This window comes from Geodermatophilus amargosae (assembly GCF_041028265.1).
Lineage (GTDB): Bacteria > Actinomycetota > Actinomycetes > Mycobacteriales > Geodermatophilaceae > Geodermatophilus > Geodermatophilus amargosae_A.
The window spans coordinates 1-57,314 of record NZ_JABGCW010000019.1 but is presented as its reverse complement, the minus strand read 5'-3'; the positions used below and the strand labels follow the sequence as shown (position 1 = coordinate 57,314).

Annotated in this window: 51 protein-coding genes, 1 pseudogene and 1 riboswitch (1 of these 53 running past the window's edge); of the genes and pseudogenes, 36 read left to right on the top strand and 16 right to left on the bottom strand. The window is 76.1% G+C overall.

The annotated features are described in order from the left end of the window. Positions 1-351, bottom strand: the beginning of a protein-coding gene (locus tag HLV61_RS20775; protein WP_369258898.1) for a SigB/SigF/SigG family RNA polymerase sigma factor. Its footprint begins 774 nt before the window's first position; the window shows 351 of its 1,125 coding nt (coding positions 1-351); it begins with the start codon at positions 349-351; the stop codon falls past the left edge of the window. Beyond that, complete coding sequence (locus HLV61_RS20770) at positions 348-845, bottom strand: ATP-binding protein (RefSeq protein WP_369258896.1); 498 nt, start codon at positions 843-845, stop codon at positions 348-350. Before HLV61_RS20770 ends, HLV61_RS20775 begins: the two co-directional genes overlap by 4 nt. 250 nt (positions 846-1,095) lie before the next feature. On the opposite strand from HLV61_RS20770, the gene HLV61_RS20765 reads away from it, so the two are divergent. Next, entirely contained in the window at positions 1,096-2,949 is a 1,854-nt protein-coding gene (locus HLV61_RS20765; protein WP_369258894.1) for a SpoIIE family protein phosphatase, read from the top strand. Between the two features lie 73 nt (positions 2,950-3,022). Further along, positions 3,023-4,033 (top strand): DNA topoisomerase IB, encoded by a 1,011-nt coding sequence (locus tag HLV61_RS20760; protein WP_369258892.1) that lies wholly within the window; start codon positions 3,023-3,025, stop codon positions 4,031-4,033. 73 nt (positions 4,034-4,106) lie between these two features. On the opposite strand, the gene HLV61_RS20755 is transcribed toward HLV61_RS20760, so the two are convergent. Together HLV61_RS20755 and HLV61_RS20750 are read right to left on the bottom strand one after the other, a co-directional pair. Then, positions 4,107-4,505 (bottom strand): STAS domain-containing protein, encoded by a 399-nt coding sequence (locus tag HLV61_RS20755; RefSeq protein ID WP_369258890.1) that lies wholly within the window; start codon positions 4,503-4,505, stop codon positions 4,107-4,109. 284 nt (positions 4,506-4,789) lie between these two features. Beyond that, positions 4,790-5,314, bottom strand: coding sequence for a hypothetical protein (locus HLV61_RS20750; RefSeq protein WP_369258888.1), 525 nt, complete (start codon positions 5,312-5,314; stop codon positions 4,790-4,792). 155 nt (positions 5,315-5,469) lie between these two features. On the opposite strand from HLV61_RS20750, the gene HLV61_RS20745 reads away from it, so the two are divergent. The 8 genes from HLV61_RS20745 (at position 5,470) to HLV61_RS20710 (ending at position 13,735) form a co-directional block, all read left to right on the top strand. Further along, entirely contained in the window at positions 5,470-6,075 is a 606-nt protein-coding gene (locus HLV61_RS20745; protein WP_369258886.1) for a DUF1360 domain-containing protein, read from the top strand. A gap of 126 nt (positions 6,076-6,201) precedes the next feature. Then, on the top strand, positions 6,202-7,212 hold the full coding sequence (gene ku / locus HLV61_RS20740; protein ID WP_369258884.1) for a non-homologous end joining protein Ku: 1,011 nt from the start codon (positions 6,202-6,204) through the stop codon (positions 7,210-7,212). Between the two features lie 3 nt (positions 7,213-7,215). After that, positions 7,216-8,205 carry a non-homologous end-joining DNA ligase gene (ligD, locus tag HLV61_RS20735; protein WP_369258882.1) on the top strand — a complete coding sequence of 330 codons (990 nt, stop codon included), beginning with the start codon at positions 7,216-7,218 and terminating at the stop codon, positions 8,203-8,205. A 10-nt stretch (positions 8,206-8,215) separates the two neighbouring features. Further along, positions 8,216-9,136 carry a non-homologous end-joining DNA ligase gene (gene ligD / locus HLV61_RS20730; RefSeq protein ID WP_369258880.1) on the top strand — a complete coding sequence of 307 codons (921 nt, stop codon included), beginning with the start codon at positions 8,216-8,218 and terminating at the stop codon, positions 9,134-9,136. A gap of 62 nt (positions 9,137-9,198) precedes the next feature. Then, positions 9,199-10,083 carry a formyltetrahydrofolate deformylase gene (purU, locus tag HLV61_RS20725; RefSeq protein ID WP_369258878.1) on the top strand — a complete coding sequence of 295 codons (885 nt, stop codon included), beginning with the start codon at positions 9,199-9,201 and terminating at the stop codon, positions 10,081-10,083. 52 nt (positions 10,084-10,135) lie between these two features. After that, positions 10,136-10,609 carry a Fur family transcriptional regulator gene (locus HLV61_RS20720; RefSeq protein WP_369258876.1) on the top strand — a complete coding sequence of 158 codons (474 nt, stop codon included), beginning with the start codon at positions 10,136-10,138 and terminating at the stop codon, positions 10,607-10,609. After that, on the top strand, positions 10,606-12,273 hold the full coding sequence (locus HLV61_RS20715) for a catalase (RefSeq protein ID WP_369258874.1): 1,668 nt from the start codon (positions 10,606-10,608) through the stop codon (positions 12,271-12,273). Before HLV61_RS20720 ends, HLV61_RS20715 begins: the two co-directional genes overlap by 4 nt. Before the next feature lie 157 nt (positions 12,274-12,430). Then, positions 12,431-13,735, top strand: coding sequence for an MFS transporter (locus HLV61_RS20710; RefSeq protein ID WP_369258872.1), 1,305 nt, complete (start codon positions 12,431-12,433; stop codon positions 13,733-13,735). Positions 13,736-13,822: 87 nt separating this feature from the next. Here HLV61_RS20710 and HLV61_RS20705 read toward each other — a convergent pair whose 3' ends face one another. Together HLV61_RS20705 and HLV61_RS20700 are read right to left on the bottom strand one after the other, a co-directional pair. Continuing rightward, positions 13,823-14,770 carry a proteasome assembly chaperone family protein gene (locus HLV61_RS20705; RefSeq protein WP_369258870.1) on the bottom strand — a complete coding sequence of 316 codons (948 nt, stop codon included), beginning with the start codon at positions 14,768-14,770 and terminating at the stop codon, positions 13,823-13,825. A gap of 68 nt (positions 14,771-14,838) precedes the next feature. Next, positions 14,839-16,221 (bottom strand): AI-2E family transporter, encoded by a 1,383-nt coding sequence (locus HLV61_RS20700; RefSeq protein ID WP_369258868.1) that lies wholly within the window; start codon positions 16,219-16,221, stop codon positions 14,839-14,841. A gap of 128 nt (positions 16,222-16,349) precedes the next feature. On the opposite strand from HLV61_RS20700, the gene HLV61_RS20695 reads away from it, so the two are divergent. The 14 genes from HLV61_RS20695 (at position 16,350) to HLV61_RS20630 (ending at position 26,472) form a co-directional block, all read left to right on the top strand. Next, entirely contained in the window at positions 16,350-16,619 is a 270-nt protein-coding gene (locus tag HLV61_RS20695; protein WP_369258866.1) for a hypothetical protein, read from the top strand. A gap of 54 nt (positions 16,620-16,673) precedes the next feature. Next, positions 16,674-17,138: a PPOX class F420-dependent oxidoreductase gene (locus tag HLV61_RS20690; protein ID WP_369258864.1), complete on the top strand. Its 465-nt coding sequence runs from the start codon at positions 16,674-16,676 to the stop codon at positions 17,136-17,138. A gap of 61 nt (positions 17,139-17,199) precedes the next feature. Beyond that, on the top strand, positions 17,200-17,739 hold the full coding sequence (locus HLV61_RS20685) for a hypothetical protein (protein WP_369258862.1): 540 nt from the start codon (positions 17,200-17,202) through the stop codon (positions 17,737-17,739). A gap of 84 nt (positions 17,740-17,823) precedes the next feature. After that, on the top strand, positions 17,824-18,363 hold the full coding sequence (locus tag HLV61_RS20680; protein ID WP_369258860.1) for a hypothetical protein: 540 nt from the start codon (positions 17,824-17,826) through the stop codon (positions 18,361-18,363). A gap of 51 nt (positions 18,364-18,414) precedes the next feature. Then, entirely contained in the window at positions 18,415-19,182 is a 768-nt protein-coding gene (locus HLV61_RS20675; RefSeq protein WP_369258858.1) for a dienelactone hydrolase family protein, read from the top strand. Beyond that, positions 19,179-19,577, top strand: coding sequence for an ankyrin repeat domain-containing protein (locus tag HLV61_RS20670; protein WP_369258856.1), 399 nt, complete (start codon positions 19,179-19,181; stop codon positions 19,575-19,577). The genes HLV61_RS20675 and HLV61_RS20670 overlap by 4 nt, the downstream gene beginning before the upstream one ends. A 69-nt stretch (positions 19,578-19,646) precedes the next feature. Further along, positions 19,647-21,005 (top strand): AI-2E family transporter, encoded by a 1,359-nt coding sequence (locus HLV61_RS20665; protein ID WP_369258854.1) that lies wholly within the window; start codon positions 19,647-19,649, stop codon positions 21,003-21,005. A 98-nt stretch (positions 21,006-21,103) separates the two neighbouring features. Further along, positions 21,104-21,367, top strand: coding sequence for a hypothetical protein (locus HLV61_RS20660; protein WP_369258852.1), 264 nt, complete (start codon positions 21,104-21,106; stop codon positions 21,365-21,367). 98 nt (positions 21,368-21,465) lie between these two features. Beyond that, positions 21,466-21,933: an AAA family ATPase gene (locus tag HLV61_RS20655; RefSeq protein ID WP_369258850.1), complete on the top strand. Its 468-nt coding sequence runs from the start codon at positions 21,466-21,468 to the stop codon at positions 21,931-21,933. A 44-nt stretch (positions 21,934-21,977) separates the two neighbouring features. Then, complete coding sequence (locus HLV61_RS20650) at positions 21,978-22,397, top strand: DUF350 domain-containing protein (RefSeq protein ID WP_369258848.1); 420 nt, start codon at positions 21,978-21,980, stop codon at positions 22,395-22,397. A 151-nt stretch (positions 22,398-22,548) separates the two neighbouring features. Next, positions 22,549-23,310, top strand: a complete 762-nt coding sequence (gene fabG, locus HLV61_RS20645; RefSeq protein ID WP_369258846.1) for a 3-oxoacyl-ACP reductase FabG — start codon at positions 22,549-22,551, stop codon at positions 23,308-23,310. Between the two features lie 148 nt (positions 23,311-23,458). Next, the gene (locus tag HLV61_RS20640) at positions 23,459-24,064 is read left to right on the top strand and encodes a TetR/AcrR family transcriptional regulator (RefSeq protein WP_369258844.1); all 606 of its coding nucleotides are present in this window, start codon (positions 23,459-23,461) and stop codon (positions 24,062-24,064) included. A gap of 84 nt (positions 24,065-24,148) precedes the next feature. Further along, the gene (locus HLV61_RS20635; protein ID WP_369258842.1) at positions 24,149-25,771 is read left to right on the top strand and encodes an MDR family MFS transporter; all 1,623 of its coding nucleotides are present in this window, start codon (positions 24,149-24,151) and stop codon (positions 25,769-25,771) included. 80 nt (positions 25,772-25,851) lie between these two features. After that, a complete protein-coding gene (locus HLV61_RS20630; protein WP_369258840.1) occupies positions 25,852-26,472 on the top strand; it encodes an SGNH/GDSL hydrolase family protein in 621 nt (206 codons plus the stop codon). Positions 26,473-26,495: 23 nt separating this feature from the next. Here the strand turns inward: HLV61_RS20630 and HLV61_RS20625 are convergent, their stop codons facing one another. From HLV61_RS20625 to HLV61_RS20615, 3 genes are all read right to left on the bottom strand, one after another. Continuing rightward, positions 26,496-27,212 carry an NADPH-dependent F420 reductase gene (locus HLV61_RS20625; protein ID WP_369258937.1) on the bottom strand — a complete coding sequence of 239 codons (717 nt, stop codon included), beginning with the start codon at positions 27,210-27,212 and terminating at the stop codon, positions 26,496-26,498. A 45-nt stretch (positions 27,213-27,257) separates the two neighbouring features. Beyond that, a complete protein-coding gene (locus HLV61_RS20620) occupies positions 27,258-30,092 on the bottom strand; it encodes an FAD-binding and (Fe-S)-binding domain-containing protein (RefSeq protein ID WP_369258838.1) in 2,835 nt (944 codons plus the stop codon). 67 nt (positions 30,093-30,159) lie between these two features. Then, complete coding sequence (locus tag HLV61_RS20615) at positions 30,160-30,564, bottom strand: cupin domain-containing protein (protein WP_369258836.1); 405 nt, start codon at positions 30,562-30,564, stop codon at positions 30,160-30,162. A gap of 140 nt (positions 30,565-30,704) precedes the next feature. On the opposite strand from HLV61_RS20615, the gene HLV61_RS20610 reads away from it, so the two are divergent. Continuing rightward, a complete protein-coding gene (locus HLV61_RS20610; RefSeq protein WP_369258834.1) occupies positions 30,705-32,156 on the top strand; it encodes an MFS transporter in 1,452 nt (483 codons plus the stop codon). Here the strand turns inward: HLV61_RS20610 and HLV61_RS20605 are convergent. Then, on the bottom strand, positions 32,104-33,405 hold the full coding sequence (locus HLV61_RS20605) for a hypothetical protein (protein ID WP_369258832.1): 1,302 nt from the start codon (positions 33,403-33,405) through the stop codon (positions 32,104-32,106). The genes HLV61_RS20610 and HLV61_RS20605 overlap by 53 nt on opposite strands. Positions 33,406-33,464: 59 nt before the next feature. Between HLV61_RS20605 and HLV61_RS20600 the strand changes: the two genes are divergently transcribed. After that, the gene (locus HLV61_RS20600) at positions 33,465-35,252 is read left to right on the top strand and encodes a hypothetical protein (RefSeq protein ID WP_369258830.1); all 1,788 of its coding nucleotides are present in this window, start codon (positions 33,465-33,467) and stop codon (positions 35,250-35,252) included. Here the strand turns inward: HLV61_RS20600 and HLV61_RS20595 are convergent. Further along, complete coding sequence (locus HLV61_RS20595; protein WP_369258828.1) at positions 35,144-36,556, bottom strand: glycosyltransferase family 4 protein; 1,413 nt, start codon at positions 36,554-36,556, stop codon at positions 35,144-35,146. The genes HLV61_RS20600 and HLV61_RS20595 overlap by 109 nt on opposite strands. A gap of 82 nt (positions 36,557-36,638) precedes the next feature. Here HLV61_RS20595 and HLV61_RS20590 point away from each other — a divergent pair, with 82 nt between their 5' ends. From HLV61_RS20590 to HLV61_RS20580, 3 genes are all read left to right on the top strand, one after another. Further along, positions 36,639-37,379: a class I SAM-dependent methyltransferase gene (locus HLV61_RS20590; protein ID WP_369258826.1), complete on the top strand. Its 741-nt coding sequence runs from the start codon at positions 36,639-36,641 to the stop codon at positions 37,377-37,379. A 167-nt stretch (positions 37,380-37,546) separates the two neighbouring features. Beyond that, a complete protein-coding gene (locus HLV61_RS20585; RefSeq protein WP_369258824.1) occupies positions 37,547-38,512 on the top strand; it encodes a DUF3068 domain-containing protein in 966 nt (321 codons plus the stop codon). Between the two features lie 31 nt (positions 38,513-38,543). Beyond that, positions 38,544-42,767, top strand: coding sequence for an alpha-(1->3)-arabinofuranosyltransferase domain-containing protein (locus tag HLV61_RS20580; RefSeq protein WP_369258822.1), 4,224 nt, complete (start codon positions 38,544-38,546; stop codon positions 42,765-42,767). Between the two features lie 18 nt (positions 42,768-42,785). Here the strand turns inward: HLV61_RS20580 and HLV61_RS20575 are convergent, their stop codons facing one another. From HLV61_RS20575 to HLV61_RS20565, 3 genes are all read right to left on the bottom strand, one after another. Beyond that, positions 42,786-44,000 (bottom strand): acyltransferase family protein, encoded by a 1,215-nt coding sequence (locus HLV61_RS20575; RefSeq protein WP_369258820.1) that lies wholly within the window; start codon positions 43,998-44,000, stop codon positions 42,786-42,788. Between the two features lie 10 nt (positions 44,001-44,010). Beyond that, positions 44,011-45,867, bottom strand: coding sequence for a hypothetical protein (locus HLV61_RS20570; protein ID WP_369258818.1), 1,857 nt, complete (start codon positions 45,865-45,867; stop codon positions 44,011-44,013). Positions 45,868-45,973: 106 nt separating this feature from the next. After that, on the bottom strand, positions 45,974-46,606 hold the full coding sequence (locus HLV61_RS20565) for a TetR/AcrR family transcriptional regulator (RefSeq protein WP_369258816.1): 633 nt from the start codon (positions 46,604-46,606) through the stop codon (positions 45,974-45,976). Positions 46,607-46,741: 135 nt separating this feature from the next. Between HLV61_RS20565 and HLV61_RS20560 the strand changes: the two genes are divergently transcribed. From HLV61_RS20560 to HLV61_RS20540, 5 genes are all read left to right on the top strand, one after another. Beyond that, positions 46,742-48,073 (top strand): MFS transporter, encoded by a 1,332-nt coding sequence (locus HLV61_RS20560; protein ID WP_369258814.1) that lies wholly within the window; start codon positions 46,742-46,744, stop codon positions 48,071-48,073. 42 nt (positions 48,074-48,115) lie between these two features. Beyond that, positions 48,116-48,604: a hypothetical protein gene (locus HLV61_RS20555; protein ID WP_369258812.1), complete on the top strand. Its 489-nt coding sequence runs from the start codon at positions 48,116-48,118 to the stop codon at positions 48,602-48,604. A gap of 67 nt (positions 48,605-48,671) precedes the next feature. Then, a complete protein-coding gene (locus HLV61_RS20550; protein ID WP_369258810.1) occupies positions 48,672-50,216 on the top strand; it encodes a gluconokinase in 1,545 nt (514 codons plus the stop codon). Between the two features lie 17 nt (positions 50,217-50,233). Further along, entirely contained in the window at positions 50,234-51,697 is a 1,464-nt protein-coding gene (locus HLV61_RS20545; RefSeq protein WP_369258808.1) for a GntP family permease, read from the top strand. A 97-nt stretch (positions 51,698-51,794) separates the two neighbouring features. Then, a complete protein-coding gene (locus HLV61_RS20540; RefSeq protein WP_369258806.1) occupies positions 51,795-53,369 on the top strand; it encodes an FMN-binding glutamate synthase family protein in 1,575 nt (524 codons plus the stop codon). 52 nt (positions 53,370-53,421) lie between these two features. On the opposite strand, the gene HLV61_RS20535 is transcribed toward HLV61_RS20540, so the two are convergent. Together HLV61_RS20535 and HLV61_RS20530 are read right to left on the bottom strand one after the other, a co-directional pair. Then, on the bottom strand, positions 53,422-54,045 hold the full coding sequence (locus tag HLV61_RS20535) for an FMN reductase (protein WP_369258804.1): 624 nt from the start codon (positions 54,043-54,045) through the stop codon (positions 53,422-53,424). After that, complete coding sequence (locus HLV61_RS20530; RefSeq protein ID WP_369258802.1) at positions 54,042-55,154, bottom strand: LLM class flavin-dependent oxidoreductase; 1,113 nt, start codon at positions 55,152-55,154, stop codon at positions 54,042-54,044. The genes HLV61_RS20535 and HLV61_RS20530 overlap by 4 nt, the downstream gene beginning before the upstream one ends. 270 nt (positions 55,155-55,424) lie before the next feature. Between HLV61_RS20530 and HLV61_RS20525 the strand changes: the two genes are divergently transcribed. Both HLV61_RS20525 and HLV61_RS20520 read left to right on the top strand, forming a co-directional pair. Then, positions 55,425-56,309, top strand: a complete 885-nt coding sequence (locus tag HLV61_RS20525; protein ID WP_369258800.1) for a DivIVA domain-containing protein — start codon at positions 55,425-55,427, stop codon at positions 56,307-56,309. Positions 56,310-56,474: 165 nt separating this feature from the next. Then, a riboswitch (cyclic di-AMP (ydaO/yuaA leader) is annotated at positions 56,475-56,621 on the top strand. Between the two features lie 249 nt (positions 56,622-56,870). Further along, a pseudogene (locus HLV61_RS20520) lies at positions 56,871-57,314 on the top strand (hypothetical protein); the annotation flags it as partial.

Below are 57,314 nucleotides of genomic sequence, written 5' to 3'. Positions count from 1 at the left end.
GCTGTCGGCAGCGGGGGCGGGGACCTCCTCGGCCCCGGGCTCCACGGCGTCGGGCTCCAGGACCTCGGGCTCCACGGCGTCGGGCTCCACGGCGTCGGGCTCCACGGCGTCGGGCTCCACGGCGTCGGGCTCCGTGTCCTCCGACCCGGTGTCCTCCGACCCGGTGTCCTCCGACCCGGTGTCCTCCGACCCGGTGTCCTCCGACCCGGTGTCCCCCGACCCGGTGTCCTCGGCGTCGGCGTCGGCCGCCTCGTCGGCGCCCGGCTCGGCCGGGTCGGGAGCGGGCTGCGACGGATCGTCGTGCAGGGCGTCCTCCTCGACGGCCCGGGAGTCGGCTGCTGCCGGTGTCACTGGGCCACCGAGAGGTCGCTGCCCGCCGAACCGACGAGCTGCTCCGGCCGCTGGCCGGGCAGGTACTTGTCCATCGAGATGACGGCGACCGCGCTGCCGCTGCCGTCACCGGCGGGGACGTCGCCCTGGGTGGCGGGCCGGCCGTCGACGTTGTCGGCGAGGGTCGCCAGCACCGCCCAGCCGAAGCCGTCGCGGGGGACCTCGGTGCCGTCGGCGGTGGGCACCCACGCGTCGATGTGCAGCCCGGTCCGGGTGGTCTCGAAGACGACCGTCAGCGGCGCGTCGCCGAGGGCGATCGCGGCGAGCGTCGCGCAGGCCTCGTCGACGGCCAGGCGCAGGTCCTCGACCGAGTCGAGGTCGTAGTCCATGCGGATGGCCAGGTCCCCGGCCATGGCCCGCACCGCGGGGAGCTGGGTCGGCGTGGTGGGTACGCGCAGTTCCAGTCGTTCGGCGCGCCGCCCGTCCTGGGCGAGTGCACCCCTCGTGTCCGCCATCCGTCGTCCGCTCCTCATCCGTCCGGCCGCGGCGTGGTCCCCTCCGGGGACCGGACCGCAGCGCCCGGCGACCCATCCTGCCCGGCGTCCACCCCGCGCCGCGCGCGGGGGCGGGCAACGGGGTGGGCGAGGGGGAGGGGTCGCGTACCAGCCCCCTCCGCTACCCGCCCGGGCCGGCTCATCAAACACCAGGTCACGGTGCCGTTCCCGCGGTTGCCGGGCCCTGGGCCCTGTGGTCTGTTGGTCCCGGATGAACGCCAGCCAGGGCAGCCTGCCGACGGGGCCCGGCCACGTCGAGGACGAGGGCCAGGCCGCGCTGCTCGCCGCCCTCGAGCACGCGCCGTCCGCCCTGTGGTTCGTCGCCGGTGCCGACCCCCGCACCCTCTGGGCCAACGCCCGCGCCCGCGCGCTCGGCCCCACCCCGGACGACCTGCCCGTCGTCGGCGGCCGGTCGGTCGCCGACGTCGTCGCCGCGGTGCTGCGCACGGGCCGGCCGGAGGTCCTCTCCGGCGTCGTGACGGGGGACGGCCCGCCGGTCACCGTGACCGTGCGCCCGCTGGCCGCCGGCGGCGCACCGGGCGCCGTGCTGGTGCTCGAGAGCGGCGCGGACGAGGTCGCCGCGAGGGGTCCCGACGGCGCCGGCGACGTCGTGGGGGAGGCGCAGCACTCGCTGCTGCCGCCGTCCCTGCCGCTGCTCCCCGACGTGCGGCTCTCCGGCAGCTACCACCCGGCCAGCTCCGGCCGTGCCGCCGGCGGTGACTGGTACGACGCCGTCCCGCTGGGACACGGCCGGCTGGCGCTGGTCATCGCCGACGCCGTCGGCCACGGCGTGCCGGCCGCCGGGGCGATGAGCCGGCTGCGCGGGGCGATGCGCTCGAGCGCGCTGCGCGATCCCGCGCCCGCCGCGGTGATGGCCGCCCTGGACGACTTCGCCGTCCAGATGGAGGACGTGCAGGGCGCCTCGGTGCTCTACGTGGTCCTCGACGCGGCCACCGGCGGCCTGACGTACGCCGCGGCCGGGCACCCGCCGCCGCTGCTGGTGGAGGCCGACGGCGGGACGGCCTACCTCCCGGTCACCGCGCGGCCGCCGCTCGGGACGGTGCGCGGCGCGGCGACGCCGGTGGCCACCGCCCAGCTCGAGCCGGGCGCCACCCTCGTCCTGTACTCCGACGGCGCGGTCGCCGCCTCCGGCCCGCCGCCGTCCGCGGGCCTGAGCCGGCTCACCGCCGTCGCCCGCGAGGCCCTGGCCGACCCCGAGGGGCTCGACGGCGAGGCCGAGGCCGGCCTGGCCGCCGTGATCGCCGACGGCCTGCTCACCGGCGGCGGCCGCCCCGACGACGTCGCCGTCCTCGTCGCACACCGCCGCCCGCGGTCGGTGGAGCCGCTGCGGCTGGACCTGCTCGCGGTGCCGGCGTCACTGCCGGCGGTGCGCCGCAGGCTCAGCGCCTGGCTCATCGCCCTGGGGATGGGCGAGCAGGACCGCGTGGGCGTGATGGTCGCGGTGGGGGAGGCCTGCGCGAACGCCGCGGAGCACGCCTACCGCGACACCGAGCCCGGGCCGATGCGGGTGACCGCCGCGGTCGACGTCGACGGCGTCCTGACCGTCACCGTGCACGACGAGGGCACCTGGCGCCCGCCGGGCCGCGACCCGGGCGACCGCGGCCGCGGGCTGCTGATCATGCGCCAGCTCGTCGACGGGATGGTCGTGCGCGGCGAGCACGGCACCACGGTCACCCTGCGCACGCGGCTGCGGCAGACCCCCGACGCGGAGCCCGAGCTCCCGGTGGGCGGGAGCGGCGCGAGCGTCGTCGTGGACCGCGCCGGCGGCAGCCCGGTGGTGCGCGCCGGCGGGGACGTCGACATGGTCGGCGCCGAGCAGCTGCGGATCCGGCTGCTCGAGGCCAGCCACGGCGGCACCGTCCGCGTGGAGCTCGACCTCACGGCGGTCACGCTGTTCAGCAGCGCCGCGGTCCGGGTCGTGCTGGCCGTCGCCGCGATCGCCGAGGCCGAGGGGTGGCGGCTGGTGGTGCACGCGCCCGCCGGCGGCGTCACCCGGCACATCCTCGAGGTCAGCGGCCTGCAGCGGCTGGTCGAGCTGCGCTGACCCGGGCACGCCGAGGGGTGAGGCACCCGGCCGGGCCGTTTACCGGACCCGTCCGGTGCCCATCCACGACAGCGTGAGACTCCGGCGCAGCAACGTGCACGGGCCCGGCTGGACCCGGCGCCGGGTCGGCCGCGGCTTCTCCTACCGCGACGAGACCGGTCAGCTGATCAGGGACCCCGAGCGGATCGACCGGATCCGGTCGATCGCCATCCCGCCGGCCTGGAAGGACGTCTGGATCTGCCCGTGGCCCAACGGCCACATCCAGGCCACCGGCCTCGACGCCGCCGGCCGCCGCCAGTACCGCTACCACGACGCCTGGCGCGCCCGCCGTGACGCCGAGAAGCACGAGCGGGTGCTCGCCATCGCCTCCGAGCTGCCCGACGTCCGCGACCGGGTGGCCGCGGCGCTGCGCACCCGCGGGCCCAACCGCGAGCGGGTGCTCGCCTGCGCCCTGCGGCTGCTGGACCTGGGCACCTTCCGGATCGGTAGCGAGGAGTACGCCGAGGAGAACGGCACCTACGGCCTGGCCACCCTGCGCCGGGAGCACGTCACGGTGCGCGGCGAGCGGACGTTCTTCCGGTACACCGCCAAGGGCGGCATCGAGCGCGAGGTGGAGATCACCGACCGGCCGACGGCGACCGTCGTCCGGCAGCTGCTCGAGCGGCCCGACGACGCCGGTGACGAGCTGCTGGCCTACCGGCTCGAGGACGGCAGCTGGCACGACGTGACCAGCGACGAGATCAACGCCTACCTCAAGGAGGTCAGCGGCGCGGAGATCACCGCCAAGGACTTCCGGACGTGGAACGCCACCGTGATGATGGCCGCCGCCCTCGCCGAGCAGCCGCCGCCGCGGAGCCGGACGGCGCGGGACAAGACGATCCGGGCGGCCTACGTGCGGGTGTCCGAGCAGCTCGGCAACACCCCGGCGGTCTGCAAGGCCAGCTACGTGGACCCGCGGGTGGTCGACCGCTACGAGCACGGCGAGACCGTGGCCGACGCGCTCGGCCAGGCGGCCGGCGCCGAGGACGACCGCGAGGCGCAGAAGGTGCTCGAGCAGGCCGTCTGCCGCCTGCTCTCCGCCTAGCCGGCCCGCCCGCAGGGGCCCCGAACGCGACGAGGCCCCGCCGGAGCGGGGCCTCGTCTCGGTGGTGCGGGGGTCAGCGCGCGCTGCTGTCCACGATGGTGAACAGGTCGATCAGGCCGGTGACCTCCAGCGGGCGGGTGACCGCCCGGGTGGTGGCGACCAGGCGCAGGTCGACGTCGCGGGACTTCGCCGACTTCTGGGTCTCGACCAGCACCGCGAGGCCGGCGGAGCCCAGGAACTGGACGCCGGACAGGTCGATGACCAGCTCGCGGGGCTGCTGCTCGAGCTGGGTGTCCAGCGAGGAGCGCAGCACCGGGGCGGTGAAGGTGTCGACCTCGCCGACGACCGTCACCGTGACCACGCCGTCCTCGCCGGTGGAGGTCGAGAGCGTGATCACGTCGTCGAAGGGTGCCTCCGTGCCCTCGGTGGACACGTCGTGCTGCCCCCCGGCGGGCAGGTCGGATGCGGTCACGGACGCAGCTCCTCTCAGTGGCCACGAGTGGTGCGGCCACCGGTCAATCTACCGCCGTGCGCGCCGAGGGTGTCTTGGCCCCCGGATGGGCCGGCTCTGCTGGGAGCACGCCGGAGGCGGTCGGCCGCCCGGCGCGCGCGGCTGCCTGCTCAACCGCATTTACAACGTAGACAACCCGGTCGCCGGACGCCAACCAGCCCGGGCGGCACCCACGGGAGGGGCCACCCGGGCGGGGGAGGTCAGGAGCAGTCGAGCTCGGGAACGGGGGAGCGGCCCGGTGGGGGTCAGGTCCCCTCGACGACGTGCATCGCGCTCTCCTCGGGCCCCTCGCCGGCGACCGGGGCGTCGGCGAACGCCTCGACGTCGTCGCCGGTGCGGTTGGTGCCCGAGTCGCTGAGCAGGTCGGTGTCCTGGTCCTGGTCGAGCTGGGCGAAGGCACGCGACGGGTCCTCGGCCGGGCGCACGCCGGGGTCGTCGTCGGGGATCTCCTCCTCCAGGCGTTGCGTCAGCGACTCACCCTCCTGCTGCTCGCGCGCCGTCGTCCCGAAGTCGACGGGCCGGTGGTCCTCGCGGTCGCCCGGCTCGGGGGCGAACTGGGGGTCCTCGGAGCGCTGCATGGTGGGGAAGTCGTCCTGCGAGGTGTCCGGCACGCCGTTGTCCTCGGGGAACACGTCGCGGGCGGTCTGCCCCTGCGAGCCCGGTGCCCCGCCCTCGCGCACGCCGGTCAGGCCGCGCTCGTCGTCGGGGAACTCGCTGTCGTTCTGCGCGGAGTGGATCGCCCCGCTGTCGTTCGGGCCCGGCTCGGTCATGGGGTTCCTCTCTCTCGGGCCGCCGGACGGGTGCACCCGGCGGCGGACTGCTCCACCGCCTACCCGCCTCCCCGCGTCCCATGCGGGAGGCGGGTGTGCCCGACGGCGCGCCGGTCGCGGCATGGCCGCGCGGCCCGGCGGGTAGCCCAACCCCCATGGCGATCCAGGACGAGGTGGCGCGCATCGGGGAACCGGTCCGCCGCTGGGCGAACGAGCAGGCGCGCGGGTACGACGGCGGGCAGGGCCGGCCGCTCGGCGGGTTCCTGGGCGCCATGGGCGTCTACAGCGCCGCGGTGACCGCCGCCGCGACGGTGGTGCGCGCGTCGGGCCGCGAGCTGCCCGCACGCATCCCGCTCGGCGACGCCGTGCTGCTCACCGTCGGCACCTTCCGGCTGGCCCGGCGGATCGCCAAGGACCCCGTGACCAGCCCGCTGCGCGCTCCCTTCGCCCGCTTCCAGGGCGCCTCGGGCGAGGCCGAGCTGGCCGAGGACCTGCGCGTCGAGCACGGCTGGAAGCACGCCGTCGGGGAGCTGGTCACCTGCCCGTTCTGCCTGGCGCAGTGGGTGGGCACGGCGTTCGTCTTCTCCTACGTCGCCGCGCCGCGGGCCACCCGGCTGGCCGCGCTGACGATGACGATGGTGGCCGGCTCCGACGTGCTGCAGTTCGCCTACGACGCGCTGCAGACCAGCGTCACCGGCGGCGGCGAGGAACCCGGCGGAGAGGACGACGACCAGGCCGGGCGGCACGCCGAGCAGGACTGACACGAGACGCCCGCTTCCCCCGGGCGGAGGAGACCGGCGGCATCCGTGCTGCTGAGGGGGCCGACCCGCACCTATCCTGCGGGCCGGCCGCCCCGCGGTCGAGGAGCCCGGGGAAGGGGAGTGGACATGCGCTCGATCTGGCGCGGCGCGGTCTCGTTCGGCCTGGTCAGCATCGGTGTGAAGCTCTACACCGCGACCGAGGACAAGGACGTCCGCTTCCACCAGGTGCACGCCCTCGACGGCGGGCGGGTGAAGTACAAGCGGGTCTGCTCGATCGACGGCGAGGAGATCGAGTACGGCGACATCGCCAAGGGCTACGAGCTGCCCGACGGCCAGCTGGTGATCCTCACCGACGACGACCTCGCCGAGCTGCCGCTGGCCAGCCGGCGGGAGATCGAGGTCCTGCAGTTCGTCGACCAGGCCGAGATCGACCCGATCCAGTTCGAGAAGACCTACTACCTCGAGCCCGACGGCCCGGCCACGCGCCCGTACGTGCTGCTGCGCGACGCCCTGGAGAACACCGGCCGGGTCGCGATCACCAAGATCGCGCTGCGGCAGCGGGAGTCCCTGGCCGCGATGCGCGTCCGCGACGGCGTCCTGGTGCTGCACACCATGCGCTGGCCCGACGAGATCCGCCGTCCCGACTTCGGCTTCCTCGACGAGGACGTCTCGGTCCGGCCGCAGGAGCTGCAGATGGCCGAGGCGCTGATCACCTCGATGGTCGCCGACTTCGACCCGTCGGAGTTCACCGACGACTACCGCGAGGCGATGACCTCGCTGCTCGAGGCCAAGCAGACCGGCGGCGAGGTGCAGCCGGTGCCGGAGACCGCCGACCCGGGCGCGTCCGTGGTCGACCTGATGAGCGCGCTGCGGCGCAGCGTCGAGCGGGCCCGTGGCGGTGCCGCGGACGACGGCGCGCAGGACGAGGCAGCGGACGCCGCGGACGAGGCGCCCGCGCGCCGCGCGCCGGCGAGGAAGGCCGCTCCGGCCAAGAAGGCCGCCGCCAAGAAGCCGGCGGAGGACGCCGCCGCCGAGGAGGCGCCGGCCCGCACCACCCGGGCGCGCAAGGTGACGGCGGCGAAGAAGGAGCCGGCCGCGAAGGAGCCGGCCAAGCGCACCTCCCGCCGCAGCGCCTGACCGGTGCGGCCCGCCTCGCTCCCCGAGCCGCCGGTGCCGGCGCCGATGCTCGCCGTCGCCGGCGAGCTGCCGCCGGCCGCCGACGACGCCGCGTGGGCCTACGAGTTCAAGTGGGACGGGATCCGGGCGCTCGCCGCGGTGCGGGACGGCCGACTCGGGCTCTGGGCGCGCAGCGGCACCGACCTCACCGACCGTTATCCCGAACTCAGTCACGTACCGGAGGTCCTGCGGCGCGCCGACGTCGTCCTCGACGGCGAGGTGGTCGCCCTCGACCGGCTCGGCCGTCCGGACTTCGGGCTGCTGCAGAACCGCATGCACCGCACCGGCGGCGCCGACGTCGCCCGGCTCGCGGCCGCCGCGCCGGTCACCTACCTCGTGTTCGACCTGCTGGTCGACGGCGACCGCGGCCTGCTCGACCTGCCCTACGAGGAGCGGCGCGAGCGGCTCGACGCGCTCGGTCCGGAGGGGCACCGCTGGGTAGCCACCCCGTGGTTCCGCGGCGGCGGCCCCGGCGTCCACGCCGCCAGCCGGGACAACGGGCTCGAGGGCGTGGTCGCCAAGCGGCTGGACTCGGCGTACCGGCCCGGCGTGCGCTCGCCGGAGTGGCGCAAGGTCAAGCACCTGCGGATGCAGAGCGTCGTCGTCGGGGGGTGGCGGCCGGGCAGGGGGCGGCGGGCCGGGGGAGTGGGGTCGCTGCTGGTCGGCGTCCACGACGACGACGGGCGGCTGGTCTACGCCGGGCACGTGGGCACCGGGTTCACCGACGCCGCGCTGCGCGAGCTCGGCGACCTGCTCACGCCCCGCCGCGGGACGCCGTTCGCCGGCGACCTCCCGCGCGACGTCGCCCGGGACGCGCGGTGGGCCGAGCCGGACCTCGTCGGGGAGGTCGCCTTCGCCGCGTGGACCGCGGAGGGGCGGATGCGCCACCCTGCGTGGCGGGGGCTGCGCGAGGACGTCGACGTCGACGACGTCGTCGTGGAGTGGTCCCCGTGAGGGGGGTGGGATGAGCCGCCAGCGCGTGCGCGTCGAGGGCCGGCAGCTGTCGGTGTCCAACCTCGAGAAGGTGCTCTTCCCCGAGGTCTCGTTCACCAAGGCCGCGGTCATCGACTACTACGTGCGGATCGCCCCGGTGCTCCTGCAGCACCTCTCCGGCCGGCCGGTCACCTTCACCCGCTGGCCCGACGGCGTCGAGGGGCAGGCGTTCTACGAGAAGAACAGCGCCCGGCACGCGCCGGACTGGGTGCGGAAGGTGACCGTGCCGAGCCCCGGCAGCTCCAGGGACCGCGAGGTGCTGGAGATGGTCATCCTGGAGACCGTCGCCGACCTCGCGTGGGCGGCCAACCTGGCTGCGCTGGAGCTGCACGTGCCGCAGTGGCAGGTGGGCAGCAAGCTGCAGCCGGCGTTGCCCGACCTGCTCGTCCTCGACCTCGACCCCGGCCCGGACGCCGGCATCCGCGAGTGCTGCGACGTCGCCGAACGGCTGCGCGTGCGGCTGGTCGAGGACGGGCTGGACCCGGTGGTGAAGACGTCGGGCTCCAAGGGCATGCAGGTCTACGCGCCGATCCGGGTCACCGACCGGGAGCACCCCAGCCGTTACGCCAGGGCGCTGGCGCAGGAGCTGTCGGCCGAGACCCCCGACCGCGTCGTCTGGCGGATGGAGAAGGTGCTGCGGCCGGGCAAGGTGCTCATCGACTGGAGCCAGAACAACCCGGCCAAGACGACGGTCGCGCCCTACTCGCTGCGCGCCCGCCCCGACGCCCCGGTGTCCACGCCGATCGGCTGGGACGAGGTGGACGCCGTCCGCGGCGGAGCCGACCCCGGCGAGCTGCGCTTCCGCACCGAGGAGGTGCTGGCCCGGGTGGAGGAGTACGGCGACCTGTTCGACGTCGCCGGCCGCACCCGCGCCCGCCTGCCCTCCCGCTGACCGGCAGCCCCCACCGGCAGCCCCCACCGGCAGGAATGGCCATTCCTGCCACGATCCCTCCCGTGTCCGCCGCCCCGCTCGCGCACGACCCCGCCTCCTCCGACGTCGGACGGCTGGTGGTCCGCTGTCCCGACCGGCCCGGGATCGTCGCGGTGCTGTCCCGGCTGCTGGCCGACGTCGGCGCCAACATCACCGAGTCGCAGCAGCACTCCTCGGACCCGACCGGCGGCGTCTTCACGCTCCGCCTGGAGTTCGTGCTGCCCGGCCTGGCCACCCACCGCCGGCGGCTCGAGGGCGCGCTCGAGCTGCTCGCGGCGCAGTGGGACCTGACCTGGCGGCTCGCCGAGGCCGCGCACCGGCCCCGGCTGGCGGTGTTCGTGTCGACGGCCGACCACGTGCTGCAGGAGCTGCTCTACCGCGTGCGCGCCGGTGACCTGCGCGCCGACATCACCGCCGTCGTCTCCAACCACCCCGACCTCGAGCCGGTGGCGCGGGCGGCCGGGGTGCCGTTCCACCACGTGCCGGTGACGTCGGAGACCAAGGAGGAGGCCGAGGCGCGGGCCCTCGAGCTGGTCGGCGACGCCGACCTGGTGGTGCTCGCCCGCTACATGCAGATCGTGTCGGCCGACTTCTGCAGCCGCTTCCCGGAGCGGCTGATCAACATCCACCACAGCTTCCTGCCGGCCTTCGTCGGCGCCAACCCCTACCGCGCGGCGCACGACCGCGGCGTGAAGCTGATCGGGGCCACGGCGCACTACGTGACCGCCGACCTCGATGCCGGGCCGATCATCGAGCAGGAGGTGGCGCGGGTGGACCACCGCGCCACGGTGGAGGACATGCGCCGCGTCGGCCGCTACGTCGAGCGGCAGGTGCTCGCCCAGGCGGTGACCTGGCACGTCGAGGACCGCGTGGTCGTCGAGGGCGACCGCACCATCGTCTTCGCGTGATCCCGCCCGCTTGATTTGACTCGGTCAAGACAAGCGGGTTGAGTGGGTCTCGATGGAGACGACGTGGGCGCCGCGGCTGCGCGAGGCCGGGCTGCGCGTCACGCGTCCCCGGCTCGCCGTCCTCGACGCCCTCGCCGACCATCCGCACGCCGACGCGGACACGCTGGTCACGGTGGCCCGCCTGGCGCACCCCACGATCTCGCCGCAGGCCGTCTACGGCGTGCTCAAGGCGCTGGTCGCCGTCGGCCTGGCCCGCAGGGTCGAGCCGGCCGGCGCCCCCGCGCTCTACGAGGTCCGCGTGGGGGACAACCACCACCACCTGGTCTGCCGCTCGTGCGGTGCGGTCGCGGACGTCGACTGCACCGTCGGGGCGGCTCCGTGCCTGTCCCCCTCCGACACGGCGGGATTCGTCGTGGACGAGGCGGAGGTCGTCTTCTGGGGCCTGTGCCGCGAGTGCCGGGCACGGACACCGGAGGACACCGCCCAGGTCCTTCAGCACCGCAATCGAGGAGGAGCACACGCATGACCGACGTCGCATCGCAGGGCCCGGCCCCGAGTGAGGCCGACCGCGCCGTCCTGACCAACCGTCAGGGTCACCCGGTCTACGACAACCAGAACCAGCGGACGGTGGGCGCACGCGGCCCGGCGACCCTGGAGAACTACCAGTTCCTCGAGAAGATCAGCCACTTCGACCGGGAGCGGATCCCGGAGCGCGTGGTGCACGCCCGCGGCGCCACCGCCTTCGGCGTCTTCGTGGCCGACGGCACCGTCGGCGACGAGCCGATCGCGGAGTACACCCGCGCCAGGCTGTTCCAGGAGAAGGGCAAGGAGACCGAGGTCGCCGTCCGCTTCTCCACCGTCGCCGGCGGCCGGGACTCCTCCGAGGCGGCGCGCGACCCGCGCGGCTTCGCGGTGAAGTTCTACACCGAGGACGGCAACTGGGACCTCGTCGGCAACAACCTGGGCGTCTTCTTCATCCGCGACGCGATCAAGTTCCCCGACTTCATCCACTCGCAGAAGCCCGACCCGGTCACCTTCGAGCGGCAGGTCGCCAACCGGGTGTTCGACTTCGCGTCCCAGACGCCGGAGTCCATCCACATGTTCACGCTGGTCTTCAGCCCCCGCGGGCTGCCGGCGAACTACCGCACGCAGCAGGGCTTCGGCGTCAACACCTACAAGTGGGTCAACGCCGAGGGCGAGACCAAGCTGGTCAAGTACCACTGGCTGCCCCAGCAGGGCGTCAAGTCGATGACGGCGAAGGACGCCGCGGCGGTGCAGGCCAACGAGCTCGGCGCGCACACCAAGGACCTCTACGACGCCATCGGCCGCGGCGACTTCCCGTCCTGGGACCTGCACGTGCAGCTGATGGACGACCACGAGCACCCCGAGCTGGACTTCGACCCGCTCGACGACACCAAGGTGTGGCCGGAGAACGACTTCCCGCTGCGCAAGGTCGGCACCATGACGCTGAACCGGGCGCCGGAGAACTTCTTCGCGGAGAACGAGCAGATCGCCTTCGGCACCGGCGTGCTGGTCGACGGCCTGGACTTCTCCGACGACAAGATGCTCGTCGGCCGGACGTTCTCCTACTCCGACACCCAGCGCTACCGGGTGGGCCCGAACTACCTGCAGCTGCCGGTCAACCAGGCCAAGAACGCCCGGGTCGCCACCAACCAGCGCGACGGCCAGATGGCCTACGCGGTGGACCTGGGCGCCGGGCAGAACCCGCACGTCAACTACGAGCCGTCGATCCTCGGCGGCCTGCGTGAGGCCCAGTACCCCACGCACGACGACCAGGGCCCGGAGATCACCGGCCGGCTGACCCGCAAGCGGATCCCGCGGACCGACGACTACACGCAGGCCGGCCAGCGCTACCTGCTGTCGGAGCAGTGGGAGAAGGACGACGTGGTCGCCAACTTCGTCGACGCGCTCTCCCAGTGCGACCGCCCGATCCAGGAGCGGATGGTCTGGCACCTGTTCATGGCCGAGGACGAGTTCGGGCAGCGGGTCGGCGAGGGCCTGGGCATCACCGCCGACGACGTCCGGCACCTGCAGCCGCTGCAGACCCAGACGCTCACCGAGGAGGAGCTGCAGCGCGCGGCCAACCTCGGCAAGAACGGCTCGCGGGACGTCACCGGCCTGGTGATGACGCACTGCGTGCCGAACGAGCACGTCGAGGTCACCCTCTGACCGAGGACTGACCCCAGCGCGACGCGGCGGGCCGCGACCGGCATCCCCGGTCGCGGCCCGTCGCCGTCTGCGCGGCCGCTTCCGCTCGGCGGGAGCCGAGTGGGGGAGGGTGCCGGGTCCTCCTACCGTCGGGCGACACGCACCGTGGAGGACCGCGATGAGCAGCATGCCCGTGCGCCACACCCCGTCCGGGACGGCGGCCCGCGCTGCGGGCTGGGTGGCCCCGCTCTGCTGGATCGCCGTGCTGCTCGACGGCTTCGACCTGGTCGTCGTCGGCACCGTGGTGCCCACGCTCACCCAGCCGGAGGAGTTCGGGCTCACCGGCACCGGCTCCACCGCGGTCATCACCATCGGCCTCGTCGGCATGATGATCGGCGCGCTGACCATCGGCACGCTCACCGACGTCGTCGGCCGGCGCAAGGCGCTCATCGGCGCGGTGGTCTCGTTCTCGCTGTTCACCCTGCTGTGCGCGTTCGCGCCGAACGCGCTCGTCTTCGGGGTCCTGCGCTTCCTCGCCGGGGTGGGGCTGGGCGGCTGCCTGCCCACCGCGATCGCGATGGTCAACGAGTTCACCCGGTCCGGGCGCAGCGGCCGGGTCACCACGACGATCATGACCGGCTACCACGTCGGCGCCGTCGCCACCGCGGCCCTGGCGATCCCGGTCATCCCGTCGCTGGGCTGGCGGTGGATGTTCGTCATCGGCGCCGCCCCCGCCCTGGTGCTGGTCCCGCTGATGATCGCCCGGCTGCCGGAGTCGCCGTCCTACCTGCTGGCCGCCGGTCGGCGCGCGGAGGCCGAGGAGGTCGCCCGCCGGCACGGCCTGGAGCTCGAGCCTGCCGCCGGACCGGACGTCCCGGCCGGCGGCGGCGCGGCGGCGACGGTGCGGTCGCTGTTCACCGGCGGTCACGCCCGCAACACCCTGGCCATCGGCGTGACGTCGTTCATGGGCCTGCTGCTCGTCTACGGCCTGAACAACTGGCTGCCGACGATCATGCGCGAGGCCGGGTACGACCTGGGGGACGCGCTGGCGTTCCTGCTGGTCCTCAACGTGGGCGCCATCGTCGGCCTGCTCGTCGCCGGGACGGTCGCCGACCGCATCGGCGCCCGCACCGCCGGCATGATCTGGTTCGCCTCCGGCGCGGTGTTCCTCGCCCTGCTCTCCGTGCGGCTGCCCACCGCCGGCCTCTACCTGATGTGCTTCCTGACCGGCTGCTTCGTCTTCTCCGCGCAGGTGCTCGTCTACGCGTTCACCAGCGCGAACAACCCGCCTACGGTGCGCGCGACGGCGCTGGGCTGGTCGGCGGGGGCCGGGCGGATCGGGGCCATCGTCGGCCCGGTGATCACCGGCGCGCTCGTGACGGCCGGCGTCGCGTTCCCGTGGGGCTTCCACGTGTTCGCCGTCGTCGGTGCGCTCGGCGCGGTCGCGCTCAGCGTCACGCGGGCGGTCCGCACCGCGCGGTGACACGGCGGTCCGTGACACGGGGGTCCGTGACACGGGGGTCCGTGACACGGCGGTCCTGGGGCCCCTCCGGGGCCTCCTCGGGACCCGTCACTCCCGGCGGCGGTCCTGCTCGGCGAGGAACCGCTCGAACTCCGCGCCGAGCTCGTCACCGCTGGGGACCTCGCCGACGTCGCCGAGCAGGTCGCTGCCCTCGCGCGCGGCGGTGAACTGGTCGTACTGCTGCTCCAGCGCGGCGACCACGGCGGTGTTGTCGGCTGAGCGGGCGATCTGCTCGTCGACCTCCGTGCGGTGCTGCTGCGCGGCCTCCCGCAGGGTCTCGGTGGGCAGCAGCAGCCCGGTGAGCCGGCCGAGGTGCTCGAGCAGGGTGAGCGTCGCGGCCGGGTAGGTGGCCTGGCCCAGGTAGTGCGGCACGTGCGCGGCGACGCCGAGGGCGTCCACGCCCGCCTCGCCCAGCCGCAGCTCCAGCAGCGCCGACGCGCTGCCCGGGATGCGCAGGTCACCCCAGTACACGGGGTAGGACTCGATCAGCTGCCGGCGCGTGGCGTGCGCGGTGACGGTGACCGGCCGGGTGTGCGGCACCGGCATCGGGATGGCCTGCAGCGCCACGACCGAGGTCACGCCCAGCTGCTCGACCAGCCCGGCGACGGCGGCGACGAAGCCCTCCCACCGGTAGTCCGGCTCGGGCCCGGTCAGCACCAGGAACGGCTCGCCGGCGTCGTCCTCGACCGCCGACAGCACGATCTCGGGCGCGGCGAAGTCCTCGTAGCGGTCGCCGTTGAACGACATCCGGGGGCGGCGCGCGCGGTAGTCGACCAGCAGGTCGGCGTCGAACCGGGCGATCGTGCGGTGCGGCAGCGCGGCCAGCAGGTGGGCGGTGGCCAGCGCGGCGGAGGAGGCGGCGTCGAAGTCACCCGACAGGGCGTGCACCAGCACCAGACCGCGCCGCTCGGTGCCTCCGGACACCGCCTGCTCGGCGGCGAGTAGGGGATCGGCCTCGGGGGTGAGCTCGACGAGCTCCTCCGGTCGCTGCGCCACGGTGGGCCTCCTGCTGCTCGGACGTCCTCCGGACCAGCGACCGGAGGCCCGCCGGCATTCCCGGCGGGTCAGGCCGGCGTGCCCGGAGCGCGGGTGAGGACGGCGCCGTCGTCGTCCCCGGCGACCTGGGTGTGCGTGCCGTCCCCGGCCACCTCGGGATGCCGGCCGTCGAAGACGTCGCGCCCGTACCGGTAGACCACGGCGATCAGCGCGGCCACGGGGACGCCGAGGAAGGCGCCGACGATGCCGAAGAGGCTGCCGCCCGCGGTGACGGCGAGGATGACGACCGCTGCGTGCAGGTTGAACCCGCGGCCCTGGATGATCGGCTGCAGGACGTTGCCCTCGATCTGCTGCACCAGCAGCACGATGCCGAAGATGATCAGCGCGACGGTGAAGCCCTCGTCGACCAGCGCGATCAGCACGGCGAAGGCGCCCGCGACGAACGCGCCGATGATCGGGATGAACGCGCCGAAGAAGGTCAGCACGGCCAGCGGGATGACCAGCGGCACGTCGAAGATCCACAGCCCGATGCCGATGAACAGGGCGTCGACGAAGCCGACCAGCGCCTGCTGCTTGATGAACTCCGACAGCGTGCTCCACGTCTTCTGCGACAGCGCGACCACGTGCGGCGCGGCCCTCGGGCCGGTCTGCGCGGCCAGCCACGGCACCCAGCGGGGCCCGTCCTTGATGAAGAAGAAGGCCAGGAGCAGCGCCAGCACCAGGTTGAGCAGGCCGTTGCCGACGGCGGTGGCGCCGGTCGCGGCGTAGCCGGCGATGTTGGACGCGTTGGACTGCACCGAGTCGATGGCCTGGTCGACGTACTGGCCGATCTGCTCCTCGTCGAGGTTGACCGGCGGGCCCTGCAGCCACTGCTGGACCTGCTCCAGGCCGTCGGCGGCCTGGTCGGCGAGCTCGGTGACCTGGTCGGCCACCTGGGGTGCGATGGCCGCGATCAGACCGCCGATCAGGCCGAGGAACACCAGCAGCACGACCGCGGCGGCCAGGGCCGGCGGCCAGCCGTGACGGCGCAGGAACCGGGTGGGTGGCCACAGCACGGTGGCGAACAGCAGGCCGAGGATGACCGGTAGCAGGATGACCCACAGCTTCCCGAGCACCCAGCCGATCACGACCAGGGCGGCGCTGATGAGCAGCAGCTGGGCGGAGGCGATGGCCAGGCTGCGGGTGGCCGAGCGGGCCCGCTCGCCGCGCCGCCAGCCCGGGGCGGGGGCGACGGTGGCGTCGTGGTCGGCGGCGCGGGGGTCGCCGGTGCCGCCCTCGCCGGTCAGCGCGGGTGCCGGCGCCTGGCCGGCGTCCGGCGGCGGTCCGCTGCCGGCGGATGCCGCCGAGCGGGGATCGGCCGCGGCGCTGCTGCCGGCCGGGACACGGGGGGCGGCGGGTGCGCCGCCGCCGGCCGGGACGTCGTCCCGGCGTCCGGGCAGGCGGAACCTCATGCCGACATCGCACCACGGATCACGGCACTCCACCGTCCGGAGGAGAGAACGTCCGGGTCAGACGCGCGCCGGCGGGGTAGGGCGCGGGAGCCGGGGACCCCGCCCCGGCCCGACCAGGAGGTCCCGACATGCCCGAGGTCCCGCAGCCGGTCACCGACAACAGCGTCAAGGTGCGTCAGCTGTCGCACTACCAGTTCAGCTGGGTCGCCGGTGAGCCCGGCAAGCCCGGCACGTACACCCTGCAGCTCGTGCTCGACCAGGGTGCCTGGGAGGAGGTCCTCACCCTCGACCCGGACGACGCCGACAACCTGCAGGACCTGCTCACCAACACCGAGGTGGTGCACTACGACGTCGAGCGACGTGTGCTCATGTTCGGCGTCATGAAGACCGGCTCCTGACCGTCGGCACGGCCCCGGCGCCCGGCGGACGGGGGCGCCGCTAGCGTCGGGGCCGTGCCCAGGACCGCCAGAGCCGACCGGGTCGAGCGCGCCGAGCTGCTCGACTTCCTCCGCCCCCGGCACCGCGCGGTGCTGCTCACCCGCCGCCGCGAGGGCGGCGTGCAGCTGTCGCCGGTGACCTACGGCGTCGACGCCGCCGGGCGGGTCGTCGTGTCCACCTATCCGCAGCGCGCCAAGGTGCGCAACGCCCGCCGCGACCCCGCCGTCTCGATGTGCGTCCTGTCCGACGAGTTCGACGACGCGTGGGTGCAGGTCGACGGCCGCGCCGAGGTGCTCGACCTGCCCGAGGCGCTGGAGCCGCTGGTCGAGTACTACCGGTCGATCAGCGGCGAGCACCCCGACTGGGACGAGTACCGCGCCGCGATGGCACGGCAGGGCAAGTCGCTGCTGCGGATCACGGTCGACGGCTGGGGCCCGGTGGCCACCGGCGGCTTCCCGCCGGAGCTCGCCCAGTCCTGAGCGGCACGCCGGGCAAGCCCAGGAGCTTGCACCCGGTCCGCCCGGCGGCCACGCTGCGCGCGTGTCCCTGTCGGCGTCGGTGGCCGTCGCCTGCGCCCCGCTGACCGCGGGCGCCCCGGCCGGGAGCCCGCCGGCGGCGCTCGGGTCCCGGGCACGGCCGGCCGGGGAGGGCTGGGTGGCCGTCGTCGACGACGCGGCCGTGGACGCCGTCCTCGCGCTGGTGCGGGAGGGCGGCCGTCGGATCGGGGTGGGCGCGGCGCCGCCCGGTCTCGGCGACGGGCCGGTGGTGCTGGCCGCGCGCCGTGCCCTGGAGGCCGCCCGGCGCCGTCCGGCCCGGCTGGCGGTGCGCGGGACCGACGCCGTGGCCGCCGCCGACGCCCAGGCCGTGCTCACCGCACTCGCCGTGCTGCTCGCCCGGCGCAGTGCCGCGGCGTGGGCGGCCGTCGACCTGCTGGCCGCCGGCGCCACGCGAGCGGCCGCCGCGGCCACGCTCGGCGTCTCGCGGCAGGCGGTCGCCCAGCGTCTCGCCGCGGCGTCCTGGGACCTGGAGCGCGAGCTGCGGCCCACGGCGGCCCGGCTGCTCGACCGCGCCGCCGGCTGACGTCCCCGCACGGGGGACACCGACGCGCGGGGTGATCACCGCCCGGGGGAGGATGCGGGGGTCCCGCTCCCCAGGAGGTCTCCTGTGTCCGAACCCGTGCAGCCGCTGCGCAACTCCGAGCTCCTCGGCGTCTACCTCAACGACCACCTGGCCTCGGCCACCGGCGGCATCGAGCTGGTCTGCCGGATGATCGGCGTGCACCGCGGCTCGCGGTGGGAGGCGCCGCTCACCCAGCTGCTCGACGAGCTGCGCGACGAGAAGTCCTCGCTGCTCGGCACCGCCCGGACGCTGGGCGTCCCGGTGCGCCAGTACAAGCAGTTCGGCGTGTGGCTGGCCGAGAAGGTCACCCGCGCCAAGCTGAACGGGCGGCTGCTCTCGCGCTCGCCGCTGTCGGACCTCGTCGAGTTCGAGTTCCTGGCCTCGGGCGTGCGCGCCAAGCGCAGCGGGTTCGAGACGCTGCGGATCGTGGCGGAGGTCGACGACCGCCTGGACAAGGCGGAGATGGACCGCCTCATCGACCAGGCGCACCGCCAGTACGAGTGGCTCACCGACGCGCGCCGCGACGTCGCCGCCGACGTCTTCGGCGGCCGGGCGCAGGCCGCGGAGCGCACCGGAGGTCACTGAGACCGGGGGGCACCGAGCAGCGCCGCCGGCCGGGCTGGTAGCACTGCGGGCATGTGTCACGACCCCGCCGGCCGCCCGCCCGCCCCGCCGCGCACCGGCGCGGTGGGGGACACCGGGCAGATCGTCCTCACCGCGGCCGACGGGACGGAGTTCTCCGCCGCGTACGCCCTGCCGGCCGACGTCGCGGCCGCCACCGCGGGGGTGGTGGTCCTGCCCGACATCCGCGGCCTGCACCCCTACTACGTCGCGCTGGTCGAGCGGTTCGCCGAGGCCGGCGTGCCCGCCGTCGCCCTCGACTGGTTCGGGCGCACAGCCGGCACCGCCGAGGGCGGCACCCGCGACGCCGGCTTCGACTGGCAGACCCACGTCCCGCAGACCACCCCCGAGGGGGTCGACGCCGACCTGGCCGCCGCGATCGCCGAGCTGCGCCGGCGCACCCGTCCGGGGCTGCCGGTGGTCACCGTCGGCTTCTGCTTCGGCGGGAGTCACTCCTGGCGGCAGTCCGGCGGCGACCTCGACGTGGCCGCCTGCGCCGGCTTCTACGGCCGGCCGGTGCTGGTCGGCGACGCCGCGTCCCGCGCCTCGCGCCCGACGCTCATGCTCATCGCCGGTGCCGACGCCGCCACGCCCGTCGAGGACCAGCTCGCCCTCGCCGGGACCATGCGCGGCGCGGGCGCCGACGTCACCACCGCCGTCTACGACGGCGCACCGCACTCCTTCTTCGACCGGGCCGCGCCCGAGTGGGAGGACGCCTGCCAGGACGCGTGGCGGCGGCTGCTCGACCTCGTCGACCGGGCCGGCAGCGGGGTGTCGTCGTGAACGAGCCGATCGACCCCGGTGTCCTCGAGCTGGCCCGGCGGGTCTTCGACCTGGCCCGCTCCGGCGTCACGGAGGAGCTCGCCGCCTACGTCGACGCCGGGGTGCCCGTCGACCTGACCAACGACAAGGGCGACACGCTGCTGATCCTCGCCGCCTACCACGACCACCCGGAGACGGTCGCCGCGCTGCTGGCCCGCGGCGCCGACCCGGGGCGGGTCAACGACCGGGGGCAGACGGCGCTGGCCGCGGCGGTGTTCCGCCGGTCGGAGGCCGGGGTGCGCACGCTGCTGGACGCCGGTGCCGACCCCGACGCCGGTGGCCCCAGTGCCCGCGAGACGGCGGCGTTCTTCGACCTGCCGGAGATGACCGCGCTGCTCGACCGCCGCGTGGGCTGAGGTCCACCCGGCAGCAGTCACGGCGTGACACCCTGTGTGCCGCGTCACCGAACGGGGGGAGGGACGTCCATGGCCGCGCCGACACACCTGCCCGGCCCCGGTGCGGACGGGCCGCCGTCCGGAGCCTCCCGGATGGTCCCGCCGCCGGAGGCCACCGACCTGCCCGCCGGCCTCCGCCTCGACGGCGTCGACGACGTCCTCCGCCCCGACGGCGACGCGGGGGACGGCGGGGCGCTGGACGGCCGGGGACCGGACGGCGGGGCGGGATCGGAGCCGTCCGCCCTGGCCGGGAGCCGCGTGCTGCCGCGCTGGCTGCTGCTGCTCGTCGGCGCCGCGGCCGCGACGATCGCCGTCGCCGGGGTGCGGGAGATCGCCTGGCTGATCGCGCCGGTGATGCTGGCCCTCGTCGTCGTCGTGGCGCTCATGCCGGTGCAGCGCTGGCTGCTGCGCCACCACGTACCGCGCTGGGCCGCGGCCACCGTCCTCCTGGTGCTCGTCTGGGGCGTGCTGCTCGGCCTGGGTTCGCTGCTGGTGGTCGCCATCGCCCAGTTCGCCGTCCTGCTGCCCGACTACGCCCCGCAGTTCGCCGTCCTGCTCGACGACACGGTCCGGCGGCTCGACGAGGCGGGGCTGTCGTCGACGCAGATCTCCGAACTGGTCGACCGGTTCGACTACGGCCAGCTCGTCGGCGTGGCCACCGGCCTGCTCGCCCGGGTCACCGACACCGCGACCACGCTGGTGCTGCTGCTCTCGGCCATGGTCTTCCTCGCCATCGAGTCCGGCGGCTTCGGCCGGCGGCTGGCGCTGGTGGCCGAGGACCGGCCGCACCTGCCCATCGCGCTGGGCCTGTTCGCCCGGGGCACCCGCAGCTACCTGCTGGTGAGCACGGTCTTCGGCGCGATCGTGGCGGTGGGGGACACCATCGCGCTCGCGTGGCTCGACGTGCCGATGCCGGTGCTGTGGGGGCTGCTGTCGTTCATCACCAACTACGTGCCCAACATCGGCTTCGTGCTCGGCGTCATCCCGCCGGCGCTGCTCGGCCTGCTCGGCGGCGGCTGGCCCGAGTTCTGGGCGATCCTCGTCGTCTACGCGCTGCTCAACTTCGTCGTCCAGACGCTCATCCAGCCGCGGTTCGTGGGCGACTCGGTGGGCCTGTCGATGACGGTCACCTTCCTCGCCCTGCTGTTCTGGGGCTGGGTGCTGGGCGCGCTGGGCGCGCTGCTGGCCATCCCGCTCACGCTGCTGGTGAAGGCCCTGCTGGTCGACGTCGACCCGCGCGGGCACTGGCTCGACGCCCTGCTGCGGGAGGAGCCCCGGCCCCCGCGGACCAGTCGCGCACGCCGGCGCGCGCACGACCGCCGGGCGGCGCTGGCCTCGGTGCGGTCGCTGCACCCGCACTGGCCCACACGACGCGGATCGCCGGACTGACCTGCGCGGACGCGCTCGCGGCACGGAATGTCGGACCCCCGGAGGACGTTGATCCGTAGTCGGGCAGCGCGCCCGGCAGCACCCCCTGAGGAGGACCCGTGAAGGGCGATCGCATCGAGGTCGTGATCGACGCCGGCGGCACGACCCGCACGTACGAGATCGAGGCCACCCGTGCCGGGCGGCGCGTCGACGTGAGCCACGGCCGCGGCGTCGTGGAGGTCGTCGAGAGCACCCGCGGCGGCACCCCCGTCCGCACCGCGCGGTTCATGTCCGGCCGCGTGCTCGCGCTGGTCGAGCACCCCGCGTCCCGCGTGGTCATGGACGACGACGAGCCGGTGACGGCGCTGCGCCGCACGGCATGAGTGAGGGCCTCCCTGCCCCCCGCCACTCGCACGCTCGCGGCGGGCCCCTGCAGGGAGGCCGAGGTAGCGGAACGGACCACCCCGGCGCCCCTGAGCCGGTGGTCGTGGTCGGGCTGCAGGGCGCGGGCACGTCCACGTGGGTGCAGCGGCACCCGGTCGCCACGCACGCCGTGGTGAGCACGGACCACCGGCCCCGCGCCCGCCGGCGGGAGGCCCGGCAGCGGCGCGTCGTCGCCGAGCTGCCCGCGGCATGGCGCAGCGTCGTCGTCGACGACTCCAGCCCCTCGCCGGAGGAGCGCGCACCGCTGGTGGCCGCGGCCCGCGCCGCCGGCCTGCCGGTGCGCGCGGTGTGGGTGGACACCCCGCGGGAGGAGTGCCTCGCCCGGGTGGAGACCCGCAACGCCGCCCGTGAGGAGCGGGCCCGTGTCCCCCTGGTCGGCGTGCCGGCCGCACGGGAGCGGTTCCGCCCGCCGTCGGAGGACGAGGGGTTCGACCGGGTCGACGTCGTGCGTCCCGGGAGCCGAGCGGCGGAGCGCCGGGTGCGGCCGGGCGGACCGGTGCGGTAGACACTGCACGCCCGTCCGCCCCCGCCCCTCCCGGAGGTCCCCCCGTGCTGGCCAGCATCGGCTACGCCGTCGCCTACACCGCCGTCGGCCTCGTGCTGCTGGCCCTCGGCTACCTCGCCCTCGACCTGTTGACGCCCGGTCACCTGGGCCGGCACATCTACGAGGACCGGTCGGTGAGCGCGGCGATCGTGCTGTCGGCGGGGTTCCTCGCCCAGGGCGCGATCATCTTCACCACCATCTGGAACAACGCCACCGCCGGCTTCGGCCAGGCGCTGCTCTACACCGTGGTGTTCGGCGTGCTCGGCGTCCTGCTGCAGGCGGTGGCGTTCCTCGTCCTCGACCTGCTCACACCGGGGAAGATGGGCGCCCTCGTCACCGAGGTCCGCTTCCACCCGGCCAGCCTGGTGAGCGCCGCGGCCCAGCTCTCGGTGGCCGCGATCATCGTCGCCTCCATCTGGCCCTGATCCCGGCGCGGCGGACCCGCCGGAGGAGCGCCCGGGGCCCGACGTAACGTGTCCGGCGCAGCGCGGGTCCCCCACCGGTATCGGCCGGGAGGGGCGACCCCGGACCGGACGGCTGGCGACGACGCCGCCCCCACCAGCGAGAGGAACTGCAATGAGCGAGGCAACCCCCCGCGTCGCCATCGTGACCGGCGCCGCGCGCGGCATCGGTGCCGCGACGGCGCAGCGGCTGGCCGCAGACGGATACGCCGTGGCGGTGCTCGACCTCGACGAGGCGAACACCAAGGAGACCGTGCAGGCCATCGAGGCCGCCGGCGGCACGGCGCTCGGCGTGGGCGCCGACGTCAGCGACGCCGAGCAGGTGCAGGCCGCCGTCGACCGGGTGGCCGCGGAGCTCGGCCCGCCGGTCGTGCTGGTCAACAACGCGGGCGTCACCCGCGACAACATGCTGTTCAAGATGACCGAGGTCGACTGGGACGTCGTCATGAACGTGCACCTGCGCGGTGCCTTCCTCATGGCGCGGGCCTGCCAGAAGTACATGGTCGACGCGAAGTTCGGCCGGATCGTCAGCCTGTCGAGCGTCTCGGCGCTGGGCAACCGCGGCCAGGCCAACTACGCGACGGCCAAGGCCGGGCTGCAGGGCTTCACCAAGACCCTCGCCATCGAGTTGGGCAAGTTCGGCGTCACCGCCAACGCGATCGCGCCGGGCTTCATCGAGACCGAGATGACGAAGGCCACCGCCGAGCGCATGGGCATCGCCTTCGACGACTTCATCAAGGGCGCCGCCTCGCAGATCCCGGTGGCCCGCGTCGGCCAGCCCGAGGACATCGCGCACCTGGTGTCGTTCTTCGTCAGCGAGGGCGCCGGCTTCGTCTCCGGCCAGGTCGTCTACGCCGCGGGCGGCCCGCGCGCCTGAGACAGGCCCCCCGCCCCGGTCAGGGGCCGACCAGAGGGCCCGGCCGGGAGTCTCCCGGCCGGGCCCTCCGGCGTTCCGCGACCGTCCCGTCCGACTTCACGCCGTGCAACGTTGCACGCTGTGCAACGGAGGTGTCATGCTGGTCGGCGTGACGGGTCCCGGGCTGCGTGAGCGCAAGAAGGCCGACACCCGGGCCGCGCTCGCCGCCGCGACGCTGCGGCTGGCCGTCGAACGCGGCTGGGCGAACGTCACGGTCGAGGCGATCGCCGCCGCGGCCGACGTCTCCTACCGCACCTTCTTCAACCACTTCGCCTCCAAGGAGGAGGCCCTGCTGCAGCCGGCCGGTGCCCGGCCCGGGCGCTTCGCCGAGCTGCTCGCCGCCCAGGACGCCGCCCTGCCGCCGTTCGACGCCGCCCGCGCGGTGCTGCACGTCGAGCTGGCGCCGGTCGACGACCCCGAGGGGTGGCGGCAACGCATGGGCGTCCTGGCCGCCGAGCCCACGCTGATGGCCCGCGCGGTGGCGGTCGGGTCGGCCGGCGAGCGTGAGATGGCCGAGGCCCTCGCCGCCCGCAGCGGTCTCGACGCCGACGCCGACCTGTACCCCACGCTGCTGGCCGCCGTCCTCGGTGCCGCGCTGCGCGTCGCGCTCGTCCGCTGGCAGTGCGCCGGTCCCGGCGCGGACCTGCCCGCCCTCCTGGACCAGGCACTCGACCTGCTCGCCGCGGGCCTCCCCGCCCCGCCGCCGACCGCCTGACACCACCCGACCGACCTCCCCGACCGGCCGGTGCCGCCCGGTCCGGCCCCTCCCACACCCCTGCTCGCTCCCCAGGAGACACCCGTGTCCGCTCCGGCCGACCCCGCCGTCCCGGCAGGCCCGCCGCCCACCGCAGACCCCGTCGGCGATCCCGGGCCCGGCATCGCCGCGCCGATGAGCCGCCGGCAGGTGCTGCAGGCCCTGTCGGGCCTGTTCATGGGCATGTTCGTGGCGATCCTGGCGGCCACCGTCGTCGCCAACGCGCTGCCGACGATCATCCCCGAGCTCGGCGGCAGCCAGTCGGTCTACACCTGGATCGTCACCGCGGAGCTGCTCGCGATGACGGCGACCGTGCCGCTGTGGGGCAAGCTCGCCGACCTGGCCGACCAGAAGCTGCTCATCCAGCTGTCCTTCGGCCTGTTCGTCGTCGGCTCGGTGCTGGCCGGCGCCTCGCAGGACGCCACGATGCTGATCGTCGCCCGCGTGCTGCAGGGCGCGGGCGCCGGCGGCCTGACCGCGCTGGTGCAGATCGTGATGGCGGCGATGATCCCGCCGCGCGAGCTCGGCCGGTACGCCGGTGTGTTCGGGGCGATCTTCGCCGTCGGCACCGTCGCCGGTCCGCTGATCGGCGGCGTCCTGGTCGACACCTCGTGGCTGGGCTGGCGCTGGTGCTTCTTCCTCGGCGTGCCCTTCACCCTCGCCGCGATGGTGCTCATCCAGCGCACGCTGCAGCTGCCCGCGGTCCCGCGGCGCCGCGTGCACGTCGACTGGCTGGGCGCGCTGCTGCTCACCGCCGGCGTCAGCACCTTGCTGATCTGGGTCACCCTCGCCGGCAACCGCTTCGACTGGCTCTCGGCGCCGACCGCGCTCATGGTCGGCGGCAGCGTCGTCCTGCTGGTGCTGGCCGTGCTGGTCGAGGCCCGCTCGCCCGAGCCGGTGATCCCGCTGGGACTCTTCCGCAACCGCACGGTGACGCTGGCGATCGTCGCCAGCGCGCTGGTCGGCATCGCGATGTTCGGCGGGACGGTCTTCCTGTCGCAGTACTTCCAGGTGGCGCTCGGTCACTCACCGACCCGCGCCGGCCTGCTGTCGCTGCCGCTGGTCGCCGGGCTGCTCGTCTCCTCCACGGTGGCCGGTGCGCTGATCACCAGGAACGGCCGCTGGAAGCGCTGGTTGGTCGCCGGCGGCGTCCTCATGGTCGCCGGCTTCGGCCTGCTGGCCACCATCGACGCCGCGACGTCGACCTGGCTGCTCGGCGCCTACATGGTCGTCCTCGGCTGCGGCGTCGGCATGCTGATGCAGAACCTCGTGCTCGCCGCGCAGAACGACGTCCCCGCCGCGGAGCTGGGCACCACCACCTCGGTGGTCTCCTTCTTCCGCAGCCTCGGCGGCACGATCGGCGTCAGCGTGCTGGGTGCGGTGCTGGCCGCGCGGGTCGCCGACGGCCTGGGCGCGCTCGGCGGCGGGGCCCCGGCCCCGGGCGGCGGCGAGGCCGCGGCGCCGGACGTCTCGGTGCTGCCGCCGGAGGTGGTCGCGCTGGTGCAGGGCACCTACGCCGACGCCACCGCGGAGCTGTTCCTCATCGCCACGCCGCTGGCCGCGCTCGCCCTGCTGGTCGTCCTCTTCATCCCCGAGAAGGCGCTGAAGACGACCTCGGGGTCGCAGCGGCTGGCCGAGGAGGGCTCGCCGGCGCCGGTGGCGCACTGACCGGACCACCGGACGGGAGGGCCGCGTACGTCACGCCGGCCGGCGGGCACAGCGCCCCGCCGACCGGCGTTGCACCGATCGTGAGCGAACCGTTCCGCCTCGTCGTCCTCGGTGACTCGATCGCGTACGGCACCGGCGCCTCGCGGGTCGAGGACGGCCTCGGCCCGCGGCTGGCGCAGGTCCTGCGCAGCGAGGGCATCGAGGCCGACCTCGCCGTGCTGGCCGTGCCCGGCGCGGTCTCCCACGACCTCGCCGCCCAGGTGCGCCGGGCCGCGCCGTTGGACGCCGACCTCGCCGTCGTGGTGATCGGCGCCAACGACCTCGCCCGCTTCCTGCCCGCCGAGGCGGCCACCGCCGCGCTCGGCGCCGCCGTCCGCGAGCTGCGGGCCGCCGGCACCGACGTCGTCGTGGTCCCCGCGCCGGACATGTCCAGCGTGCCGTTCGTGCCGCCGGCGCTCCGGCCGGTGGTGCGCGCGGCGTGCGCGGTGCTGCAGCAGCGTCAGGCCGAGGTCGCCCGGGCGCACGGTGCGACCGTCGCCGCGGTGTCGGCCGAGGTGGGCGGCGCGTTCAGCCGTGATCCGTCGCTGTTCTCCGCCGACCGGTTCCACCCCTCATCGGCCGGCTACGCGCGGATCGCCGCCGCCCTGGCCCCGACCGTGCTCGCCGCAGCCCGCGACCGCCGGGACCGCCGGGCCGCCTGAGCGACCCGGCGGCCCGGCGGGGCTCACATGTCGCGGTAGCGCTTCGCCGCGGCGGCGGCCTCGGTCAGCCGGCCGGCGTCGAGGTCGGGACCGTAGCCGGGGGTGTCGCGCTGCACCCGCCAGCCCTCCGCGAGCGGCCCGAGGTCGACGACGTCGAAGCCGAGCTCGTCGATGAACGAGGCGACGGTCTCCTTGGCCGAGGCGTCGTCGCCGGCGATCGCCAGCGCCCGCCGGTTCGGCGTCCCCGGCGGCGTCCGGCGGGCGGTCAGGTCGGCGGCGTAGACGTGGTTGAACGCCTTGACCACGCGCGAGCGCGGCAGGTGCTCCTGCAGCAGCTCCGAGGTGGTCGCCGTCTCGTCGTCGAGCGCCGCGATGTGACCGTCGCGCTCCGGGTAGTAGTTGTTCGTGTCGATGACGACCTTGCCGGCCAGCGGCTCGACCGGGACGTCGTCGACCGCCTTGAGCGGCACGGTGACGACGACCAGGTCGCCCGCGGCCGCGGCCTCGGCCGGGGTGGCCGCGCGGACGGTGCCCGTCCGGGACGGGCGGTCGCCGAGGGCGTCGACGAGGCCGGCGAGCGTCTCGGGGCCGCGGGAGTTGGAGAGCACGACGTCGTAGCCGATGTCGGTGGCTGCCTGTGCGAGCGCCGTGCCGATGTGGCCGGCGCCGATGATGCCGAGGGTGGTCATGTCTGGCGGCAACGCGCAGGTCCGCGCCTCATTCCCCCCGGCTCGGCACAGGAAGCTGTCCGCACGTCTCCGGCGTCGATCCGTGCGGAGAGCTTCCTATGCCTCGTCCCGGTCCAGCGCGTCGGCCAGGAGCTCGGCGAGGTGCCGGCCGGTCCGGTCGGACAGCTGGTCGAGCTGCGTGCGGCAGGAGAACCCGTCGGCGAGGACCACGGCGTCCGGCCCGGCCTCGCGGACGGCGGGCAGCAGCTGCTGCTCGGCGATCGTCACCGAGACGTCGTGGTGCCCGCGCTCCACGCCCCAGTTGCCGGCCAGCCCGCAGCAGCCGCCGAGCCGGGTGACCGTCGCGCCGGCGCTGCGCAGCAGCCGCTCGTCGGTGGCCCAGCCCATCACCGCGTGGTGGTGGCAGTGCGGTTGCGCGACCACCTCGACGCCGGCCAGCGACGGCGGCGTCCACCCCTCGGTGGCGGTGAGCAGCTCGGCCAGCGTCCGGGTGCCCGCGGCGACCCGCTCCGCGGCGGGGTCGTCGAGCAGCTCCACGGCGTCACTGCGCAGCGCCGCGGTGCACGAGGGCTCCACGCCCACGATCGGGACGCCGGCGTCGGCCAGCGGCGTCAGCTTGCGCACGGTGTCGCCGAGGATGCGGCGCGCGGTGTCGAGCTGGCCGGTGGTGGTCCAGGTCAGGCCGCAGCAGGTGTCCTCGCCGGGCACCTGCACGGAGTAGCCCGCCGCCTCGAGCACCCGGGCCGCGGCCAGGGCGACCTCGGGGGCGAAGTGGTCGGTGAACGAGTCGACCCACAGCGCCACCGGGGCCCCGCCGCCCGGGCGCGCCGTCCACTGCTGCCGGAAGGTGCGCCGTGCGAACGCCGGCAGGTCGCGCCGCTGGTCCACGCCGGCGCCCCACTTCGCCACCCGGCCGCCGAGCCGGGAGCGCAGGACCGCGTTGACCAGCCGCGGGGCGCGGGCGGCGAGGTCGGACCACATCGGCAGCTTGCCGAGCGTGTAGTGCGACAGGGGCCGGATCCGGCGGCGATAGCTCTGGTGCAGCACCTCGGACTTGTAGCTGGCCATGTCCACACCGGTCGGGCAGTCGCGCGAGCAGCCCTTGCACGACAGGCACAGGTCCAGCGCGTCGTGCACCTCCGGCGAGCGCCAGTCCCGTACCGGGCCGCCGGGGGCGAGCATCTCCTGCAGCACCCGGGCGCGGCCGCGGGTGGAGTCCTTCTCCTCGCGGGTGGCCGGGTAGGACGGGCACATCACCGCGACGCCCGACGGCTCGGCCCGGCACTTGCCGACGCCGGTGCAGCGGTGCACGGCGGAGGAGAAGTCGCCCTCGTCGTGCCGGTAGGCCAGCGCCAGCCCGGTGCGCAGCCGGGGCGCGGCGGCCACCCGGACGTCGTCGTCGAGGCGCGCCGGGCGCACCAGCACGCCGGGGTTGAGCACGTCGTCGGGGTCGAACAGGCCCTTGACGCGGGCGAACAGCTCGAGCGCGGCAGGGGAGTACATGGTGCCGAGCAGCTCGCTGCGGGCGCGGCCGTCACCGTGCTCGCCGGACACCGACCCGCCGTAGCGGGCCACCAGCCGGGCGGCGTCCTCCACGAAGGCGCGGTAGGCGGCCCGGCCGCGGTCGGGCTCGCGGCCGAACGGGAAGTCGATGCGCACGTGCACGCAGCCGTCGCCGAAGTGCCCGTACGGCACGCCCTGCAGCCCGTGCTGCTCCAGCAGTGCGTCGAACTCCCGCAGGTAGGCGCCCAGCGAGGTCACCGGCACCGCGGCGTCCTCCCAGCCGGCGTGCGCGGGACGGCCGTCGGAGGTGCGCGCGGCCAGCCCGGCGCCGTCCTCGCGGATCCGCCAGATCGCCGCGGCGTGCGCGACGTCGGTGACCACCAGGCTGTCCAGCGCGCCGGCGTCGGCCACCACACCCGCGCCCTTGGCCTGGACCTCGGCGACGGTGTCGCCGGTCAGCTCCACGATCAGCCAGCCGGCGCCCTTCGGCAGGTCCGGGACCACCGCGGCCGGCACGTCGCGCAGCCGCTGCACGATCCGCTCGTCGAGGCCCTCGACGGCGGTCGGCCCGTGCCGCAGCAGCCCCGGCGTCGCGTCGGCGGCGTCGGCCATGGAGGGGTAGCCGAGCACGACGAGGCCGCGATACGGAGCGTCGGCCACCAGCCGCACGGTGGCGCCGAGGACGACCGCCAGCGTGCCCTCGCTGCCCACCAGCGCGCGGGCGACGTCGAAGCCGTGCTCGGGCAGCAGGTGCTCCAGCGAGTAGCCCGACACCTGCCGGCCGAAGGTGCCGAGCTCGGTGCGGATGGTGCCGAGCCCACCGGCGACGAGGGTCCGCAGGTCCTCCAGCCCGGGGGTGGCCGACCCGGAGGCCAGCCGCAGCCGCTGCCCGGAGCCGGTGACCACGTCGAGGCCCACGACGTTGTCCGAGGTGCGGCCGTAGCCCAGCGCCCGCGAGCCGCAGGCGTTGTTGCCGATCATCCCGCCGATCGTGCAGCGGTTGGACGTGCTCGGGTCGGGCCCGAAGCGCAGCCCGGCGGGCCGGGCCGCGGTCTGCAGCGCGGCCTGCACGACACCGGGGTCGACGACGGCGGTGCGCGACTCGGCGTCGACGGAGTGCACCCGGTGCAGGTACCGGCTGGTGTCGACGACGACGCCGGTGCCCACGGCGTTCCCGGCGATCGAGGTGCCCGCGCCGCGCATGGTGAGCGGCACGCCGAGCTCGCGGCAGACCTCGAGGGCGGTGACCACCTCGTCGGCGGCCCGCGGCCGGACGACGGCGCGCGGCAGCACGCGGTACAGCGAGCCGTCGGAGGAGTACAGCGCGCGGGCGAGGCCCGAGTCGTCGACGTCGCCGATCCCGGCCCGGCGCAGGGCGGCGGTGACCTCGGTGGTGGCGGCGTCGGGACCGGCGGCGGTGGTGCTCACCGGCCCAGTGTCCCCGGTGCCGTCCCCCGAGGCGGACGGCACCGGGGAGGCGGCACCGGGGGAGGCGTCAGTCCTCGGTGGGCGGCTCGTCCTCCCCGGACTCCTCCGCCTCGTCGGCCTCCTCCTTGGTGTGGTGCACCGCGCCGTCGGCGTGCTCCGGCGGGCCGTAGACGGTGTAGAGGACCAGCGGGTTCGGCCCGGTGTTGAGGAAGTTGTGCTTCGTGCCGGCCGGGACGACGACGAGGTCGCCCTGGGCCACCTTCTTCGTGGCCCCGCCGACCTTCGCCTCACCGATGCCGCTGACGAAGGTGAGGATCTGGTCGATGTCCTCGTGGACCTCCTCGCCGATCTCCCCGCCCGGCGGGATGGTCATGACGACGAGCTGGGTCTTCGTCCCGGTCCACAGGACGCGGCGGAAGTCGGGGCTCGTCTCGGCCTCGGTGGCGATGGTGAAGTGGATGACGGACGCCATGGGCGGCGCTCCTCCCTGTCTCGTGGCACCTGGACGGTGCACATCGGACGGGCCTTGCCCCCCAGCCGCGCCGCCCATGCCTGTGCCCCCGTCGGGGTGGTGCGCCGGCGCCGCGTCCTGCTACCGTCGCCCCACCTCGGTTGGACTGTCCAACCGACCTGCTGCTGGGGGCGCGCGTGTCCCGTCCGGTCCGGTCCCGTCCCGACGCCGCACCTCCCGCCGGCGGTCGGCCCGTCGCCGTCCTGCAGCGGCGGACCCTCACCGTGGTCGCGGCCAGCACGCTCGTCGTCCTCGCCGCCTTCGTCACCCCGCTGGCCACCTCGGTGGCCACCGCGGCCGACCTGGGCACCGGCGCGGGCGGGCAGGCGTGGCTGCTGTCGGCGATGAGCGTCGGGCTTGCCGCCGCGCTGCTGGTCACCGGCGCGGCCGCCGACGACCTCGGCCGCCGCCGCGTGTTCACCGCGGGCCTGGTGCTGCTCGCCGTCGGTGCCGCGCTGACGGCCGCCGCGGGCTCCACCGGGGTCTTCGTCGCCGGCCGGCTGGTGGAGGGCGTCGGCGGTGCGGCGGTCCTCGCCTGCTCGCTGGGCCTGATCGCGCAGGTCTTCCCGCTCGGGCCGGCGCGCGCCCGCGCGGCGGCGGTCTGGGGCGCCAGCCTCGGGGCGGGGACCGGAGTCGGCGGGCTGGCCGCGGTGCTGCTCGACGGCGAGACCGGCTGGCGCGCCACGCACGCGGCGGCCGCCGTCGTCACGCTGCTGCTGGCGGTGGCCGCGCGGCTGCTGCTGCCGGAGGCCGCGCCGGGACGCCGTCCGCGGGTCGACGTCCCCGGACCGGTGCTGCTCGTGGCCGCGGTGTGCTGCCTGCTCGTCGGGCTGGTGGCCACCCGCACCGGCGCGGGGACCGGCGCCGTGGTCGGGCTGATCGCCGGCGGCCTCGTGCTGGCGGCCGCCTTCGTCCTCGCCGAGAGCCGCGTGCGCACGCCGATGGTCGACCTCGGGCTGTTCCGCGTGCGCGGGTTCGTGGCCGCGACGCTCGGCGCGCTGGTCACCGGCGCGGCCACCGTCGGGCTGATGTCCTTCCTGGCCACCGTGCTGCAGCGCGCCCTGGGCGAGAGCCTGCTGGCCGTGACGGTGCTCGTGCTGATCTGGTCGGCGGTGGCGACGGCGACGTCGGTGGGGCTGCGCTGGCTGCCGGGGATCGACGGGCGGGTGCTGCTGGCCGGCGGCCTCGCGGTGTCGGCGGCGGGGCTGGCCGCGCTCGCCGTGCTGGACACCGGCAGCCGCGCCACCGCCCTGCTGCCGGGCCTGGTCGTCCTCGGCGTCGGCTACGGGGCGGCCAACGCCGCGCTCGGCCGGGAGGCGGTGGCGCACGTGCCGGCCGAACGGGCCGGCATGGGCAGCGGGGCGAACAACACCGCCCGCTACCTCGGTGCCGCCGTCGGGGTCACCCTCGTCGTGCTGCTGGTGACCGCAAGCGCGCCCGCCGGCACGGCGGCCGGGCTGCTCGCTGGATGGGACGCCGCCGCGTTCGCCGGCGCCGGGCTCAGCGCGGCCGGGGCGCTGGCGGTGCTGGCACTGCGACCGGCCCGCCGCTGACGGCGGTGGCGGCCACGGCGGCGTCGGCCTCCGGATCGGGCGCCGCCGCGCGCATCCGCAGCAGGCCGACGCTCACCAGCAGCAGTCCCGCGCCGGCGGCGGTGCCGACGGCGGAGAGCACCGACAGCCGCCCGGTGGCGGCCAGCGCCTCCACCCCGACGCACTCCAGCGCGACGGCGACCCAGACGGCCGCCGCCGCGACGCGGTCGGCGGCCGCGATGCCGGAGTAGAGGAGCAGCTGGGCCAGGGCGAACAGCGCGCCGCAGGCGGTGAACACCCAGGCCCAGCCGCCGAGCGCGCTCCCGTAGGCGTCGCCGCCGACCAGCGGCAGCGCGGCCGGCCCGAGCGCCGCCGTGGCGACGGTCAGCAGCGCGCCCGACCCGCCGACGACGGCCAGCGCCCGGGGCAGCTCGCGCCGCCGCGCCGCGGCGTCGGCCAGCCGCGGCAGCACCACCACGCCCACGCCCTGCGGCAGCCAGTAGGCGACCTTGGCGAACACCGCGCCCACGGCGTACTCCCCGGCCAGGTCGGCGGGGAGGTGGTGGCGGGCGAGCAGGACGTCCAGGTTCACCAGCAGGACCAGCCCCAGCAGCGCCCCCGCGGCCCGGACCGCCGCACGCGCGGGCTCCCGCAGCCCGCGGGACACCCCGGGCCGCCCGGCGCACAGCCACGAGACCGCGGCGCCGGCCGCGCACCCGGCGGCCATGCCGGCCAGTGCCGCCGACGGCGTCCGGCCGAGCAGCAGTCCGGCCAGCGCGCCCAGGGTCTTCAGCGACCCGAAGGCGACGACGACCGCTGCCAGCCGCCCGTGCCGCCCGGTGCCCTGCAGGACGCCGTCGTACGCGCCGGCCAGCGTGTGCGGCACGAGGACGGCGACCATCCAGGCGGCCGCCGTGGCGTCGGGCAGCCGCAGCAGCGCGACCACCGGTGCCAGCACGACGAGGCCGGTCAGCCCGGCGGCGAGCGCGGTGGCCAGTGCGGTGGCGTGCAGCCGCGGCACCTCGTGGGCGGCCCGGGCCGGCGGCCGGCCGCCCAGGCGCAGGGCGGTGGCGGTCTGCAGCCCGGTGGCCGGGACGATGCCGACCAGCAGCACGCCGAGGAGGGCGGCCAGCTCGCCGTAGGACGCCGGGGTCAGCACGCGGGCGGCGAGCACGGTGACGACGTAGGACAGCGCGCTCACCGACAGCAGCGCCCCGGACACCAGCGCCGCCGGCGCCACGCGGGCCGCCCGGCTGCGGGGCACGCTCACGCCGCCGACCTACGCTGCTGGCGCCCGGGAGCCGGGGACGACGGGGGAGAGGTGCGCGCGTGGACTCCGCCGTCGACACCTCCGCCGCCGACACCTCCGCCGTCGACACCTCCGCCGTCGACGCCGCCGTGCGGCCCGACCGGTCGCCGTGGCCGGCCCGCGCGCTGGCCCTCGCCGTCGCGCTGCTGGTGACCGCGCCGGTGCTGGCGCCCGGGTACGTGCTGCTCGCCGACATGGTGTTCGTGCCGCGCCAGGACCTCGACCTCGACGCCCTCGGCCTGAGCGGCGCGCTGCCCCGCGCGGTGCCCGCCGACGCCGCGGTGGCGCTGGCCACCGCCGTGCTGCCGGGCTCGCTGGTGCAGGCAGCGGTGCTGCTGCTCACCGTCTCCGCCGCGGTGCTCGGGGCCGCGCGGCTGGTGCCGCCGGGCCGCGACGGCCGCCGGGGCGCCGCCGCGGGAGTGGCCGGGCTGGTCTACGGCTGGAGCCCCTACCTCGCCGAGCGGCTGCTCATCGGTCACTGGACGCTGCTGCTGGCCTGGGCGGCCCTGCCGTGGATCGTGCGCGCCGGCCTGCGGCTGCGCGCCGACTCGCCCCGGGCGCTGCCCTGGCTGGTCCTCGCCGTCGCGCCCGCCGCGCTGAGCCCGACCGGGAGCCTGCTCGCCGCGGGGGCGCTGCTGGCCGGCACCGGCCGGCGACGGGCGGTCCGCGGTCTGGCCGTCGTCGCGCTGCTGTCGGCGCCGTGGATCGTGGCCGGCCTGCTCGCACCGGCCGCCGGGACGTCCGATCCCGCGGGGGTGGCCGCCTTCGCCGCGCGCGCCGAGAACTGGGCGGGCGCCGTCGCGGCCGTACTCGGTACCGGCGGCATCTGGAACGGCGCCGCGGTGCCGGACAGCCGCGCGTCCGCCCTCGCCCCGCTGGTCACGGTGCTGCTGCTCGCGGTGGCCGTCGCCGGCTGGGCGCCGCGCGCCACCCGCTCGGGCGCCGGCGGCCGGCTGCTCGTCCTCGGCGCCGGCGGGCTGCTGCTCGCCGTCGCGGGCGTCCTGCCCGGGACCGCGCAGCTGCTCGAGGCCGCCGTCGCCGGGGTCCCGGGGACCGGCCTGCTGCGGGACGGGCAGAAGTGGGCGGCCTGGCTCGCACTGCCACTGGCCGTCGGCGCGGGACTCGGCGCCCGCCGCCTGGCCGCGGCGGTGCGGGGCGTCCTCCCGGGGGCGGGCGCCGCGGTCGCCGTCCTCGCGGCGCTGCTGCCGCTGGTCGCCGTCCCCGACCTCGCGTGGGGCGTCGGCGGGCGGCTGCAGCCGGTGGCCTGGCCGGCCGACTGGCAGACGGTGCGCACGGTGCTCGCCCGCGACCCCGCCCCCGGTGACGTGCTGGTCCTGCCCGCCGGTGCCTACCGCGCGTTCGGCTGGAACGACGGCCGCGCGCAGCTGGACCCGGCGGCGCGCTGGCTGCCGCGGGCGGTGGTCGCCGACGACACCCTCGTCGTCGACGGGCGGGCGGTGCGCGGGGAGGACGACCGTGCCGCGCAGGTGCTCGCGGCGGCGGGCGACCCGGCCCGGCTGGCCCGACTGGGCGTGGGCTGGGTGCTGGTCGAGCGCGGGACGCCCGGCCCGGCGGTGCCCGCCGCCGTGACCGGACTGCCGCTGGTGGTCGACGGTGCCGACCTGCGGCTGCACCGGGTGCCCGGCGCGGAGTCGGGCCCCCGGCCGTCGGCCGCCCGCGCGGCTGCGGTGGGCGTCGCTCACGGAGCCGCCGCGGGCGCCGTCGTGGGCGCTGCGTTGTGGATCACGCTGGCGGCGTCTACTGTCGCGCTCCGTCGTCGCTCCTCGAGGAAACGAGTGCCCGCGTGAAGACCCTCCTGGTCGTGCTCCTGTCCCTCGGCGCCGGTGCCGGTGTCGGCGCCGCTGCCGTCGCCGGCGTCTCGGCCGTCGTCGACCCCGACACGTCCGCGGTCGAGCAGAGCGACCAGCAGTCGCTCGACGTCCTCGACTACGGCACCCGCGGCTGATCCCGGGCCGGCGTCCGCGCGTGCGGACGCCGGCATCCCCGCCAGCACCCCGAGCAGCTCCCGCGCCCAGCCCCGCACGCTCGACGGCCAGTCGAAGGCCGCCGCGTGGCGGGCCGCCGCCACCCCCATCGCCGTCCGCGTGACGCCGTCGCCCAGCAGCCGGTCCACGGCGTCGGTCAGCTCCTCGAGGTCGTCGACGAGCACCCCCGTGCGGCCGTCGAGCACCGACTCGGTGAGACCGCCGGCCGACCGGTAACCGACCGTCGGCGTCCGGTGCGCCCCGGCCTCGGTGACCACCAGGCCCCACCCCTCCTTGACCGAGGGGCACAGCTGCAGCCAGGCCGCCGCCAGCTCCGCGTGCTTGGCCGGCTCGTCGAGGAACCCGGAGAACTCGACCCGGTCGGTGATGCCGAGCCGGTCGGCCTCGGCCCGCAGTCGCTCCTCCCACCAGCCCTCCCCGACGATCGACAGCGTCAGGTCCGGCCAGCGCTCCTGCAGCCGGGCCACCACCTCGAGGGCGTGCTCCACCTGCTTGTGCGGGACCAGCCGGCCGAGCACCACGACCCGCGGCGTCGCCGAGCGGCGCACCGCCACCCGGGGCGCGGGCTCGATCCCGTTGGGGACGACGGCGACCCGCGACGGGTCGACGCCCAGACCGGCGAGCTCGGTGCGGGTGGCGTGCGAGACGGTGACGTACCGCGACCGCCGGTAGACCCAGGGCGCGAACCGCGACTCCAGCCACCAGCCGACCGCGCCGCCGACCCGGCCGAAGACGATCGGCCACTGCTCGCGGTGCACGTGGTGGACCAGGACGGTCACCGGCGCCCGGGTGACCAGCGGACTGCAGAAGGGCAGGCCGTTCTGGACGTCGACGACCAGCCGCGCCCGGGAGCGCAGCACGTGCAGCAGCGCCCGCGGGTAGACGCCGAGCCGGTTGCCGCGGCGCACGACCCGCACGCCGCCCACGACCTCGTCCGCGGGCGCGCGGTCGTGCGCGGCGCAGAACATCTCGACCCGCAGGCCCGCTGCCGCGAGGCCCTCGGCGACCCGGTGCACGTACCGTTCGGACCCGCCGCCCTCCGGGTGGCCGAGATCGCGCCAGTTGACGAAGAGGACGTCGGCCGGCGGTCTGGAGACGTGGATCACCCGCGGCACGATACAGACGGGTACCGGCCATTCCACCTGCCCGATCGGTTGGTCGTCGGACATCTGAGGAGACGTTGCGCAAATGGACCGGACGGCGACACTGGAACGGTCGGTGCGGCTGTTCCGCGCGTTCCTGCGCGAGCAGACCGACCCCGATCTGTTCTACGGCGTCCTCGCGGAGGACTCGGTGCGCCAGCTGGCCCGGCACACGGACCTGGCCGGCGCCAGCGTCCTCGACGTCGGCGGCGGGCCCGGGTACTTCTCCGCCGCCTTCCGGGCCGCCGGCGCCCGCTACCTGGGCCTGGAGCCCGACGCCGGTGAGATGGCCGCCCGCGGCGAGCCGGAGCCCGGCATGCTGCGCGGCAGCGGCGAGGCGCTGCCGGTGCGCACCGGCGCGGTCGACGTCTGCTACTCGTCGAACGTCCTCGAGCACGTGCCGCACCCGTGGGTGATGGCCGACGAGATGGTGCGGGTGACCAGGCCCGGCGGTACCGTGCTGCTGTCCTTCACCCCGTGGCTGTCGCCGTGGGGCGGGCACGAGACCGCGCCCTGGCACTACCTCGGCGGTGGCCGCGCGCGGCGGCGGTACCGGCGGCGCACGGGGCACGAGCCGAAGAACCGGTTCGGCGAGTCCCTGTTCGCCGTCTCGGCGGGAGCGGCGGTCCGCTGGGCGCGCGCGTGCCCGGACGCCGACCTGCTCGCCGTCCACCCCCGCTACCACCCGTGGTGGGCGGCCTGGGTCGCGCGGGTCCCGCTGCTGCGGGAGTTCGCCACCTGGAACGTCGTCCTGGTGCTCCGGCGACGCGACGATCACAGCCGGTAACATCCGGTACCACCGGTGGTCGCGCGTTCGGTACGGATCGGTACTCGACACGAACGGGGGACCGGTACCGGCCGGAACCGACCGGTGTTGGCGTGTGGTCTACCCGACAGTAATGTGACCGCGCTGCGACACCGGTGGAGCTGTCGCACGGTGGAGGAGGTCCCCGCATGCGTCGTCGTGTTCTCGGGTTCGTGCTGCTGGGCCTGGGGGCGCTGTGCCTGGGCGCCGCGCTGGCCGTCCGTCTGGTGCTCGCCCCGACCCTGGTCACCCTGCCCCTGGACCAGAAGGCGTCGGTGACCGTCGTCGACCCGGACGCCACCTACCTGGACTTCGAGAGCCTCTCGGAGGTCAGCGGCGAGGTCACCGCGCGGCTGCAGGTCCGGGGGGACGTCACCGCGGGCGAGGCCTCCGACGACGTCGCCGTCTGGAGCTCGGGCACCACGATCACGAACGAGGACGGGGACCTGCTCACCGAGCCCGCCGAGGTGGTCAACTGCCTCGACCGGACGACCGCCGAGGCGGTGGACTGCGACGCGGCCAGCGCGGACATCGACGGCCTGACGCTCACCTTCCCGTTCGACACCCAGCAGCAGGACTACGAGGTGTGGAACGGCAACGTCGGCGAGGCGGTCACCGCCCGGTACGACGGCGAGGACGAGGTCGAGGGCGTCGAGGTCTACCGCTTCGTGCAGACGGTGCCCGAGACGGTGATCCGCACGGCCGAGGTCCCCGGGACCTTCGCCGGCGAGTCCAGCGCCGACACCGTCACCGCCGACGTCGTGTACAGCAGCGAGCGGACCATCCTCGTGGAGCCGGTCAGCGGCAAGATCGTGAGCTCCGTCGAGCACCCGGTCACCGTGCTGCGCGGGCCCGGCGGGGACACCGGCCTCACCGTCCTCGAGGCCGAGCTCGGCCCGACCGATGAGGGTCTGGGCGACGCCGCCGCCGGCGCCGCCGAGACGCGCGACCAGATCACCCTGGTGCAGCGCACCCTCCCGCTGGCGATCGCCGGACTCGGCGTCGTGCTGCTCCTGGTCGGCGCCTTCCTGCTCCTCCGCGCCCCGCGTGGTGCGCACCGGGCCGACCCGGCTCCCGCCGTCCAGCCGACCGCGCCGGTGACCTTCGCCAAGTGACGCACGACCGCCGGTGCGGGCTCCCGGAGCCGTGACCGCGCCACCGCTGACGACCGAGCCCGCCGGGACCGCCCCGGCGGGCTCGGTCGCGTCGCAGGCGCCGCCGGCACCCGCGCAGGGCCCGCCGTCGTCCGCGCTGCTGCGGCGGATGCGGCTGGCGACGGTCTGCGTGGGCTTCCTCGGCCTGGCGCTCACCCAGTCGCCGGGGCGGGTCCTGCCGGACACCAAGCTCGACCTCGCCGTCGACCCGGCCGGCTTCCTCGGCCGCGCCCTGCAGCTGTGGGAGCCCGAGGGGTTCGCCGGCCAGGTGCAGAACCAGGCCTACGGCTACCTGTTCCCGATGGGCCCGTTCTTCGCCCTGGGCGACGCGGTGGGCCTGCCCGCCTGGGTGGTGCAGCGGCTCTGGCTGGCGGTGCTCCTGAGCACCGCCTTCCTGGGTGTCGTCGTGCTGGCCGGCCGGCTGCGGATCGGCACACCGGCAGCGGCCGTCGTCGGCGGGCTGGCCTACGCCCTGGCCCCGCGCATGGTCACCGCGCTGGGCGCCACGTCCGTCGAGGTGGTGCCCATGGCGGTCGCGCCGTGGGTGCTGGTGCCCCTCGTCGGCGTCGCCGCCGCCCGGTCGCCGCGGCGGGCGGCCGCCCTCTCCGGCCTCGCCGTGCTGTGCGCCGGCGGCGTCAACGCCGTCGCGGCATCCGCCGTCCTCCCGCTGCCGGTCCTCTGGCTGCTGACCCGGCCCGGCGGGCCGCTGCGCCGCCGGCTGGCGGCCTGGTGGGCCGGGGCCGTGCTGCTCGCCACGGCGTGGTGGGCCGGGCCGCTGCTGCTGCTCGGGCGCTACAGCCCGCCGTTCCTGGACCACATCGAGAACGCCGACGTCACGACGACACCGACCGACGTCCTGTCGACCCTGCGCGGGGTGGACCACTGGGTGGCCTACCTGGGCTCGGCCACCGGGCCGCTGTGGCCGGCCGGGTGGTCGCTGGTGGCCGACACCCTCCCGGCGGCCGGGACGCTGGTCCTCGCCGCGGCGGGTCTGTGGTCGCTGACCCGGCGCGACCTGCCCGAGCGCACTTGGCTGGTGCTGGGCCTGCTGGCCGGCGTCGCCCTGGTCACCCTCGGGCACCTGGCTCCCGTCGACGGACTGCTCGCCGGACCGCTCAACGCGGCGCTCGACGGAGCGCTGGCGCCGCTGCGCAACGTGCACAAGTTCGACCCCGTCCTGCGGCTGCCGCTGGCCCTCGCCCTGGTGCACCTGGTCGGCGTCCTCGTCCGCCGCGCCCGGGAGCGCACGCCGGCGGACCGGCCGCGGTGGCCGGCCGGGTGGCGGCCCGCGTGGCCCGGTCCCGCGAGGCCGGCGGTCCGCGCCGTCCTCGCCGTCGTGGTGCTCGGGCTGGTCGCCACCGCCTCCCCGGCCCTGGCCGGCCGGCTCGCCCCGCCGGCCGGCTTCGAGGGGGTCCCCGGCTACTGGGACGAGACCGCCGCCTACCTGGCCTCGGCGCAGCCCGACGGCCGCGCCCTGCTGGTGCCCGCGTCCTCCTTCGGCACGTACGTGTGGGGGAGCCCCCAGGACGAGCCGCTGCAGCCGTTGGCGGACTCGCCGTGGGACGTCCGCAACGCCGTTCCGCTCACTCCCGCCGGGCACGTCCGCGTCCTCGACGCCGTCGAGCGGCGGCTCGCGGACGGCGAGGGCTCGGCGGGCCTCACCCGCTACCTCGCCCGCGCCGGCTTCTCGCACCTGGTGCTGCGCAACGACCTCGACACCGGCGCCGCCGACGCGACCCGGCCGGTCCTCGTGCGCCAGGCGCTGCGGAACTCCCCGGGCATCACGCCGGTGGCCGTGTTCGGCCCGCGGGTGTCGGAGCCGCCCTACGTCGACGGGATCGTGCTGGACGCGGGGCTGGTGGAGCCGGCGCCGGCGATCGAGGTGTACGCCGTCGACGACCCCGCGCCCCGGGCGTGGACCGCGCCGCTGGCCGACACGGTGACCGTCAGCGGCGGGCCCGACGCGGTGCTCGCCCTCGAGGACCGCGGCCTGGTCACCGACCGCCCCACCGTGCAGGCCGGCCGGGCGCCCGCGGGCACCGGTCCCGGGATGGTCGGCGACGCCCTCGTGCGCCGCGAGCGCACCTTCGGCCGCATCGGCGACGCGACGTCGGCGGCGCTCGCGCCCGGCGACCCCCGGCGCCTGACCGGCCCGGCCCGCGACTACGCCGTCGACGCGCCCGCGCAGGCCGAGACCGTGGTGCGCTACGCCGGCGGCACGCCCAGCGCGTCGAGCGCGGCGTCCGACGCCGGCAACCTCGGCGGATCACACCTCGACGCCTCGCCGTGGGCGGCGCTCGACGGCGACCCCGGCACCGCCTGGCGGCCGGCCGACGTCTACGGCGAGCCGGAGGCCGCGTGGTGGCGGCTGACCGCCGACGCGCCGTTCCGCGCCGCCGGCGTGACCGTCACGCTGGCGCCGCCGAGCGCCGAGGACCCGCCCGCGCAGGTCCGGCTGACCACCGACACCGGCACCGTCACCCGGCCGCTGCGGGCGACCGCCGAGCCCCAGGACCTGCCGCTGCCGGCGGGCACCACCCGGACGGTGACCCTCGGCGTCGACCCGGCGGAGGGCGACGCCGGCGCCGGCCTGGCGCTGGCCGAGGTGGTACTGCCCGGGGTGGGCGTCACCCGCTCGCTGGTGACCCCGGCGCCCGACGGCGAGGTCGCGGCGTGGGCCTTCGACGCCTTGGGCCCGGACGACAGCGCCTCCGGCTGCGTCGTCGACGCCGCGGGGCGGCCGCGCTGCGCCGCCGCCCTCGCCGAGGGTGCCGAGGAGACCTCCGGGCTCGACCGGGTGTTCACCGCGGCCGAGGCCGCCGACGCCGACCTGGCACTCACCGCACGGGCCCGCCCCGGTGCCGCGCTCGACGCGATGCTCGCCGCCGCCGGCGGGGCGGACGCCGCCGTCGCCGCCAGCAGCAGCGCGGTCGACGACCCGCGGGGCAGCGCGCTGGCCGCCGTCGACGGCGACCCCGCGACCGCCTGGCAGGCCGAGGCCGGCGACCGGTCCCCGACGCTGACGCTCACCTGGCCGGGGCCGCGCACCGTCGACTCGCTGCGGGTGGTCACCACCCCCGGCCTGGCCGCGTCCTTCCCGACGGCGGTCACGATCCGCACCGGCGGCCTGCCGCGCACCCTCGACCTCGACGAGACCGGCACCGCCCGCTTCGCCCCGCTCACCACCGAGCGGCTCGAGGTGGCCTTCGAGCTGCCGCTGGAGCTGCGGACCCTCGACCCCACCGGCGGCCGCGTCACGCCGCTGGGGGTCGGTGTGAGCGAGCTCGAGGTGGGCGGGGCGAACCCGCTCCTCGATCCCGCCGCCGAGGTCACCGTCCCGTGCGGCGACGGCCCCGTGGTCACCGTCGACGGGGAGCCCCGCGACACCGCGGTCACGACCACGGTCGGCGCGCTGCGCGAGCTGGCCCGGCTCGACCTCGAGGTGTGCGACGGCGGCGCCGGCGTCGCGCTGGACGCCGGCGAGCACCGGCTGGTGGCCGCCGGCACCGACGTGCTCGCCGTCCGCTCGGCCACGCTGACCGTCGCCGCCCCCGCGCCCTCCTCCGGGCGGGCGGCGGCGACGGTCACCCGCTGGGAGGCCGAGCACCGGACGGTGGAGGTGGCCGCCCGCGAGGAGGCCACGCTGCTCGTCGTCCCGGAGAACACCAACCCCGGATGGCGGGCCACCCTGGAGGGCGAGGTGCTGGAGACCGTCGCCGTCGACGGGTGGCAGCAGGGCTACGTGCTCCCGCCCGGCGCGGCCGGGACGGTGAGCCTCGACTTCGCGCCGGGCACGGCCTACCGGACGGCGCTGACCGCCGGTGCCGGGGCGGTGCTGCTCCTGACGCTGCTGGCCGTCCTGCCCGTGCGGCGTCCCCGTCCCGCCGGGGAGGCGGGACGCCGCGGGCGCGGTGCCGTCGTGCCGGTGGTGCTCGCGGCCGTGGCCGGGACCGCGCTGGCCGGCGGCGTCGTCGGCCTGTCCCTGCTCGCGGGAGCCGTGGTCGCCGGGGGAGCGGTCCGCGCGCGACGGTCCGCCGTGCTCGGCGGGGTCGCCGCGGGCGCGGTGACGGTCGCCGGCGTCCTGCTGCTCGCCGCGCCGGGTGCCACGGGCACCGCCCGGCAGGTGCTCGCGCTGGCCGCGCTGGCGGCGGTCGTCGCGTCCGTGCTCCCGCCCGGCCGGCTGCCGCCCCGGCGGCTCCACCCGGACCGGTCCTGACGCGGCCCGAGCGCCGGCTCAGCCGCCCGGGACGCCCAGCGCGTCGGCGGGCGCCGGACCGGCGAGCGGCGCGCCGGTCCGCGCCCGCTCCGGCACCAGGTCGCGGAACCGCCGCATGAGGGGTCGTTCGAGCAGCGTGTGGACGGTGCCGGCGACGACGACCCCGCCGACCCAGACGGCCAGGAACACCGCCACGAAGGAGCCGGTGAACGGCGGTCTGTCCAGCGCGGCGTACAGCCCCACGAGCAGGGGCATGTGGAACAGGAACAGCCCGTAGGAGGCGTCGCCGAGGAAGCGGGCGGCCCGGCCGGCCAGCGCCCGCCGGGTCCGGCCGGCGAGCTGGTCGCCGAAGACCAGGGGCCACAGGGCCAGCACCGCCACACCGGTGTAGAGGACCGACTTGGTGACCGCCTCGGCCGACGTCGGCGGGACCAGGTCCTGCGGCCCGGTCAGCGGGCTGCAGGCCACCCAGAACAGCGCCAGCGCGCCGGCCCAGCACGTCCAGACGCTCGCGCCCAGCTCGTGGGCCCGGCGCACCGGGGCCCAATCCGGAGCCGCGACCGACAGCACGGCCATGGCCATGCCCGCGCCGAACCAGGCGGCGAAGGAGGGCAGCCACACGTCCAGGGCCGCGACCACCCAGGGATCGGCCCAGGACCAGGCCAGCCAGACCTCCCCGAGCACCGCGAGGGCCGCCAGCGCCGCGATCAGCCGGGCCGGCCGGAAGCCGCCGTGGCCGGTCGCCCGGAGCAGCCCCGCGCCGAGGAGGGGCAGCAGGAGGTAGAAGGCCGCCTCGGTGCACAGGCTCCAGGTGTGGGTCAGCCCCTCGGCGATCTCGTCGCGCACGTAGATCTGCCCCAGCAGGAGGTGGCGGAGCCAGGTGGGCACGCCGGCGTCCCGGTTGCCGGGCAGCAGCACCAACGCGGCGACGACGGCGACCCAGTAGACCGGCAGGATCCGCAGCGCCCGCCGCCAGAGGTAGGCAGCCGTCCGCGGGCCCGGCCGCCCCCGTGCGGCGGCGGAGAACAGCGGTCGGGACAGCAGGAACCCGGACAGGACGAAGAACAGCGCGACGCCGACGTCGCCCCGGGCGAGGACCCGCCCGGCGGTGTCGGGCGTGTAGGAGGCCGTCCAGTACCCGGCGTGGGTGGCGACCACCGCGGTGGCCGCGATCGCGCGCAGGCCACCCAGGCACGGGTAGCGGTCGACGGCGGGCGGGGGCGCAGCGGTCATCGTGCGCCGGTCACCGCCCCGCGAGCGGGCGCGTGGTGCCGACCCGCACCGCACCCACGCACAACGGCCGGCCGGTGTCCTGCACCTCGACCCGCACCGCGTCGACCGGGCCGGTCACCTGCAGGAAGAGGTCGTGCAGGCCGGGTCCGACGAGCGCGCCGGCGCGGGCGCCCCCGGCGGTGATGAAGACGGCGTTGTCGCTGCCGCCGAGGTAGGAGACCTGCACGATCCAGCGGCCGTCCGGCGCGGCGTCCTCCAGCGGCACGTCGGCCGGCTCGGGGCCGGCGGTCCAGCCGCAGTCGGGGACGGGGCCGGCACCGGACCCTGCCACCGGGTCGACGGCGGCCAGCTGCACCCGCCCCTCGCCGTCGAGCGTCGCCAGCTCGTAGACGACCTCGCCGTCGGGCAGCCAGCGTGGCTGGTCGACCAGGCCGGCCAGGACCGTGGAGGCGGGAACGGCCGGCTGCAGCGCCGCGGGGACGACGGTCTCCGGCAGCGGGCCGTCGACGAGCACCACCCCGGGCCGCTCGGCCAGCTCGGCGGCGGCGGTCTCGACGAACGACCGGGCGTGGTTGTCGTGCCAGTACCCGGCGAAGGCGGTCGTGGAGGACAGGCTCGCCGCTGCGAGCAGGGCCACGGCCACGGCACCGAGGGCCGGCCGCAGCAGCCCCGACACCAGCCGGGTCCCGGAGCCGCGCTGCGCCCAGGCACGCCGCCTCGGCACGACCGGCGCACCGACCACCGGGAGCCAGGCCAGGCCGAGGCAGAGCGCGACGACGAGTGCCGCCGCGGCGGGCGCGACGAGTCCGGCCGGGAGGTCCCCGGCGCCCGGGTCCGCGGCGGCCGTCACGACCCCGACGACGACGGCCGTCGCGGCGAGCAGGAGGGCCCGCAGTGCTCCGCGCGTGACCACGACGGTGACGAGCGCGACGACCCCCACGACGACCGCCGCGGCGGCGACCACCCCGGCCCGGGGATCGGGCGCCGCGAGGGTCGGCGCCACCGGCGACCAGGTCCACGGGCCGCCGGTCAGGCCGGGCAGCACCGTGTCGGACAGTGTCCCGGGGAGGGCCCGGACGCCGTCGGCGAGCCCGGCGGCGTCGACCGGCACGCGGTCGGTCAGCGCGCGGGTGCCGGCGCCGACGGCGACCGCCCCCAGCTGCAGCAGCCAGGCGCTGCGGTGCCGCACCAGACCGGCCAGGCGGGCGCGCAGCGGCCCCTCCGTCCACCAGAGCAGGGTGAGGACGGCCAGCAGGAGGGGCACGAGCAGCAGCCCGACGGAGAACAGCGTCCCCACCGCGACGGCGAGGGCAGCGCCGACGGCGGCGCCCGGCCGGCCATCGCGCAGGTACCGCACGTGGGCAGCCGTCGCGGCGAGCAGGGCGAGCTGCACGGGCAGCTGCACGACGGCCGCGCTCCACCACACGCCCCCGACCAGAGGCAGCGTGCTGGCCAGGTAGACCGCCAGGGGGAGGAGCACGGCGGGCCGGTGGCCGAACAGCGCGACGAGCAGCCGGTAGAGGGCCACGTCGACGACGAGCTGCCCGACCAGCGCGAGACCGACGGCGGCCGGCCACGACAGCGGGGCGACCGCGGCGAGGGCCCGGGAGAGCGCGACGGCGCCGGGCGGGCCGGTGACCTCGTCGGAGACGCCGAGCGCCGCGGCGGTGGCCTGGAAGTCCAGGTCGGTGAACCAGCCGCCGGCCGCGGTCCAGGACCGGAGGACCAGGTGCAGGACGATCAGCAGGGTGGCGAGCGCGGGGACGAGGGCGTTGCGGTCCACCCGCAGCGTGACGACGGGGCGCCGCTCAGCAGCCGTCGCCCGGTCGCCGACGGCGTCGACAGCGACGTCCGCGGCTGCAGCCATGGGTCTCCGATCCGGCGGGAGCGAGGTCTCGCCAGAGGGTAGACAGTGCCGGTACCGCGCGGTATCCCGGTGGCGGGTGACGCACCGCGCCGCCGCGGGGCGGGGCTCAGGGCCGGCGGGCGACCAGCTGGACGAGCACCTCGGTGGCCACGTCGGTGTCCTCGTCGAGGGCGGTGGCCTCGCCGCGCTCGACCCGGGCGAGCATCAGCTCGTTGAGCCCGCCGACGGCGGCCAGCACCAGCGCGCGCTCCACCGGGCGGACCTCGCCGGGGTGCTGCTCGGCCAGGTCGGAGGCGACGCCGCAGATCAGCTCGACGTAGCGGTCGATCACCTGGCGGCGCAGCGCGAGGGCGGGCCGGCCGGCCGCCTGCACCTCCACCAGTGCCGCCCAGGCCACGTCGGGGTTGGCGGCCAGTACCTCCAGGTAGGCGCGGACGGCGGTGCGCAGCCGCTGCGGCCAGGACAGTCCCTCCGTGGCCGCGCGCTGCTGCGCGGCGTGCACCGTCTCCAGCATCTTGTCGGTGGCGCGGGTGTAGAGCTCGAGGAGGCAGTGCTCCTTGTCCCGGAAGTGTGCGTAGACGACGGTCTTGGACACCCGGCCCTCACGGGCGATGTCGGAGATCGTCGTCGCGCGGTAGCCCTTGGTGGCCATGCAGGTGGCCAGCGCGAGGAGGATGCGCACCCGGCGGTGGGCATCCTCCTCGGTCAGGTCCTCGGGGGAGACCAGCGCTGCGACCACCGCCCGATCGTAGGGCCGCGCACCCCCGCGGAAACGGAACGACCCGCTCCCGTCCGGGTCGCCGGGGGGCGCCGGGGTGAGCCGACTCACCGCCGGTGCGGGAACAACGGGGAGACGGTTGCTGTCGTCCACCAGGTGACGCCTCCGACCGCCGAACGCACGCCGCTGCGCGCCTACGCCGTCTGGCTCACCGCGCTCGCCGCCTACGTCGTCGCCGTCTTCCACCGGGCCTCGCTCGGCGTGGCCGGGGTGGAGGCGCAGGAGCGATTCTCCGCCGGGGCCTCGGCGGTCTCCCTGTTCCTCGTGCTGCAGCTGGCCGTCTACGCCGGACTGCAGGTGCCCGTCGGCGTGGCGCTGGACCGCTTCGGGTCCCGGCGGCTCGTCCTCGCCGGCGGCCTGACCATGGCCGCGGGCCAGCTGGTCCTCGCGCTGGCCACCGACGTGCCCACCGCCGTCGCCGCCCGCGTGCTCGTGGGGGCCGGCGACGCGATGACCTTCATCAGCGTCCTGCGGGTCGTCGGCTTCTGGTTCCCCGGCCGCACCGTCCCGCTGGTCACCCAGCTCACCGGCATCCTCGGCCAGGTCGGGCAGATCCTCGCCGCCTATCCGCTCGTCGCGCTGCTGCACGCCGCCGGCTGGCGCGACACCTTCCTCGGCGCCGCGGCCGTGGGCGTGCTCGTCGTCGTCCTGGTGATCACCACGCTGCGCGACGCCCCGCCCGGCGTGCCCACCGCCCCGCCCGCGGGGATGGCCGAGGTCCGGCGCAACCTGTTGCTGACGTGGCGGGAGTCCGGCACCCGGATCGGCCTCTACACGCACCTTGTCACCCAGTTCTCCGGCACGGTGTTCGCGCTGCTGTGGGGCTATCCGTTCCTCGTCGTCGGACAGGGCCTGTCCCCGGCGACGGCGGCCGGGCTGCTCACCCTGCTCGTCGTCGTCGGCATGGGCGTCGGGCCGGCGCTGGGCCGGCTGTGCGGGCGTTGGCCGCTGCGCCGCTCGGTGCTCGTCCTGTCGATCCTGGCGCTCACCGCGAGCACCTGGACGGTCGTCCTGCTGTGGCCCGGGCGCGCGCCGCTGTGGCTGCTCGTCTGGCTGGTCGTCGTCCTCGGCACCAACGGGCCGGGCTCGATGATCGGCTTCGACTTCGCCCGCACCTGGAACCCCGCCGAGCGGCAGGGCAGCGCCAGCGGCGTGGTCAACGTCGGCGGGTTCGTCGCCTCGCTGCTGACGATCCTCGCGATCGGCGCGGTGCTCGACGTCCTCACGCCCGGCGCCTCGACCGCCTACGACCTGGGCGCCTTCCGCGCCGCGTTCGCCGTCCAGTACCTGTTCTGGGCGATCGGCCTGGTCGGCCTGCTGCGGCACCGCCGGGCGCTGCGCGAGCGGCTGGCCCGCGACGGCGTCGTCCTCGCGCCGCTGGTCACCGCGGTGGGCGCCCGGCTGCGGGGCGGGTCCGCCTACCGCTGACCGATCGCCGTCGGCGCCCGTCGTCCGCCAGGATCGGTCGCCGTGGACGCCTACCGCCCGGACGCCTGGCACGACCTCGCGGTGGCGACCGTCGGCGCCACCGCGGCCCTCACCGGGCTGCTGTTCGTCGCGGTCTCGATCAACCTCGACCGGATCCTCGCGATCCCCGCGCTGCCGCGCCGGGCCGCGGCCACGCTGGCGCTGCTGGCCGGACTCCTCGCCGCGGGCGTGTTCGTCCTCGTCCCCGGCCAGCCGCTCCCGGCGCTCGCCGCCGAGCTCGGCGGCACCGGTCTGCTGGTCGCCGTCGGCGGAGTGGCCGAGCTGGTGCGCGTCCCCGGAGGAGCCGACTCGCCGCGTGCCCGGCACGCGGCGGTCCTGGTGCTGCTGCCGGCCGGTGGGCTGCTGGCGGCAGCGGGATCGCTCGCCCTCGGGACCGGCGGCGGGCTGTACTGGCTCGCCGGGTCCCTCGTCGGCGGGATCACGGCGACCTGCCTGAACGCCTGGGTCCTGCTCGTCGAGATCCAGCGCTGACGAGCGCGGCCGCCGCCTGCCGCCGACCCCTCGCGCCCGCGTCCCCGCTACCGGCAGGATCGCCGCCATGGACGTCGTGGTCGGTCTGGACAGCGGGACGACGGCGACCAAGGCGGTCACCGCCGGCACCGACGGGCACGTCCGCGACCTGGCCAGCGTCGGCTATCCGCTGTCGGTGCCGGCCCCGGGCCGCGCCGAGCTCGACGCGCAGCACCTGGCCGACGCCGCCGTCGAGGCGCTGGCCGCCGTCTGCGCGGCCGCCCGCGGGCGCGGCGACCGGGTCGTCGGCGTCTGCCTGTCGGCCGCCATGCACGGCCTGGTCCCCATGGACGACGACGGCCGGCCGCTGGGCCCACTGGTGACCTGGGCCGACGACCGCGCCGCGGGGTACGCCGAGGCGCTGCGCGCCGACGGCCGCGCCGGGGGCCTGCACACCCGCACCGGCACGCCGGTGCACCCGATGTCCCCACTGCTCAAGCTCGCCTCGATGCGCGCCGAGGACCCCGACCGGCTGACGTCGGTGCCGCGCTGGGGCGGGGTCAAGGAGCTCGTGGTGTCCGCCCTGCGCGGGGGGCCGCAGGTGCTCGACCGCTCCTGCGCCTCGGCCACCGGGCTGTACGGCATCCGCACCGGCGCCTGGGACGCCGAGGCGCTGCACCTGGCCGGTGTCCGCCCCGAGCAGCTCGGGGAGGTCCTGCCGACGACGACGGTGCTCGAGGGCCTGCGCCCCGACGTCGCCGCGGCCACCGGGCTGCCCGCGGACGCCCCGCTGGTCCTCGGCGCCTCCGACGGCGTGCTGGCCAACCTCGGCATCGGCGCGGTCCGCCCCGAGGTCGCCGCGGTGTCGCTGGGCACCAGCGGCGCCATGCGGGTCGTGGTCCCGGCGCCGACCGTCGACCCCGCGCAGCGGCTGTTCTGCTACGCGCTCACCGACGAGCACTGGGTGGTCGGCGGCGCGGTCAACAACGGCGGCTCGGTGGTGCGGTGGGCCGCGCAGGCCCTCGCCGGCGGGGAGGACCTGGCGGGGGAGGACGCCGACGACCTCGACGCCCGGCTCCTCGAGGAGGCCGCGGGGGTGCCGGCCGGCAGCGCGGGGCTGCTGTGCCTGCCCTACCTGCTGGGGGAGCGGGCGCCGTGGTGGCGCTCGGGCCTGCGGGGCGCCTACGTCGGGCTGCGCCGCGAGCACCGCCGTCCGCACCTGGTGCGCGCCGCCGTCGAGGGGGTCTGCCAGCAGCTGGCGCTGGTCCGCGACGCGTTCTCGGCCACCGGGCTGCCCGTGACCGAGGTCCGGGCCACCGGCGGCGCGGTCGCCTCCTCGCTGTGGGTGCAGACGCTGGCCGCGGCGCTCGACCTCCCCGTGCGTGTCGCCGACTCACCCGAGGGCACCGGCCTCGGCGCCTGCCTGCTCGGGCTGCACGCCCTGGGCGCGCTGCCCGACCTCGACGCGGCCACCGCGCTGGTCGGCGTCTCCGACCCGGTCGAGCCCGACCCCGCGACCGCCGACCTCTACCGCCGCATGCGCCCGCTGGTCGAGCAGTCGGCCGGCGCGCTGGCCGACGTCCTCACCACGCTCGACGCGCTCGACGACACGCCCACGCAGACCCTCGCCTGACCCCAGGAGGAACCGCCGTGCCCGAGGTCGAACCGGTGCTGAGCGCCGGCCCGCTGCTGCTCATCGCCGCCGCCGCGGTGGGCGTCCTGCTGTTCCTCATCATGAAGCTGAAGCTGCACGCCTTCCTGGCGCTGATCCTCGTCAGCCTGCTGGTGGCGCTGGCCACGCGGATCCCGCTCGAGGACGTCGTCACCACCCTGACCAGCGGCTTCGGCAGCACCCTCGCCAACGTCGCGCTGCTGGTCGGCCTCGGGGCCATGCTCGGCCGCCTGCTGGAGCACAGCGGCGGGGCGCAGGTGCTCGCCGACACCCTCATCGCCCGGTTCGGCGAGAAGCGCGCTCCGCTGGCCCTCGGCGTGGCCGCGCTGCTGTTCGGCTTCCCGATCTTCTTCGACGCCGGGCTCGTGGTCTTCCTGCCGATCGTGTTCACCGTCGCCCGCCGGCTGGGCGGCTCGCTGCTGACCTACGGGCTGCCGACGGCCGGTGCATTCGCGGTGATGCACGCCTTCGTGCCGCCCCACCCCGGCCCGGTCGCCGCGGCGGAGCTCGTCGGGGCCGACATCGGGCTGGTCCTGGTGTTCGGGCTGCTCATCGGCCTGCCCACCTGGTACCTGGGCGGCTACCTCTTCGGGCTGTGGGCCGGCCGCCGCTACCACGTCGCGGTCCCGGCCTCCGAGGAGGACGAGGTGCCCGATTCCCCGGAGTCCCCGGAGGGGACCGTGGCCGGCACGGCGCCGGGGACGGCGGACGCCTCCGGGAGCCGCCGCGCCGGGACGGTCACCCGGCCGGCGCCCCCCGGGTTCGGCACCGTGCTGGGCATCCTGCTGCTGCCCCTGGTGCTGATTTTCCTCAACACCGGGCTGACCACCCTGTCCACCGCCGGTGCCCTGGACGAGACGTCCTTCGTGGTGCGGGCCGGCCAGCTGCTCGGCGCCACCCCGGTCGCGCTGCTGATCACCGTGCTCGTGGCGATGGTGGTGCTGGGCCGCCGGCGCGGGGAGAGCGGCGCCGAGGTGGAGTCGATCGTCAACAGCGCCCTGGGCCCGGTCTGCGCGATCATCCTGATCACCGGCGCCGGCGGCATGTTCGGCGGCGTCCTGCGCGCCAGCGGGATCGGCACGGCGCTGGCCGACGTCCTCGGCGACATCGGGCTGCCGGTGATCGTGGCGGCGTTCGTCATCTCCGTGGTGCTGCGGGTCGCCCAGGGCTCGGCGACGGTCGCACTCACCACCACCGCCGGCCTGATCGCGCCGGTCGTGGAGGCCACGGGCGGGCTGTCCTCGATCGACCTGGCGCTGATCGTCATCGCGATCGCCGGCGGCGCCACGGTGCTCTCCCACGTCAACGACTCGGGGTTCTGGCTGGTCAGCCGGTTCTTCCAGATGGACGAGAAGACGACGCTGAAGACCTGGACGGTCATGGAGACGCTGCTCGGGACGATCGGGTTCGTGCTGGCGTTCGTGCTCAGCCTGTTCCTGTAGCCGGAGCCGTCCGCGTCCCGCGCTCGTCCGGGACGCGGACGGCGGCGTTCCGCGCCAGGATGACGGCCGGACCGCAACGGAGCGGGGAGGGGTCGTCATGAGGGGTGCGGCGCGGGCCGCGGTGGCCGGGCTGGGCGCGGTGGCGGCGGTGGCCGTCCGGGACATGGTGCAGCGGGAGCACACCCTGCTGCGCAACTTCCCGGTGCTGGGCCACGCGCGCTACCTGCTGGAGTCGATCGGCCCGGAGCTGCGGCAGTACCTGGTGGCCGGCGACAACGAGGAGCGGCCGTTCACCCGCGACCAGCGGCGCTGGGTGTACGCCTCGGCCAAGGGCGAGAACAACTACTTCGGGTTCGGCACCGACAACGACCTCGAGTACACCGCCGGCTACGCGGTCATCAACCACCGCACGTTCGGCCGCGCCGTCCCGCCGTCGCACCCCGCCTCGGCCGCCGACGTCTCCCTGCCCTCGGCCAAGGTGCTCGGCGGCCCGCGCGGGCGGGCGCACGCGTTCCGGCCGGCGTCGGTGGTCAACGTGTCGGCGATGAGCTTCGGCTCGCTGTCCGGCGCCGCCGTCGAGGCCCTCAACCGCGGCGCGGCGCTCGCGGGGTGCCTGCACAACACCGGCGAGGGCGGCCTGTCGGTGCACCACCGGCACGGCGGCGAGCTGGTGTTCCAGCTGGGCACCGCCTACTTCGGCTGCCGCGACGAGCACGGCCGCTTCGACCTCGACCGGCTCAAGGACCTCGTGGCCGGCGCGCCGGTGCGGGCGCTGGAGATCAAGCTCAGCCAGGGCGCCAAGCCCGGCCTGGGCGGCGTGCTGCCGGCGGCCAAGGTGTCGGCGGAGATCGCCGCGACCCGCGGGGTGCCGGAGGGCGTGGACTGCGTGAGCCCGTCGCGGCACGCGGAGTTCAGCGACGTCGACAGCCTGCTCGACTGGGTGGAGCTGCTCGCCGCCGAGACCGGACTGCCGGTGGGCATCAAGTCCGCCGTCGGCGACCTGGCGTTCTGGGACGAGCTCACCGAGCGGATGGCCACCACGGACCGGGGCGTGGACTTCGTGACCGTCGACGGCGGGGAGGGCGGCACCGGCGCCGCGCCGCTGATCTTCACCGACTCGGTGTCGCTGCCCTTCCAGCTCGGCTTCGCCCGGGTGTACTCCGCCTTCGCCCGCCGCGGTCTGGCCGAGCAGGTCACGTTCATCGGCGGCGGCAAGCTCGGGCTGCCGGACAACGCGGTCGTGGCCTTCGCCCTCGGGTGCGACATGGTCAACATCGCCCGCGAGGCGATGCTGGCGATCGGCTGCATCCAGGCGCAGAAGTGCCACACCGACACGTGCCCGACCGGCGTGGCCACGCAGAACGCCTGGCTGGCGCACGGCCTGGACCCGGCGCTGAAGTCCGTACGGCTGGCCAACTACGTGGCCACGCTGCGCCGTGACCTGCTCAAGGTGTCCGAGGCGTGCGGCGTCGAGCACCCCGGGCTCATCGACACCGGCTCGGTCGAGGTGCTCACCGGCCGCACGGCGTCGACCCCGCTCGGGGAGGTCTACGGCTACGAGCCGGACTGGGGGCTGCCCTCGGCTGCCGACCGGGCGGAGATCGTCCGCATCATGACCGCCGACGCCCCCCAGGGCGGGTCGGCGCCGCCGTCGGAGGACGCCGTCGGTTGAGGCATAGGAAGCTCTCCCCGCGTCCTGGAGCCCAGGACGCGGGGAGAGCTTCCTATGCCTGGCCGCGGAGCAGGTCCTCGAAGGAGGGGACGTCGGCGAAGGGGTCGGCCGGGCGGGCCGACGCCGGCCGGCCGGTGACGACGTCGGCCAGCTCGCCGGCGGCGCGCGCGATCCGCCGGCCCAGCTCCGCGGTCGTGCCGTCGCCGCCGGCCCAGTCCTCGCTCGCCGCGAACACCGCCGTCGGCACGGTCACCGCGCGCAGGTGGGCGAACAGCGGCCGCATGGCGTGCTCGAGCACGAGCGAGTGCCGGGCGGTCCCCGCGGTGGCGGCGAGCAGAACCGGCGTGCCGGTCAGCGCGTCCTTGTCGAGCACGTCGACGAAGGACTTGAACAGCCCGCTGTAGGAGGCGGTGAACACCGGCGTGGCGGCGATGACCGCATCCGCGCCGGTCACCGTCTCCACCGCCGCGCGCAGCGCCGCGTTGGGGAAGCCGGTGACGAAGGCGTCGGCGACGTCGCGGGCGTGCTCGCGCAGCTCGACGACCTCGACGGTGGCGTCCTCGCCCCGCTCGCGCAGGGCGGCGACGGCCGCCGTCGTCAGCCGGTCGGCCAGCAGCCGGGTCGACGACGGGACCGACAGGCCGGCGCTGATCACGGCGAGGGTGCGGGTGGTCATGCGGAGACCTCCTCCGGGGTGCCCTGCTCCTGGGACTGCTGCCGGGCGGCGACGCGCGAGGCGTGCGTGGGCGCGTCGGGGACGTGCGCCGGCTTGAGCGCGGCGAACTCGCGGCGCAGCACCGGCACGACCTCCTCGCCCAGGATGTCCAGCTGCTCCAGCACGGTCTTCAGGGGCAGGCCGGCGTGGTCGACGAGGAACAGCTGGCGCTGGTAGTCGCCGACGTAGTCGCGGAAGCCGAGCGTGCGCTCGATGACCTGCTGCGGGCTGCCGACGGTCAGGGGCGTCTCGCGGGAGAAGTCCTCCAGCGAGGGGCCGTGGCCGTACACCGGCGCCTGGTCGAAGTAGGGCCGGAACTCCTCGACGGCGTCCTGGCTGTTCTTCCGCATGAACACCTGACCGCCCAGGCCGACGATCGCCTGGTCGGCGCTGCCGTGGCCGTGGTGCTCGAAGCGCGAGCGGTAGAACTCGACCATCCGCTGCGTGTGCTCCTCGGGCCAGAAGATGTGGTTGGAGAAGAACCCGTCGCCGTAGTAGGCGGCCTGCTCGGCGATCTGCGGGCTGCGGATCGAGCCGTGCCACACGAACGGCGCCACGCCGTCCAGCGGCCGCGGGGTCGAGGTGAAGCCCTGCAGCGGCGTGCGGAACCGGCCGGACCAGTCGACGACGTCCTCGGTCCACAGCCGCCGCAGCAGCGCGTAGTTCTCCACCGCCAGCGGGATCCCGTTGCGGATGTCCTGGCCGAACCACGGGTAGACCGGGCCGGTGTTGCCGCGGCCCAGCATCAGGTCGACGCGGCCGCCGGCGAGGTGCTGCAGCATCGCGTAGTCCTCGGCGATCTTCACCGGGTCGTTGGTGGTGATCAGCGTCGTCGACGTGGACAGCTGCAGGGTCCGTGTCCGCGCCGCGACGTAGGCCAGCGTGGTGGTGGGGGAGGACGAGAAGAACGGCGGGTTGTGGTGCTCGCCCAGGGCGAAGACGTCGAGCCCGACCTCCTCGGCCTTCTGCGCGATGGTGAGGACGGCCTGGATCCGCTCCGCCTCGCTCGGCGTGCGGCCGGTCGTCGGGTCGGTCGTGATGTCGCTGACCGTGAAGATCCCGAACTGCATCTCGTCTCCAAGTGGTTGAGAACGCAACTACCGTCCGAGGCAACGGCCCGGGTCCCCGTGTTGTTCCCCGCCCGTCGTGACCTCCCCGAGACCGGGCGACTCCGCTCGGTAGCCAGACCGGCACGGCCGGCTCGCTCCACTCCGCACGCGCCGCGGCGCGCCGGAGGGACGGGGCGGACCGGTGACGGCGGGTGGGAGATTGATCACCTCCGACGGCCCCGGCGGGCCGGCGGGGATCCGGATCGGACGGCGCACCGAGGGGGAACCGGGATGTCGCAGCGGGCAGGAGCTCCGACGGGGGACGACGGGACGGCGGGGACGGGCTCGGGGCCCGCGTCGAACCGTCCAGGTGGGCTCGACGGCCTGCTGGGCACCGGGCCGGTGTTCAGCGGCGCGGTCCGCGGCTACGACCGGACGCAGGTCGACGACTACGTCTCCTGGGCCGAGACGGAGGTCCTCGTCCTGCGCCGCGAGAACGACCACCTGCTCAGCCGCTACGCCGCCGCCTCGGCCGAGGTGCAGAACGCCCGCCGCCGGCTGGCCCAGCTCGTCCGCGAGCGGCAGTCCCTGCCCGGTCCGGAGGACGCGCTGGCGATCGTGCGCCGGGCGGAGCAGGAGGCCGCCGCGCTCACCGCCGCGGCCGAGCAGGAGGCCGAACGCGTGCGGGCCGACGCCCTCACGGAGGCCGCGGCCCGGCTGTCGGGGGTGGCCGAGATGCGCGAGGCGGTGACCGCGCTGCGCGACCAGACCCGCAGCGAGGCCGCCGCGGTCCTCGAGGCGGCCCGCCGCGAGGCCGCGGAGCTGGGCCGCTCCGCCGCGGCGGAGCGGGAACGGCTGGACCGGGAGGCCGCCGCGGCGCGCGCCCGGGCCGACGCCGAGGCGCTGGAGCGCCGGCGCGCCGCGGAGGCCGAGGTGCAGCCGCTGCGCGACGAGCGCGACGAGGCGCGCGACTGGCTGTGCCGGCTGACCGGACAGCTCGACGAGGCGCTCGCGGTGGTCGCGGGCGTGCTGCCCGACGACGTCCCCGTCCTGGCCGACAAGCGCGAGGCCGTCCGCGCCGAGGAGGGCGCCGGCGGTGCGTCCCGGAACGGTGACGTGTCCCAGGTGACACCGCTGCACGGTGCCGGCCGGCCCGAGGTGGCCGCGGCGTCCTGACCAGGACCGACGGCGGGCCGGGGTCCGGGCGGAGCGGGTCGGCACCGGCCGTCCGGGCGGTCCCGCGGGGCCCACGAGTTGTCACGAACGGGTAACGCCCGTACGGTGACCGGCGTCCGGCTGGTCGTCTGGTCCCCGTCCCGGGGAGCCCGGCCGGGCGCCGCCGAGTCGCCTCCGCCCCCCGCGGTCGCGAGCCGGGGACCCACCGCAGTCCTGGGGTGAATCGCGCCCGCCGAGCCCGCTCGGTGCCGCGTAGGGCTTCTTCCCGCCCGAACCCGTCAGCTAACTCGGTAGGCGGCTGACGGAAGAACGGAGAGCCTCCGCATGCCCCGCCTCCGGGCCTCAGCGGCCCGCAGGTGCAGCCGCCCGCGCGCTTCGCGCACCGCTGCGTCCTCCTGACGCCGGCTCCACCCTGCCCGCCGCCTCCTGCGCCGCCGAACGCACCGCCGATCGCGCCGCCGGGGACCCGTAGACCGCGACACCCGTAGACCGCGCCGCAGGCGCACGCCCGGGACCCGGGCCGTGGCCGCGCGCACTCTCCCTCGGAGCACCCACCCCCTCATGTCCCGCCGCACTGCCAGCGCGCCCGCGACCGCCGAGCTCGCCGCCGCCCCCGACACCGCCCTTGCCGAGACCCGTGAGCTGCCCGCCGTGAGCGCCTCCTCCGGCACCGCCTCCTCCGGCACCGCCGAGGTCCCCACGCCGCGCGCCGGCCGCCGGCTGCGCCGCGGCAGCCCTCCGCTCGGCCCGCGCCGCCCGGCCCTGCTGCTCGGCGTCGCCGCCGCCGGCGCGCTGGTGGTGGGCCTCGTCTCGACCACCGGTCCTGCGGTCTCCGCCGGCACCGACACCGTCAGTGCCTCGGTCGGCGTCGCCGAGCAGCTCGGCATCCCGCAGCAGCCGGCCGCCGGGCAGACCCCGGAGCCGGCCGACCTCGCGCCGCTGCAGGACGTCGCCGCCTCCCGCAGCGAGCGCAGCGCCGAGGAGGCCAGCGCCGCCTCGGCCCAG

Bases quoted from the DNA above. Each gene is read 5' to 3' on its own strand.
- HLV61_RS20770 (WP_369258896.1), bottom strand. From the start codon at position 845: ATGGCGGACACGAGGGGTGCACTCGCCCAGGACGGGCGGCGCGCCGAA.
- HLV61_RS20765 (WP_369258894.1), top strand. From the start codon at position 1,096: ATGAACGCCAGCCAGGGCAGCCTGCCGACGGGGCCCGGCCACGTCGAG.
- HLV61_RS20750 (WP_369258888.1), bottom strand. From the start codon at position 5,314: ATGACCGAGCCGGGCCCGAACGACAGCGGGGCGATCCACTCCGCGCAG.
- HLV61_RS20745 (WP_369258886.1), top strand. From the start codon at position 5,470: ATGGCGATCCAGGACGAGGTGGCGCGCATCGGGGAACCGGTCCGCCGC.
- ku (WP_369258884.1), top strand. From the start codon at position 6,202: ATGCGCTCGATCTGGCGCGGCGCGGTCTCGTTCGGCCTGGTCAGCATC.
- ligD (WP_369258880.1), top strand. From the start codon at position 8,216: ATGAGCCGCCAGCGCGTGCGCGTCGAGGGCCGGCAGCTGTCGGTGTCC.
- HLV61_RS20720 (WP_369258876.1), top strand. From the start codon at position 10,136: ATGGAGACGACGTGGGCGCCGCGGCTGCGCGAGGCCGGGCTGCGCGTC.
- HLV61_RS20715 (WP_369258874.1), top strand. From the start codon at position 10,606: ATGACCGACGTCGCATCGCAGGGCCCGGCCCCGAGTGAGGCCGACCGC.
- HLV61_RS20710 (WP_369258872.1), top strand. From the start codon at position 12,431: ATGAGCAGCATGCCCGTGCGCCACACCCCGTCCGGGACGGCGGCCCGC.
- HLV61_RS20700 (WP_369258868.1), bottom strand. From the start codon at position 16,221: ATGAGGTTCCGCCTGCCCGGACGCCGGGACGACGTCCCGGCCGGCGGC.
- HLV61_RS20695 (WP_369258866.1), top strand. From the start codon at position 16,350: ATGCCCGAGGTCCCGCAGCCGGTCACCGACAACAGCGTCAAGGTGCGT.
- HLV61_RS20675 (WP_369258858.1), top strand. From the start codon at position 18,415: ATGTGTCACGACCCCGCCGGCCGCCCGCCCGCCCCGCCGCGCACCGGC.
- HLV61_RS20665 (WP_369258854.1), top strand. From the start codon at position 19,647: ATGGCCGCGCCGACACACCTGCCCGGCCCCGGTGCGGACGGGCCGCCG.
- fabG (WP_369258846.1), top strand. From the start codon at position 22,549: ATGAGCGAGGCAACCCCCCGCGTCGCCATCGTGACCGGCGCCGCGCGC.
- HLV61_RS20615 (WP_369258836.1), bottom strand. From the start codon at position 30,564: ATGGCGTCCGTCATCCACTTCACCATCGCCACCGAGGCCGAGACGAGC.
- HLV61_RS20590 (WP_369258826.1), top strand. From the start codon at position 36,639: ATGGACCGGACGGCGACACTGGAACGGTCGGTGCGGCTGTTCCGCGCG.
- HLV61_RS20585 (WP_369258824.1), top strand. From the start codon at position 37,547: ATGCGTCGTCGTGTTCTCGGGTTCGTGCTGCTGGGCCTGGGGGCGCTG.
- HLV61_RS20575 (WP_369258820.1), bottom strand. From the start codon at position 44,000: ATGACCGCTGCGCCCCCGCCCGCCGTCGACCGCTACCCGTGCCTGGGT.
- HLV61_RS20570 (WP_369258818.1), bottom strand. From the start codon at position 45,867: ATGGCTGCAGCCGCGGACGTCGCTGTCGACGCCGTCGGCGACCGGGCG.
- HLV61_RS20550 (WP_369258810.1), top strand. From the start codon at position 48,672: ATGGACGTCGTGGTCGGTCTGGACAGCGGGACGACGGCGACCAAGGCG.
- HLV61_RS20540 (WP_369258806.1), top strand. From the start codon at position 51,795: ATGAGGGGTGCGGCGCGGGCCGCGGTGGCCGGGCTGGGCGCGGTGGCG.
- HLV61_RS20535 (WP_369258804.1), bottom strand. From the start codon at position 54,045: ATGACCACCCGCACCCTCGCCGTGATCAGCGCCGGCCTGTCGGTCCCG.
- HLV61_RS20530 (WP_369258802.1), bottom strand. From the start codon at position 55,154: ATGCAGTTCGGGATCTTCACGGTCAGCGACATCACGACCGACCCGACG.
- HLV61_RS20525 (WP_369258800.1), top strand. From the start codon at position 55,425: ATGTCGCAGCGGGCAGGAGCTCCGACGGGGGACGACGGGACGGCGGGG.